The organism is Streptomyces sp. NPDC001717 (genome assembly GCF_042892775.1).
Classification (GTDB): domain Bacteria; phylum Actinomycetota; class Actinomycetes; order Streptomycetales; family Streptomycetaceae; genus Streptomyces.
This window is the reverse complement of sequence record NZ_JBIAUK010000013.1, coordinates 169,414-217,777: the sequence shown is the minus strand read 5'-3', so window position 1 is coordinate 217,777 and position 48,364 is coordinate 169,414. Positions and strand designations below refer to the sequence as shown.

Annotated in this window: 51 protein-coding genes and 1 riboswitch; of the genes, 32 read left to right on the top strand and 19 right to left on the bottom strand. The window is 72.0% G+C overall.

Going from position 1 to position 48,364, the window contains the following annotated elements; genetic code table 11:
- Positions 1-206 precede the first annotated feature (206 nt).
- The 10 genes from ACFYZL_RS22330 to ACFYZL_RS22285 all read left to right on the top strand — a co-directional run bounded on the left by ACFYZL_RS22330 (position 207) and on the right by ACFYZL_RS22285 (position 10,275).
- Positions 207-797, top strand: coding sequence for a CDP-alcohol phosphatidyltransferase family protein (locus ACFYZL_RS22330; RefSeq protein ID WP_384592432.1), 591 nt, complete (start codon positions 207-209; stop codon positions 795-797).
- A gap of 97 nt (positions 798-894) precedes the next feature.
- Positions 895-3,390 carry a sugar phosphate nucleotidyltransferase gene (locus ACFYZL_RS22325; protein WP_384757216.1) on the top strand — a complete coding sequence of 832 codons (2,496 nt, stop codon included), beginning with the start codon at positions 895-897 and terminating at the stop codon, positions 3,388-3,390.
- Between the two features lie 113 nt (positions 3,391-3,503).
- Complete coding sequence (locus ACFYZL_RS22320; RefSeq protein WP_384757214.1) at positions 3,504-4,412, top strand: DUF881 domain-containing protein; 909 nt, start codon at positions 3,504-3,506, stop codon at positions 4,410-4,412.
- On the top strand, positions 4,409-4,741 hold the full coding sequence (locus ACFYZL_RS22315) for a small basic family protein (protein WP_373040019.1): 333 nt from the start codon (positions 4,409-4,411) through the stop codon (positions 4,739-4,741). Before ACFYZL_RS22320 ends, ACFYZL_RS22315 begins: the two co-directional genes overlap by 4 nt.
- A 5-nt stretch (positions 4,742-4,746) precedes the next feature.
- Positions 4,747-5,598, top strand: coding sequence for a DUF881 domain-containing protein (locus tag ACFYZL_RS22310; protein WP_384757212.1), 852 nt, complete (start codon positions 4,747-4,749; stop codon positions 5,596-5,598).
- Positions 5,599-5,683: 85 nt separating this feature from the next.
- Entirely contained in the window at positions 5,684-6,628 is a 945-nt protein-coding gene (locus ACFYZL_RS22305) for an FHA domain-containing protein (protein ID WP_384757220.1), read from the top strand.
- Positions 6,629-6,647: 19 nt separating this feature from the next.
- Positions 6,648-7,421, top strand: a complete 774-nt coding sequence (locus tag ACFYZL_RS22300) for a MerR family transcriptional regulator (protein WP_384757209.1) — start codon at positions 6,648-6,650, stop codon at positions 7,419-7,421.
- A 63-nt stretch (positions 7,422-7,484) separates the two neighbouring features.
- Complete coding sequence (locus tag ACFYZL_RS22295; RefSeq protein ID WP_384592450.1) at positions 7,485-7,958, top strand: bifunctional nuclease family protein; 474 nt, start codon at positions 7,485-7,487, stop codon at positions 7,956-7,958.
- 192 nt (positions 7,959-8,150) lie between these two features.
- A complete protein-coding gene (locus tag ACFYZL_RS22290; RefSeq protein ID WP_384757206.1) occupies positions 8,151-8,789 on the top strand; it encodes a MerR family transcriptional regulator in 639 nt (212 codons plus the stop codon).
- Between the two features lie 67 nt (positions 8,790-8,856).
- Positions 8,857-10,275 carry a DNA polymerase IV gene (locus tag ACFYZL_RS22285; protein ID WP_388681129.1) on the top strand — a complete coding sequence of 473 codons (1,419 nt, stop codon included), beginning with the start codon at positions 8,857-8,859 and terminating at the stop codon, positions 10,273-10,275.
- 474 nt (positions 10,276-10,749) lie between these two features.
- Here ACFYZL_RS22285 and ACFYZL_RS22280 read toward each other — a convergent pair whose 3' ends face one another.
- Positions 10,750-11,115 carry a PRC-barrel domain-containing protein gene (locus ACFYZL_RS22280; RefSeq protein WP_384759214.1) on the bottom strand — a complete coding sequence of 122 codons (366 nt, stop codon included), beginning with the start codon at positions 11,113-11,115 and terminating at the stop codon, positions 10,750-10,752.
- Between the two features lie 112 nt (positions 11,116-11,227).
- A riboswitch (glycine riboswitch) is annotated at positions 11,228-11,326 on the top strand.
- A 196-nt stretch (positions 11,327-11,522) separates the two neighbouring features.
- On the opposite strand from ACFYZL_RS22280, the gene gcvP reads away from it, so the two are divergent.
- Positions 11,523-14,408 carry an aminomethyl-transferring glycine dehydrogenase gene (gcvP, locus tag ACFYZL_RS22275; RefSeq protein WP_388681125.1) on the top strand — a complete coding sequence of 962 codons (2,886 nt, stop codon included), beginning with the start codon at positions 11,523-11,525 and terminating at the stop codon, positions 14,406-14,408.
- A 66-nt stretch (positions 14,409-14,474) separates the two neighbouring features.
- Here gcvP and ACFYZL_RS22270 read toward each other — a convergent pair whose 3' ends face one another.
- Both ACFYZL_RS22270 and ACFYZL_RS22265 read right to left on the bottom strand, forming a co-directional pair.
- Positions 14,475-14,663: a DUF5999 family protein gene (locus ACFYZL_RS22270; protein WP_329388107.1), complete on the bottom strand. Its 189-nt coding sequence runs from the start codon at positions 14,661-14,663 to the stop codon at positions 14,475-14,477.
- A gap of 261 nt (positions 14,664-14,924) precedes the next feature.
- Positions 14,925-15,545 carry a hypothetical protein gene (locus tag ACFYZL_RS22265; RefSeq protein WP_384753510.1) on the bottom strand — a complete coding sequence of 207 codons (621 nt, stop codon included), beginning with the start codon at positions 15,543-15,545 and terminating at the stop codon, positions 14,925-14,927.
- Positions 15,546-16,037: 492 nt separating this feature from the next.
- On the opposite strand from ACFYZL_RS22265, the gene ACFYZL_RS22260 reads away from it, so the two are divergent.
- From ACFYZL_RS22260 to ACFYZL_RS22250, 3 genes are all read left to right on the top strand, one after another.
- Positions 16,038-17,552, top strand: coding sequence for a glutamate-cysteine ligase family protein (locus tag ACFYZL_RS22260; protein ID WP_384753507.1), 1,515 nt, complete (start codon positions 16,038-16,040; stop codon positions 17,550-17,552).
- A gap of 99 nt (positions 17,553-17,651) precedes the next feature.
- The gene (locus ACFYZL_RS22255; RefSeq protein ID WP_384753504.1) at positions 17,652-18,452 is read left to right on the top strand and encodes a CPBP family intramembrane glutamic endopeptidase; all 801 of its coding nucleotides are present in this window, start codon (positions 17,652-17,654) and stop codon (positions 18,450-18,452) included.
- Positions 18,453-18,588: 136 nt separating this feature from the next.
- Entirely contained in the window at positions 18,589-19,302 is a 714-nt protein-coding gene (locus tag ACFYZL_RS22250; RefSeq protein ID WP_384753501.1) for a hypothetical protein, read from the top strand.
- A gap of 56 nt (positions 19,303-19,358) precedes the next feature.
- Here ACFYZL_RS22250 and ACFYZL_RS22245 read toward each other — a convergent pair whose 3' ends face one another.
- Positions 19,359-20,210, bottom strand: a complete 852-nt coding sequence (locus tag ACFYZL_RS22245) for a PhzF family phenazine biosynthesis protein (protein ID WP_388681119.1) — start codon at positions 20,208-20,210, stop codon at positions 19,359-19,361.
- A 432-nt stretch (positions 20,211-20,642) separates the two neighbouring features.
- On the opposite strand from ACFYZL_RS22245, the gene ACFYZL_RS22240 reads away from it, so the two are divergent.
- A complete protein-coding gene (locus tag ACFYZL_RS22240; RefSeq protein ID WP_384581930.1) occupies positions 20,643-21,263 on the top strand; it encodes a PadR family transcriptional regulator in 621 nt (206 codons plus the stop codon).
- Positions 21,264-21,353: 90 nt separating this feature from the next.
- Here the strand turns inward: ACFYZL_RS22240 and ACFYZL_RS22235 are convergent, their stop codons facing one another.
- Positions 21,354-21,782 (bottom strand): SRPBCC family protein, encoded by a 429-nt coding sequence (locus ACFYZL_RS22235; RefSeq protein WP_384753495.1) that lies wholly within the window; start codon positions 21,780-21,782, stop codon positions 21,354-21,356.
- A 183-nt stretch (positions 21,783-21,965) separates the two neighbouring features.
- On the opposite strand from ACFYZL_RS22235, the gene ACFYZL_RS22230 reads away from it, so the two are divergent.
- Positions 21,966-22,931, top strand: a complete 966-nt coding sequence (locus tag ACFYZL_RS22230; protein ID WP_384753492.1) for a DMT family transporter — start codon at positions 21,966-21,968, stop codon at positions 22,929-22,931.
- A 158-nt stretch (positions 22,932-23,089) separates the two neighbouring features.
- Positions 23,090-24,073 carry a DMT family transporter gene (locus ACFYZL_RS22225; RefSeq protein ID WP_388681115.1) on the top strand — a complete coding sequence of 328 codons (984 nt, stop codon included), beginning with the start codon at positions 23,090-23,092 and terminating at the stop codon, positions 24,071-24,073.
- Here ACFYZL_RS22225 and ACFYZL_RS22220 read toward each other — a convergent pair.
- Positions 24,055-24,729 carry a pyridoxamine 5'-phosphate oxidase family protein gene (locus ACFYZL_RS22220; protein ID WP_388681112.1) on the bottom strand — a complete coding sequence of 225 codons (675 nt, stop codon included), beginning with the start codon at positions 24,727-24,729 and terminating at the stop codon, positions 24,055-24,057. The two genes, ACFYZL_RS22225 and ACFYZL_RS22220, sit on opposite strands and share 19 nt — an antisense overlap.
- Positions 24,730-24,766: 37 nt before the next feature.
- Here ACFYZL_RS22220 and ACFYZL_RS22215 point away from each other — a divergent pair, with 37 nt between their 5' ends.
- A complete protein-coding gene (locus ACFYZL_RS22215) occupies positions 24,767-26,104 on the top strand; it encodes an aminotransferase class I/II-fold pyridoxal phosphate-dependent enzyme (RefSeq protein WP_388681109.1) in 1,338 nt (445 codons plus the stop codon).
- A 125-nt stretch (positions 26,105-26,229) separates the two neighbouring features.
- On the opposite strand, the gene ACFYZL_RS22210 is transcribed toward ACFYZL_RS22215, so the two are convergent.
- Both ACFYZL_RS22210 and ACFYZL_RS22205 read right to left on the bottom strand, forming a co-directional pair.
- Complete coding sequence (locus tag ACFYZL_RS22210; protein ID WP_388681106.1) at positions 26,230-26,430, bottom strand: hypothetical protein; 201 nt, start codon at positions 26,428-26,430, stop codon at positions 26,230-26,232.
- Positions 26,427-27,395, bottom strand: coding sequence for a DMT family transporter (locus ACFYZL_RS22205; RefSeq protein WP_384753480.1), 969 nt, complete (start codon positions 27,393-27,395; stop codon positions 26,427-26,429). Before ACFYZL_RS22205 ends, ACFYZL_RS22210 begins: the two co-directional genes overlap by 4 nt.
- 74 nt (positions 27,396-27,469) lie before the next feature.
- Between ACFYZL_RS22205 and ACFYZL_RS22200 the strand changes: the two genes are divergently transcribed.
- The gene (locus tag ACFYZL_RS22200) at positions 27,470-28,372 is read left to right on the top strand and encodes a LysR substrate-binding domain-containing protein (RefSeq protein ID WP_384753477.1); all 903 of its coding nucleotides are present in this window, start codon (positions 27,470-27,472) and stop codon (positions 28,370-28,372) included.
- A 13-nt stretch (positions 28,373-28,385) separates the two neighbouring features.
- Here ACFYZL_RS22200 and ACFYZL_RS22195 read toward each other — a convergent pair whose 3' ends face one another.
- Positions 28,386-28,859 (bottom strand): pyridoxamine 5'-phosphate oxidase family protein, encoded by a 474-nt coding sequence (locus tag ACFYZL_RS22195; RefSeq protein WP_384753475.1) that lies wholly within the window; start codon positions 28,857-28,859, stop codon positions 28,386-28,388.
- Between the two features lie 76 nt (positions 28,860-28,935).
- Here ACFYZL_RS22195 and ACFYZL_RS22190 point away from each other — a divergent pair, with 76 nt between their 5' ends.
- Complete coding sequence (locus ACFYZL_RS22190; protein WP_384753472.1) at positions 28,936-29,550, top strand: cysteine hydrolase; 615 nt, start codon at positions 28,936-28,938, stop codon at positions 29,548-29,550.
- Here the strand turns inward: ACFYZL_RS22190 and ACFYZL_RS22185 are convergent.
- Positions 29,525-29,998, bottom strand: coding sequence for a CBS domain-containing protein (locus tag ACFYZL_RS22185; protein WP_384753469.1), 474 nt, complete (start codon positions 29,996-29,998; stop codon positions 29,525-29,527). The two genes, ACFYZL_RS22190 and ACFYZL_RS22185, sit on opposite strands and share 26 nt — an antisense overlap.
- Before the next feature lie 33 nt (positions 29,999-30,031).
- Entirely contained in the window at positions 30,032-30,592 is a 561-nt protein-coding gene (locus ACFYZL_RS22180) for a type 1 glutamine amidotransferase domain-containing protein (protein WP_388681147.1), read from the bottom strand.
- A gap of 172 nt (positions 30,593-30,764) precedes the next feature.
- On the opposite strand from ACFYZL_RS22180, the gene ACFYZL_RS22175 reads away from it, so the two are divergent.
- From ACFYZL_RS22175 to ACFYZL_RS22145, 7 genes are all read left to right on the top strand, one after another.
- Positions 30,765-31,610 carry a HipA family kinase gene (locus tag ACFYZL_RS22175; RefSeq protein WP_384753467.1) on the top strand — a complete coding sequence of 282 codons (846 nt, stop codon included), beginning with the start codon at positions 30,765-30,767 and terminating at the stop codon, positions 31,608-31,610.
- Positions 31,607-31,990: a DUF3037 domain-containing protein gene (locus ACFYZL_RS22170; RefSeq protein WP_384581904.1), complete on the top strand. Its 384-nt coding sequence runs from the start codon at positions 31,607-31,609 to the stop codon at positions 31,988-31,990. Before ACFYZL_RS22175 ends, ACFYZL_RS22170 begins: the two co-directional genes overlap by 4 nt.
- A gap of 343 nt (positions 31,991-32,333) precedes the next feature.
- Positions 32,334-33,095: a 3-oxoacyl-ACP reductase FabG gene (fabG, locus tag ACFYZL_RS22165; protein ID WP_384758674.1), complete on the top strand. Its 762-nt coding sequence runs from the start codon at positions 32,334-32,336 to the stop codon at positions 33,093-33,095.
- A gap of 28 nt (positions 33,096-33,123) precedes the next feature.
- Positions 33,124-33,885, top strand: a complete 762-nt coding sequence (locus ACFYZL_RS22160) for an SDR family oxidoreductase (protein WP_384758672.1) — start codon at positions 33,124-33,126, stop codon at positions 33,883-33,885.
- A 152-nt stretch (positions 33,886-34,037) separates the two neighbouring features.
- Positions 34,038-35,621, top strand: a complete 1,584-nt coding sequence (locus ACFYZL_RS22155) for an ABC transporter substrate-binding protein (RefSeq protein ID WP_384758669.1) — start codon at positions 34,038-34,040, stop codon at positions 35,619-35,621.
- Between the two features lie 112 nt (positions 35,622-35,733).
- Positions 35,734-36,402: a uracil-DNA glycosylase gene (locus tag ACFYZL_RS22150; protein ID WP_384758677.1), complete on the top strand. Its 669-nt coding sequence runs from the start codon at positions 35,734-35,736 to the stop codon at positions 36,400-36,402.
- A gap of 50 nt (positions 36,403-36,452) precedes the next feature.
- Positions 36,453-36,989, top strand: coding sequence for a hypothetical protein (locus tag ACFYZL_RS22145; protein ID WP_384758667.1), 537 nt, complete (start codon positions 36,453-36,455; stop codon positions 36,987-36,989).
- A 33-nt stretch (positions 36,990-37,022) separates the two neighbouring features.
- Here the strand turns inward: ACFYZL_RS22145 and ACFYZL_RS22140 are convergent, their stop codons facing one another.
- Together ACFYZL_RS22140 and ACFYZL_RS22135 are read right to left on the bottom strand one after the other, a co-directional pair.
- Positions 37,023-37,544 carry a hypothetical protein gene (locus ACFYZL_RS22140; protein WP_388681097.1) on the bottom strand — a complete coding sequence of 174 codons (522 nt, stop codon included), beginning with the start codon at positions 37,542-37,544 and terminating at the stop codon, positions 37,023-37,025.
- Between the two features lie 109 nt (positions 37,545-37,653).
- Positions 37,654-38,178: a DinB family protein gene (locus ACFYZL_RS22135; protein ID WP_384758904.1), complete on the bottom strand. Its 525-nt coding sequence runs from the start codon at positions 38,176-38,178 to the stop codon at positions 37,654-37,656.
- A 145-nt stretch (positions 38,179-38,323) separates the two neighbouring features.
- Between ACFYZL_RS22135 and ACFYZL_RS22130 the strand changes: the two genes are divergently transcribed.
- On the top strand, positions 38,324-39,229 hold the full coding sequence (locus ACFYZL_RS22130) for a Gfo/Idh/MocA family protein (protein ID WP_388681093.1): 906 nt from the start codon (positions 38,324-38,326) through the stop codon (positions 39,227-39,229).
- On the opposite strand, the gene lnt is transcribed toward ACFYZL_RS22130, so the two are convergent.
- The 5 genes from lnt to ACFYZL_RS22105 form a co-directional block, all read right to left on the bottom strand.
- Positions 39,174-40,757, bottom strand: a complete 1,584-nt coding sequence (gene lnt, locus ACFYZL_RS22125; protein ID WP_388681091.1) for an apolipoprotein N-acyltransferase — start codon at positions 40,755-40,757, stop codon at positions 39,174-39,176. The genes ACFYZL_RS22130 and lnt overlap by 56 nt on opposite strands.
- A 27-nt stretch (positions 40,758-40,784) precedes the next feature.
- Positions 40,785-41,252, bottom strand: coding sequence for a nuclear transport factor 2 family protein (locus ACFYZL_RS22120; RefSeq protein WP_384758895.1), 468 nt, complete (start codon positions 41,250-41,252; stop codon positions 40,785-40,787).
- A gap of 69 nt (positions 41,253-41,321) precedes the next feature.
- Positions 41,322-41,498, bottom strand: coding sequence for a hypothetical protein (locus tag ACFYZL_RS22115; protein ID WP_384581886.1), 177 nt, complete (start codon positions 41,496-41,498; stop codon positions 41,322-41,324).
- A gap of 136 nt (positions 41,499-41,634) precedes the next feature.
- Positions 41,635-42,513: an undecaprenyl-diphosphate phosphatase gene (locus tag ACFYZL_RS22110; protein WP_384751639.1), complete on the bottom strand. Its 879-nt coding sequence runs from the start codon at positions 42,511-42,513 to the stop codon at positions 41,635-41,637.
- Positions 42,514-42,561: 48 nt separating this feature from the next.
- Positions 42,562-43,290, bottom strand: coding sequence for a TVP38/TMEM64 family protein (locus ACFYZL_RS22105; protein ID WP_384751642.1), 729 nt, complete (start codon positions 43,288-43,290; stop codon positions 42,562-42,564).
- A 42-nt stretch (positions 43,291-43,332) separates the two neighbouring features.
- Between ACFYZL_RS22105 and ACFYZL_RS22100 the strand changes: the two genes are divergently transcribed.
- The 4 genes from ACFYZL_RS22100 (at position 43,333) to ACFYZL_RS22085 (ending at position 46,958) form a co-directional block, all read left to right on the top strand.
- The gene (locus ACFYZL_RS22100; protein ID WP_388681086.1) at positions 43,333-43,677 is read left to right on the top strand and encodes a DNA alkylation repair protein; all 345 of its coding nucleotides are present in this window, start codon (positions 43,333-43,335) and stop codon (positions 43,675-43,677) included.
- A gap of 274 nt (positions 43,678-43,951) precedes the next feature.
- Entirely contained in the window at positions 43,952-45,133 is a 1,182-nt protein-coding gene (gene tuf, locus ACFYZL_RS22095; RefSeq protein WP_388681083.1) for an elongation factor Tu, read from the top strand.
- Positions 45,134-45,242: 109 nt separating this feature from the next.
- Entirely contained in the window at positions 45,243-46,088 is an 846-nt protein-coding gene (locus ACFYZL_RS22090; RefSeq protein ID WP_384751651.1) for a patatin-like phospholipase family protein, read from the top strand.
- A gap of 78 nt (positions 46,089-46,166) precedes the next feature.
- Positions 46,167-46,958: a spermidine synthase gene (locus ACFYZL_RS22085; RefSeq protein WP_388681144.1), complete on the top strand. Its 792-nt coding sequence runs from the start codon at positions 46,167-46,169 to the stop codon at positions 46,956-46,958.
- 39 nt (positions 46,959-46,997) lie between these two features.
- Here the strand turns inward: ACFYZL_RS22085 and ACFYZL_RS22080 are convergent, their stop codons facing one another.
- The gene (locus ACFYZL_RS22080; protein ID WP_384751653.1) at positions 46,998-48,341 is read right to left on the bottom strand and encodes an MFS transporter; all 1,344 of its coding nucleotides are present in this window, start codon (positions 48,339-48,341) and stop codon (positions 46,998-47,000) included.
- Between the last annotated feature and the right edge of the window lie 23 nt (positions 48,342-48,364).

The window sequence follows — 48,364 nt, the reverse complement described above, 5'->3', positions numbered from 1 at the left end:
GAAGCTAAGCCTTTCAGCGCCGATGGTACTGCAGGGGGGACCCTGTGGGAGAGTAGGACGCCGCCGAACAATCATTGTGGGAAAGCCCCGCACCAACCCTTCAGGGTTCGGTGCGGGGCTTTTCTGCGTTCCGGGTGCCTGTGCGGACTCCTGTAGGGTCAGAGGGCATCGTTCAACCTTTCTACCGTCACAGTGGAGGCCCCCGGGTGGAGGTCCAGGAGACTCGGGTTCAGACTGACCGAATTTTCACCATTCCGAACATCCTGAGCATGGCTCGCCTCGCCGGCGTGCCCGTGTTCCTGTGGCTGATCCTCGCGGAGTACGACGGGTGGGCCCTGGCCGTACTCATGCTCAGCGGTATCAGTGACTACCTCGACGGGAAGCTCGCGCGGCGCTGGAATCAGATCAGCAACCTCGGGCGGCTGCTGGATCCCGCCGCCGACCGGCTGTACATCCTGTCGACGCTCTTCGGTCTGACCTATCGCGAGATTCTTCCCCTGTGGCTGACCGCGGCGCTGCTCGCGCGTGATCTGATGCTGCTGGTCAACGTGTGGATCCTGCGCCGACACGGCTATCCGCCGCCGCAGGTCAACTTCCTCGGGAAGGCCGCCACCTTCAACCTGATGTACGCGTTCCCCTTGTTGCTGCTCAGTGACGGGACGGGTTGGTTGGCCTGGATGGGGTCAGTTTTCGGATGGGCGTTCGCGGGATGGGGTACAACGCTCTATTGGTGGGCAGGAATCCTGTACGTGGTTCAAGTCCGCCGTCTCGTGAAGGCGGACGCCACCGCCGATTGAGCCCGCCCGACCGGAAGGCACGGTGGAGCCGGGGAGTCACCGTCCGAGACGGGTGAGGTCGGCACGAACGTCGTCTCTCAAGGAGGACTCTTCCGACATGAAGGCCGTCGTGATGGCCGGTGGTGAGGGCACACGTCTTCGCCCCATGACCTCGAGCATGCCCAAGCCGCTCCTGCCGGTGGCGAACCGGCCGATCATGGAGCATGTGCTCAGGCTCCTCAAGCGGCATGGGCTCAGTGAGACCGTGGTCACCGTGCAGTTCCTGGCGTCGCTCGTCAAGAATTACTTCGGGGACGGCGAAGAGCTCGGTATGGAGCTCACCTATGCCAACGAGGAGAAGCCACTCGGCACCGCCGGCAGCGTCAAGAATGCCGAGGAGGCCTTGAAGGACGACACGTTCCTCGTCATTTCCGGCGATGCGCTGACCGACTTCGACCTCACCGATCTGATCCGCTTCCACAGGGAGAAGGGCGCACTCGTCACGGTGTGCCTGACCCGGGTGCCGAACCCGCTGGAATTCGGCATCACGATCGTGGACGAGGAGGGCCAGGTCGAGCGGTTCCTGGAGAAGCCGACCTGGGGCCAGGTGTTCTCCGACACGGTGAACACCGGCATTTACGTGATGGAGCCGGAGGTCTTCAACTACGTCGACCCGGACGTCTCGGTCGACTGGTCGGGGGACGTCTTCCCGCAGCTGATGAAGGAAGGCCGGCCGATCTTCGGCTACGTGGCCGAGGGCTACTGGGAGGACGTGGGCACGCACGAGAGCTACGTCAAGGCACAGGCCGACGTGCTCGAGGGCAAGGTCCAGGTCGAGATGGACGGCTTCGAGATGTCGCCCGGCGTGTGGGTCGCCGAGGGGGCCGAGGTGAGCCCCGACGCGGTGCTGCGCGGGCCGCTGTACATCGGCGACTACGCGAAGGTCGAAGCCGGTGTGGAGATCCGCGAGCACACCGTCGTCGGATCGAACGTCGTCGTGAAGAGCGGGGCCTTCCTGCACAAGGCCGTCGTCCACGACAACGTGTACATCGGGCCCCACAGCAACCTCCGCGGCTGCGTGATCGGCAAGAACACCGACATCATGCGCTCCGCGAGGATCGAGGACGGGGCCGTCATCGGCGACGAGTGCCTGGTCGGTGAGGAATCGATCGTCCAGGGGAACGTGCGCGTCTACCCCTTCAAGACGATCGAGGCCGGTGCCTTCGTCAACACGTCGGTGATCTGGGAGTCCCGTGGCCAGGCGCACCTGTTCGGCGCGCGGGGAGTCTCGGGAATCCTGAACGTGGAGATCACCCCAGAGGTGGTGGTCCGGCTCGCCGGCGCCTACGCGACCACCCTCAAGAAGGGGGCGATCGTCACCACGGCCCGTGACCACTCCCGAGGCGCCCGAGCGCTGAAGCGCGCGGTGATCTCGGCGCTCCAGGCCAGTGCCATCGAGGTGCGTGACCTGGAGAACGTCCCACTGCCCGTGGCCCGGCAGCAGACCGCGCGCGGCAGTGCCGGCGGGATCATGCTGAGGACCTCGCCCGGCGTGCCGGACTCCGTGGACATCATGTTCCTGGACGAGCGCGGGGCTGACCTCTCGCAGGCGCAGCAGCGCAAGCTCGACCGGGTCTACGCACGCCAGGAGTACCGGCGCGCCTTCCCGGGGGAGATCGGGGACCTGCACTTCCCGGCGAGCGTCTTCGACTCGTACACGGGATCGCTGCTGCGGCAGGTGGACACCACCGGGATCGGCGAAGCCGGGCTCAAGGTGGTCGTCGACGCCTCGAACGGCAGCGCCGGCCTCGTCCTGCCCAGCCTGCTCGGACGGCTCGGGGTGGACGCCCTCACGATCAATCCCGGGCTCGACGAGTCGAGGCCGACGGAGACCGCGGAGTCCCGCCGGGCCGGACTGGTGCGGCTCGGGGAGATCGTGGCCTCGGCGCGGGCGGCCTTCGGGGTGCGGTTCGACCCGGTGGGCGAGCGGATCTCCCTGGTGGACGAGCGCGGGCGGATCATCGAGGACGACCGGGCGCTGCTGGTGCTGCTCGACCTGGTCGCCGCGGAGAAGCGCAGCGGCAAGGTCGCGCTGCCGGTGACCACGACGCGCGTCGCCGAGCAGGTGGCGGCCTACCACGGCACCCAGGTGGAGTGGACGACGACCTCGCCCGATGACCTGACCCGGGTGGGCCGGGCCGAGAACACCATCTTCGGTGGAGATGGCCGCGGAGGGTTCATCGTTCCCGAGTTCAGCAGTGTCTTCGACGGCTCGGCCGCCTTCGTGCAGCTCCTCGGGCTGGTCGCGCGGACGCAGCTCACTTTGAGCCAGATCGACGCCCGGATCCCGCGCGCCCACGTCCTCAAGCGGGACGTGCCGACTCCGTGGGCGGTGAAGGGGCTCGTCATGCGGCGGGTCGTGGAGGCGGCCGGAGACCGGCAGGTGGACACCACCGACGGGGTGCGGGTGGTCGAGGCCGACGGGCGGTGGGTGCTGGTCCTGCCCGACCCGGCGGAGGCGGTCACGCACCTGTGGGCCGAGGGCCCCGACGACGCCTCGGCGCAGGCGCTGCTCGACGAGTGGGCGGGAGTGGTGGACGGGGCCGGGCACTGAGCGCCGGACTCTGATCCACGAACGACCGAGGTCCGGGGGGCCTGGCGGGGGACGGCCCCCCGCCAGGCCCCCCGAACGGACGCATTCGGTGTGTACGCCGCCGACATGCGACGATGTGCGGCATGTCGCAGCCGCCTCACAATCGGAGTTCGGCGTTCCCGGTGCCCGCGCGCCCGGACGCTTCCATGTCGCTGCTGACGCACGTGATGGACCACAGCCTCGACGAGGGCTACGCGGAGGCGTCGGCCCGCCGTGGGGCGGAGGGGACCTCGGGGCTGCCCCGAACCCTCAAGGCCAAGCTGGGGCTCGCAGCGGGCCTCGTGCTCGCGGCGATGGTCGTCACGCTCGGCGCCGCCCAGGCGCGGGTGGCCGCGCCGGTGCTGGCCAAGGAGCGTCAGGAGCTGATCGACCGGGTGGAGCGCGCGGACAACCGTGCGGACGGCCTGGAGCGGGACATCGAGCGGCTGCGGACCGACGTCGCGGACCGCCAGAGCGCGGCGCTCAAGCAGCCCGGCGGGCGACAGGGCGATCTCGTGGCGCTGCTGTCCGGTGCCACGGAGGTCCGGGGCCCGGGGATCAAGCTGGTCGTCGACGACGCCAAGGGCGCGTCCGACGGTGGCGGCGGCGGTCCGCGCGAGAGCGCCGGGTTCTCGGACACCGGCCGCGTGCGCGACCGCGACATGCAGAAGATCGTCAACGGGCTGTGGCAGTCCGGCGCGGAGGCGGTGTCCATCAACGGACAGCGGCTGACGGCGCTGTCGGCGATCAGGGCCGCGGGTGACGCGATACTGGTCGACAACAGGCCGCTGGTGCCGCCGTACGAAGTGCTGGCGGTGGGGGACAAGAAGCGGCTCGGCACGGCCTTCCAGGATTCGGCGGACGGCCAGTACCTGCACGTGCTGCAGGAGAGCTACGGGATCCGCTACACCCTGTCCGCCGCGGACGAGGTGCGACTGCCGGCCGCGCCGAGCGTGACCGTACGTACAGCTACAGCAGCAGAGCAGCAGAAGGGTGCATCGTGATCGCGGTACTGGGCCTCTTGGTCGGAGTGGTGGCCGGACTTCTGGTCCGGCCCGAAGTGCCGGCCGTGGTGGAGCCTTATCTGCCGATCGCCGTGGTGGCGGCGCTGGACGCGGTCTTCGGCGGCTTGCGCGCGATGCTGGACGGCATCTTCGTGGACAAGGTCTTCGTGGTGTCGTTCCTGTCGAACGTGGTCGTGGCCGCACTGATCGTCTTCCTCGGCGACAAGCTCGGCGTCGGATCGCAGCTCTCCACGGGTGTGGTCGTCGTCCTCGGCATCCGCATCTTCTCCAACGCCGCGGCCATCCGTCGGCACGTGTTCCGGGCGTGAGGCCGATGAGTACGGACGAGACCCCGGAGCAGCCGGGGGGCGCGGAGCAGCCGCCGGAGAACGCACCGGAGCCGTCGAAGAACGCACCGGAGCCGCCGCGGGAGGTGCCGGAGCCGAAGGAGGTCCCGGAGCCCGCTGAGCAGACGGGCCGGCAGCGGCTCGCGGCCGGGCTGTGGCCGCCGCGGGTGAGCCGTGCCCAACTGATCGTCGCCCTGCTGCTGTTCGTCCTGGGCCTGGGGCTGGCCATCCAGGTGCGGTCGAACAGCGAGTCCAGCGCGCTGCGCGGGGCCCGCCAGGAGGACCTCGTACGGATCCTCGACGAGCTCGACGGGCGGACCAAGCGCCTGGAAGACGAGAAGCAGCGCCTGGAGGAGCAGCGCAAGGAGCTGGAGAGCAGCTCCAACCAGGCCGAGGAGGCGCGCAAGCAGACCGTGGAGAAGGAGCGCCAACTCGGCATCCTGGCCGGTACGGTGGCAGCGCAGGGGCCGGGCATCACGTTGAAGATCACCGATCCCACGGGCAAGGTGCGGTCCGACCAACTGCTGGACGCGCTTCAGGAGCTGCGGGCGGCCGGGGCCGAGGCGATCCAGATCAACGGCGTGCGCATCGTGGCCGGCTCGTACTTCTCGGACGAGGACGGTGGGGTCGCGATCGACGGTAAGAAGATCACACAGCCGTACGAGTTCAAGGTGATCGGCAAGGCCCAGGATCTGGAGCCCGCGCTCAACATCCCCGGCGGCGTGGTCCAGACGCTGGAGAAGGAGCAGGCCACCGTCGCCGTCACACGGTCGGCGAAGATCGTCGTGGATGCCTTGCGGGCTGCGAAGCAGCCTGACTACGCTCGGTCGTCATCGTGATGATGCGGAGTGGAGAGTGGACCGGCTCACGCGGGCTGATGACTGCGGGGGGTCGGCGCACCGAAGTCGCGGTGCGTGGTGGAAACTGTCTGGTGGTTACGGACGTTGTGAGAATGTCCGGGTCGGCAGGTGTCTGCATTCGGAGTTCGTCCTGCCCCACGGGCGGGTCTGTTTCGGTCAAGGGGAATCGCCCGTGAAGTTGTTTGAGAAGTTGTTCGGCAAGAAGAACCGCGAAGAGAGCGGCTCGGCACGTCACCGTGCCGAGCAGGGTGGCGTGGAAGGGCAGGGCGACCGGCCGCTCTTCCGCGACGAGGTGGCCGGCGCGGGTGACAATTCGGGCGCTTCCGGCGCGTCGACTGTTGACCCTGCCGGTACCGGACGCATAGGTTTCGGTGAACCATCAACCTCGACTACGGGTGGAGGGTTTGCACCCGACCCGTATGCCACCAATGCCTCCGCGGGGCAGCCGCGGCGCGAGGAGCCGTCGATGTCGGCCGAGCAGATTTGCAGCAGGTGCGGACACCGCAGCGATGCGGCCAGCCGGTTCTGCTCCAACTGCGGGGCGCCGCTTCGGGCGGGTCTGACGCCGGAGCGAGCCTCGGAGACCACGTCCACCATCTCGATCTCGGGCCTCGAGGCCTACGAGGCCGAGGTGTCGGGACAGACGCACGTGTCGTCCTCGCTGTCCCCCGAGGCCCAGGCCGCGGTGGAGGCGCTGCCGCCCGGTTCCGCCCTGCTCATCGTGCGGCGAGGTCCCAACTCCGGTAGCCGCTTCCTGCTGGACGGCGAGCTGACCACGGCGGGCCGGCACCCGCAGAGCGACATCTTCCTGGACGACGTCACCGTCTCCCGGCGTCATGTCGACTTCCGCAGGGGCCAGGACGGCGGTTTCACCGTCTCCGACGTCGGCAGCCTCAACGGCACGTACGTGAACCGCGAACCGATCGACTCCGTCGCCCTGCACAACGGCGACGAGGTGCAGATCGGCAAGTACCGGCTGGTCTTCTACGCGAGCCTGCGGGGCGTCTGACCCCATTTGGGAAGGTCTCATGCTGCGTACCCCGACCGGCGGTGCCCACGACAACGGCACCGCCGGCGCCGCCGGGCGGCTGGTGAGCATCGGCACCGTGCTCACCACGCTGCGTGACGAGTTCCCCGAAGTCACGATCTCGAAGATCCGCTTCCTGGAGGCGGAGGGGCTCGTCGAACCCCGGCGCACGCCTTCGGGGTACCGCAAGTTCAGCGCCGAGGACGTGGAGCGCCTCGCGCACATCCTGCGGTTGCAGCGCGATCACTACCTCCCGCTGAAGGTCATCCGCGAGCAGCTCGACGCGCTCGCACGCGGCGAGCAGATCCGCATCCCGGCGCCCACGGCGCACGCCGACTCCGACGGCACGGTCGATCCCGGCAGCCCCGTGGCCCTCTACGGCGAGGTGGGCCGGGAACGGCCCACGGTGGCCCGGGTGGGCCGTGCGGAGTTGCTCGCGGCCGCCGAGGTGGACGAGGTGCAGCTGGTCGAATGGGAGTCGTACGGGCTGCTCGCGGAGGTTCCGGGCGGCGGATTCGACGCGGAGGCCGTCACCGTGGCCCGGCTCGTGGCCGATCTGGGGCGCTTCGGACTGGAACCGCGGCACCTGCGCGCCATGAAGGCCGCCGCGGACCGCGAGGCGGGTCTGGTGGAGCAGGTGGTGGCACCACTGCGCCGCCACCGCAACCCGCAGACCAGGGCGCACGCGGAGGCCACGATGAAAGAACTCGCGGGGCTGTCCGTACGGCTCCACGAGGCCCTCGTGCAGACGGCTCTCGGGGTCCGTCTCAGGTGAACCGGGCGGTCGGAGTGGGGCCCCGACTACCCAAACCTGCCGACCAGGTCCTAGGGTTGCTGTGTGAACGAGCTCGACGTTGTGGGTGTCCGGGTGGAAATGCCCTCCAACCAACCGATCGTGCTCCTGCGTGAAGTGGGAGGCGACCGGTACCTCCCCATCTGGATCGGACCAGGGGAGGCGACCGCGATCGCCTTCGCGCAGCAGGGGATGGCCCCTGCCCGGCCGCTGACGCACGACCTGTTCAAGGACGTGCTGGAAGCGATCGGCGAGGAGCTCTCCGAGGTCCGGATCACGGATCTGCGGGAGGGCGTCTTCTACGCGGAGCTCGTCTTCGCCAGCGGGGTCGAGGTGAGCGCGAGGCCCTCCGACGCCATAGCGCTGGCCCTGCGCACGGGGACGCCGATCTACGGCAGTGACGGCGTCCTCGACGACGCCGGAATCGCCATTCCGGACGAGCAGGAGGACGAGGTGGAGAAGTTCCGCGAGTTCCTCGACCAGATCTCGCCCGAGGACTTCGGTACCGGCCCGCAGTGAGTGCCGGCGGGGCCGTCCACGGGGCGACCGGCCGGGAACTTTCAGCCCATTCGAGTAGCCTTTCCCCGCAAAGGGATACGGGAAACCACTCTCAGGGTGATTATCACTCGGCGTGCCGAGTGTGGCGATCGTTGACGCACCCCTGGTGACTGCCTACCTTCGAGGTGGGCAGGTCAAGGACGGAGGGTCGGCGTGAGGATCACGGGCGACGGTACGACCGGGGGCACCCCCGCGCGGAGTGACGGGGGACCGTACCCGCTGCACGGCAGTGCGGTCGGGGCCGCGCACCGTCAGCCGGACTCGACGCCGGTCGGATCGGTGGGTGGCGACCAGGCGCCCGCGCAGATCGGATACCGGGGACCGACGGCGTGCGCCGCGGCCGGCATCACCTATCGGCAGCTCGACTACTGGGCGCGCACCGGCCTCGTGGAGCCGAGCGTGCGGCCCGCGTACGGGTCGGGCACCCAGCGCCTCTACAGCTTCCGGGACGTGGTGGTCCTCAAGATCGTCAAGCGTTTCCTGGACACCGGGGTGGCGTTGCAGAACATCCGCACGGCCGTGCAGCACCTGCAGAACCGCGGGTTCCACGACCTCGAGCGGATGACGCTGATGAGCGACGGCGCCACCGTGTACGAGTGCACCTCCCCGGACCAGGTCGTGAGCCTGCTCCAGGGCGGGCAGGGTGTTTTCGGCATCGCCGTGGGCGTGGTGTGGCGCGACGTCGAGAGCGCGCTGTCGCAGCTGCACGGGGAGCGCGTCGACACCGGCGAGACCCTGGTCGGGCACAACCCGGCCGACGAGCTCGCGGCGCGCCGCAACCGCGCCGTCTGAGCGTGGGGGCGGCCCGCCCCGGAAACGTGGCATGGAAATGTCAGAGGCGTAGGGCAGCATCGGGGCTGTGAGAGCCGCGCCGACCATCCTGCACCTGGACATGGACGCCTTCTACGCCTCCGTGGAGCAGGCGTCCAAGCCGAGCCTGCGCGGCAAGGCCGTCATCGTCGGCGGTCTCGGGCCGCGCGGGGTCGTCGCGACCGCCTCGTACGAGGCCAGGCGGTTCGGGGTGCACTCCGCGATGCCGACCGCGCAGGCGAGGCGTCTCTGCCCGAACGGTGCCTACCTCATCCCGCGCTTCAGCCTCTACCGCGCGGTCAGCGACCAGGTCATGGCGCTGCTGCGGGCGCTGTCGCCGCTGGTGGAGCCGCTGAGCCTCGACGAGGCCTTCGTGGACCTGGAGGCGGGCGGGGTCGCCTTCGACTCGGCGAGCGCCCTGGCGACGGGGGAGCGGCTGCGGGCGGACATCCGTGGCGTGACGGGGCTCAGCGGGTCGGTGGGGCTGGCCGGGTCGAAGATGCTGGCCAAGGTGGCGTCCGAGGAGGCCAAGCCGAACGGGCTGCTGCTCATCGAGCCGGGTACGGAGCGGGAGCTCCTCGCGCCGATGTCGGTGCGGACCCTGCCGGGCGTGGGGCCGGCCACCGGGGAGCACCTGCGGCGGGCCGGGATCACCACCGTGGGGGAGCTCGCGGAGGCCGGTGAGGACGAGCTGGTCCGGATGGTCGGGCGGGCGCACGGCGTGGGCCTGTACCGGATGGCGCTGGGACTGGACGACCGGCCGGTGGTCGCCGAGCGGGACGCCAAGTCGGTCTCGGTCGAGGACACCTTCGACGTGGACCTGCACGACCGGGTCCGGATCCGGGGCGAGGTGCAGCGGCTGGCGGACCGGTGCGTGCGGAGGCTGCGCGAATCCGGGCACTCCGGGCGCACGATCGTGCTGAAGGTGCGCCGGTACGACTTCTCGACGCTGACGCGCTCCGAGACGCTGCGGGGCCCGACGGACGACCCCGGAGTGGTGCGGGAGGCGGCCGCGCGGCTCCTGGAGGGTGTGGACACCACCGGCGGGGTGCGGCTGCTGGGGGTGGGCGTGACGGGGCTGGCGGACTACACGCAGGAGGACCTCTTCGCGCAGGCGGCGGAGGCGGCGGAGGCGGCGGAATCGGCCGAGGGGGCCGAGGAGGCTGCCGAGCCGCTCGGGGAGGCCGAGCCGGCCGCCGGGTCCGAGGCGTCCTTGGACCCGTGGTCCGCCGCCCCCGGGGCGGAGCCCGAGCCGGCTGTGGAGCGGCGGTGGATGGCCGGGCTGGACGTGCTCCATTCGGTGTACGGGCCGGGGTGGGTCCAGGGCAGCGGGGTCGGGCGGGTGACCGTGCGGTTCGAGCAGCCCGGTTCGCCGCCGGGCCGAGTTCGGACCTTCCGGGTGGACGACCCGGAACTGGAGCCGTCCGACCCGCTGCCGCTGGTGGGGGCGACGGACGCGGGCACCTGAGGGGTGCCGCGAGGTGGGTCGGCCGGGGGCCTGCGCCGCCCCGCCCGGTGCGCGGCCGGATAGGGCGCACAGGGCGTCGTACGGCCCGCGTACGGGTGCCCTGCGGGGGATCGGCCGTGGAGGGGGCAGCGGTGGGACGGGGCGGCTTGGTGCCGGGCCTGCGGGCGCCGCGCCACCGCGGCCCGCACACGGCCCCGGCGCGCCGGCTTGCCGGGGGCGCGTCGCCCCGGAGACGGGCGCCCGCGGCGCCTGACGGTCCGCGTGCCGCCGCCCCGGGTTCGGCCGGCCGGGGCGGCTTGGCGGCGGGCCCGCGCGGGCACGCTCGGGCCGGCCCCGGCCGCGGCCCCCTGGCGGGTGCCGTGCGGGGGCGGCCGTGGCCCTTAGGGTCCGTTGCGGCTCGACGCGCGTGGGGGCCGGGCGGGGGCCGCCTGGCGTGGGCCGCGGCACCGGAGGCCGGTGGTGTGGCGGGGGCGGTCAGTCGTCGTCGCCCGCCAGCCGGCCGAAGTCGCGGTGGAAGTCCGTGGGGAGCGTCACGTCCAGGCCGTAGTGGTGGTAGAGCTGGAGCTCCTGTTCCGGGGAGAGGTGGCGGCCTACGCCGAAGTCGGGGGCGTCCTTGATCAGGGAGCGGTCGAACGGCACCCGTAGGGCGTCGTCCACCAGCTCGCTCGGCTCCAGCGGAACGAACGCGTCCCGGCTGAACAGGCCCGTACGCACTGCGGCCCACTCCGGGACGCCTGTGGCATCGTCGAGGTAGACCTCGTCCACGGTGCCGATCTTGGTGCCATTGCGGTCGAACGCCTTGCGGCCGATCAGGCTGCGCGGATCGATGTCGGTCTGCACGGTCCCTCCAAATGGTCGCAACTCCTCCGTAATGACTACAGAAGTGCATATCCCAAGAAGAGGCCACTCGGGGAGGGTCCGGATCCTCGCTGGTAGGCTGGGTGCTGGCTGTCGACCCTGTGCGGGAGAGTCCTCCGAGTGAGAACGACGGAGGCGCCGAAGGAGCAAATCCTCCCCGGAATCTCTCAGGCATACGTACCGCACGGACGAGGCCACTCTGGAAAGCAGGGGCGGGTACCGGGCGCGCAGTGCCGGTTCCCCTCCTCACCGACGGTGAAAGCCGGTGGCTCGAGCGACCCTCCAGCGACCGGTGAAACTCTCAGGTTGAGATGACAGAGGGGGAGGCCGTCCGGGTGCCCGCGCCGTGGTGCCCCTCGCAGGTCGTACGACCAGGAGGCCTCCGTACAATGACCGCCAACCGCATTCCGCTCTCCCAGCTGGAGCGAGGCATCCCCTTCGAGCAGCGCCACATCGGTCCGGACGCCGAGGCGCAGGCGAAGATGCTCGCTCAGGTGGGCTACGGCTCGCTGGACGAACTGACCGCCGCCGCGGTGCCGGACGTCATCAAGACCGCCGAGGCGCTGAACCTGCCCGAGGCGCGGACCGAGGCCGAGGTGCTGGCCGAGCTGCGTTCGCTCGCCGACCGCAACCAGGTCCTGTCGTCGATGATCGGTCTCGGTTACTACGGGACCTTCACGCCTCCGGTGATCCTCCGCAACGTCATGGAGAACCCGGCCTGGTACACGGCCTACACGCCGTACCAGCCGGAGATCTCCCAGGGCCGCCTCGAAGCGCTCCTGAACTTCCAGACCCTCGTCGCGGACCTCACCGGCCTGCCGACCTCGGGTGCGTCGCTGCTCGACGAGGGCACCGCGGCCGCCGAGGCCATGTCGCTCGCCCGCCGCGTGGGCAAGGTCAAGGGCGGCGTCTTCCTGATCGACGCCGACGCCCTGCCGCAGACCATCGCGGTGATCGAGACCCGCGCCGAGCCGACGGGCGTCGAGGTCGTCGTCGCGGACCTCTCGAACGGCATCCCCGCCGAGATCGCCGAGCGCGGTGTCTTCGGCGTGCTGCTCCAGTACCCGGGTGCCTCCGGCGCCGTACGGGAGATCAAGTCGGTCATCGACCAGGCGCACGAACTCGGTGCGATCGTCACCGTCTCGGCCGACCTGCTCGCCCTGACCCTGCTGACCTCCCCGGGCGAGCTGGGCGCGGACATCGCCGTCGGCACCACGCAGCGCTTCGGCGTCCCCATGGGCTTCGGCGGACCGCACGCCGGGTACATGGCCGTCCAGGCCAAGCACGCCCGCTCCCTGCCGGGCCGCCTCGTCGGCGTCTCCGTGGACGCAGACGGCAACAAGGCGTACCGCCTGGCCCTCCAGACCCGCGAGCAGCACATCCGCCGCGAGAAGGCCACCAGCAACATCTGTACCGCGCAGGTGCTGCTCGCCGTCATGGCCGCCATGTACGCCGTCTACCACGGCCCGGACGGCCTGCAGACGATCGCCCGCCGCACCCACCGCTACGCGACCCTGCTCGCCGCGGGTCTGACGGCCGGCGGCGTGGAGATCGTGCACGGCGCGTACTTCGACACGATCACCGCCCGCGTCCCGGGCCGTGCCGCCGAGGTCGTCGCCGCCGCCCGCAAGGGCGGGGTCAACCTGCACCAGGTCGACGCGGACCAGGTCTCCATGGCCTGTGACGAGACCACCCTGCGCGCCGACATCGAGGCCGTCTGGGCCGCCTTCGGCGTCAGCGCCGACATCGAGGCGCTGGACGAGACCGTCGCGGACACCCTCCCCGAGGGTCTGCTGCGCTCGGACGCCTTCCTGACGCACCCGGTCTTCCACCAGCACCGTTCCGAGACCGCGATGCTGCGCTACCTGCGCAAGCTCTCGGACAAGGACTACGCGCTGGACCGCGGCATGATCCCGCTGGGCTCCTGCACCATGAAGCTCAACGCGACCACCGAGATGGAGCCGGTGACCTGGCCCGAATTCGGTCAGCTGCACCCCTTCGCCCCGGTGGAGCAGGCCGAGGGCTACCTCACGCTCATCAACGAGCTGGAGGAACGTCTCTCCGAGGTCACCGGCTACGACAAGGTCTCCATCCAGCCGAACGCCGGCTCGCAGGGTGAGCTCGCCGGTCTGCTGGCCGTGCGCGCCTACCACCGCGCGAACGGCGACGAGCAGCGCACCATCTGCCTCATCCCGTCCTCCGCGCACGGCACCAACGCCGCCAGCGCCGTGATGGCCGGCATGAAGGTCGTCGTCGTCAAGACCGCCGACGACGGCGAGGTGGACGCGGACGACCTGCGCGCCAAGATCGAGCAGTACCGCGACGAGCTCTCCGTGCTGATGATCACCTACCCGTCCACGCACGGTGTGTTCGAGGAGCACGTCGCCGACATCTGCGCCCAGGTGCACGAGGCCGGCGGCCAGGTCTACGTGGACGGCGCGAACCTCAACGCCCTGGTGGGTCTGGCCAAGCCGGGTCACTTCGGCGGCGACGTCTCGCACCTGAACCTGCACAAGACCTTCTGCATCCCGCACGGCGGCGGCGGTCCGGGCGTCGGCCCGGTCGGTGTCCGGGCGCACCTCGCCCCGTACCTCCCGAACCACCCGCTGCAGCCGACCGCCGGTCCGGAGACGGGCGTCGGCCCGATCTCGGCCGCGCCGTGGGGCTCCGCCGGCATCCTGCCGATCTCCTGGTCGTACGTCCGCCTCATGGGCGGCGAGGGCCTCAAGCGCGCCACCCAGGTCGCGGTGCTCGGCGCCAACTACATCGCCAAGCGCCTGGAGCCGCACTACCCGGTGCTCTACACCGGCCCGGGCGACCTGGTCGCGCACGAGTGCATCATCGACCTGCGTCCGCTGTCGAAGGAGACGGGCGTGAGCGTCGACGACATCGCCAAGCGCCTGATCGACTACGGCTTCCACGCGCCGACGATGTCCTTCCCGGTCGCGGGCACGCTGATGATCGAGCCGACGGAGTCCGAGGACCTCGCGGAGATCGACCGCTTCTGCGACGCGATGATCGCCATCCGCGGCGAGATCGAGAAGGTCGCCTCCGGCGAGTGGCCGCTGGAGGACAACCCGCTGGCCAACTCCCCGCACACCGCGGCGGCGCTGGGCGGCGAGTGGAACCACCCGTACACCCGTGACGAGGCCGTGTTCCCGGGCGGGGTCACGGCCGCCGAGAAGTACTGGCCGCCGGTGCGCCGCATCGACGGTGCGTTCGGTGACCGGAACCTGGTGTGCTCCTGCCCGCCGCTGGACGAGTACGACAACTGATCGATGACGAAGGGGCCGATCCGGGAGGTTCTCCCGGGCCGGCCCCTTCGTCGTTCACGATCCGTCCTATGCGACCGCGAGCGGCCGGTGCGGGGCGATGATCTGGCCGTCCGGGAGCAGCTCCCCGGTGTCCTCGAAGAGCAGGACGCCGTTGCACAGCAGGCTCCAGCCCTGCTCCGGGTGGTTGGCCACGGGGCGGGCCGCCTCCCGGTCGGCGGATTCGGCTGACGGGCAGGCTGGCTGGTGCTGGCACATGGATGCGTTCTTTCGCTGCGACGTGGTCTGTGTGCTACGGCTCGATGCGTGATTCATGGCCGTCCCCCTGGATCATCCCCGCACCCGCGGGGAGCGTGTCCTCAGTCTTCCCCCAGGACAGCCGCTTCGCAGGGATTTCCCGCCGGCTGTCCTCACAGATTGATGACGCATCACTCGTGCGGGCGGTTCAGGCCAACTCCCCTGTCATTTCGGATGGTTCGACGGTGGCCCGGGCGGACTAACCCGAATGGGCCAATCGGGTCAGGCGGCCGGAGCGGCCAGCGAAGGCGGGACCGGTGGCGTCGCCGGGGTGAGCCGGTGGGTCAGCACGGGCAGCAGTTCGGAGACCGGATGCGGCCGGTACGCGGCGATGCCGGGCGGGGCCGGAGCCAGGGGCACCAGCAGGTCCTCGCCCGCGGGCAGGCCGGCGGAGGCGTCGGCGCCGACGGCCCCGTGCAGCCACAGCGTCAGCATGTACAGCTCCGGTACGGACAGCAGACGCGGCTGGTAGCCCTTGCCGAGCGACTCCGCCTGGCGCAGCGCGCGTTCGGTGGCCGCGACGTAGGGGCCCTCGAAGAAGTGGGAGAAGGTCCAGCCGTCCGGGGTCAGCCGGGTGTCGGCCGCGGCGACGAACCGGTCGCCGCTGCGGATGAGGAACCGCCAGCCGGTGAGCCGGGTGCGCGGCGGCCTGCCGCCGGCCGCCAGATTGGACATGCCGAGCCGGTCGAGGACGTGGACCGGCAGGGGGAGTTCGGCGGTCATCGGCCCTTGGAGCGCGCGCAGGGCGGGAGTGTGCGCCTCGTTGACCGCGGTGGGGGAACCGAGAGCCGCGAGGACACTGCGCAGGGCGGACGCGGGAGCCGGAGGGACGTGCAGCGGCATGGTGGGTCGCCTCTCACTTGGGAGACCTGTGGAAGGGGGAGGTGCGGACGGCGCTGTCGCATTCTGGGGCCAGAGGGGGGCTGAGGGGCAATGGCCGCGCGCCAACTCTCTGCCTCGTTTGCGGAGTTTATACGACATGTGTTCACGCAGTGTTTCGGCTAGCTGTCCCGCCTATTGCCGACAAGGCGCTTACCGGTCCCGCTGACATGGCATTCATGCCGGATGGGCGCGAACACGTCGCGCTGACCTCGGAGGTTACCGGACGGGGGCCCGGCTGAAAAGCGTCGGTTATCCGGAACAGGCAAAGGCGAGGGGGAATTTGCACAAGTCGGCTTGCCAGGTGAATGTGCCGGAGCGCCCTTCGGCCAAACCGGCGCGCGCTCCGCGCAGTGCACGCCCCCCGGGCGTTATGGATCACGCTGCCGGGGCATCATCGACCGTAACGCGCGCCTGGGTGCCCAGGGCCAGGCCCAGTCGAGGAGGGACGCTTCGATGGGGGAGAAGGTCGTGGCAGGCGGATTCGACCTGTCCGATCGGCAGAGGTATCGAAGGAAGCTCCACGAGTGTCTGGAGGGACTGGAGCGACTTCTGGCGGAGGGGAGGTTCGATCGCCCGAAGAACATGATGGGACTGGAGATCGAGTTGAATCTCGCCGGTGCCGACGGGCTGCCGAGAATGGTGAATGCGGAGGTGCTGGAGCGGATTGCGAGCACGGATTTCCAGACCGAACTGGGAATGTTCAACCTGGAGGTGAACGTCCTTCCGCACAGGCTCGGCGGCCGCGTATTCGACCGGCTCGCCGAGGAACTCGGTGCGGGGCTGGGCTACGCCCACCGGCAGGCCGCGGAGATCGACGCCGGGGTGGTGATGATCGGCATTCTGCCGACGATCTCGCGCGGTGACCTGGTCGCCGCCAACCTGTCTGCGGTGGACCGGTACTCGCTGCTGAACGAGCAGATCCTGATGATGCGCGGCGAGGACTTCACGCTCGACATCGAGGGTGTCGAGCGGCTGACCTGGACCTCCGGGTCGATCGTGCCCGAGGCCGCCTGCACCTCCGTACAACTGCACCTCCAGGTCACGCCGGCCCGGTTCTCGGACGTGTGGAACGCCGCGCAGGCGGTGGCGGCCGTCCAGATAGCCGTCGGCGCGAACTCTCCCTTCCTGTTCGGGCGCGAGCTGTGGCGGGAGTCGCGGCCGCCGCTGTTCACGCAGGCCACCGACACCCGACCGGTCGAGCTCCAGGCCCAGGGGGTGCGCCCGCGCACCTGGTTCGGGGAGCGGTGGGTGGACTCGGCGTACGAGCTCTTCGCCGAGAACGTCCGCTACTTCCCCTCCCTGCTGCCGATCTGCGACGAGGAGGAGCCGCTGCGGGTGCTGGACGAGGGCGGGGTGCCGCGGCTGCAGGAACTCGTCCTGCACAACGGCACGGTCTACCGCTGGAACCGGCCCGTGTACGGGGTCGCGGACGGGGTGCCGCACCTGCGGGTGGAGAACCGGGTGCTGCCGGCCGGGCCCACCGTCGCCGACGTCGTCGCCAACGCCGCCTTCTACTACGGGCTCGTACGCACCCTCGCGGACGACCCGCGCCCGGTGTGGACCCGGCTGCCCTTCGCCGAGGCGGAGGCCAACTTCGACGCGGCCTGCCGGTACGGGATCGAGGCCCGGGTGCGGTGGCCGCGCCGGGGCCGGACCGGGGGGCTGGTGAGCGTACCGGCGGTGCGGCTGGTGCTGGACGAACTGCTGCCGATGGCGGCGGCGGGGCTGGACGCCTGGGGCATCGAACCCGCGGACCGGGATTACTACCTCGGCATCATCGAGGAGCGCTGCCGGCGGCGCGTGAACGGGGCGACCTGGCAGGTGGACACCTACCACCAGGCCCTCGCGGCCGGGTTGGAACGGGACGAGGCGCTGGCCGCGACGACGCGACGCTACAGCGAGCTGATGCACAAGGGCGATCCCGTGCACACCTGGCCCGTGGGGTTGGGGGGTGCGGGCCCGGCCTGACCTGCCGCCCCCCGGGTCCCGTGATCCCGTACGGCCGCCGAGGAGGCAGTATGGGGTGGTCGGAACAGCGCGGCAGGGTGGCAGGGACGGGAGTCGGGCGTGCGGGTGGAGCCGGAGCCGGTGGACGTGGAACTGAGCGGAGAGGGGCGGCGCGGCCTCCTGCGGACCGAGCTGCTGCTCGTCCTCGCCCTGTCCCTGGGGGCGAGCGCCTTCTCCTCGCTGATCAGCTTCATCGGCTCGCTCACCAAGCCCGGCGGGCTCAGGGACCAGGCCGCCACGCTCAACGCCTCGCACGCCCCGGGCCGCCCCTGGCTGGACCTGGCCTGGCAGCTCTTCGGGATCGCGACCGCGCTGGTCCCCGTACTGCTCGTGGCCCACTTCCTGACGCGCGAGGGCGCGCCCGGGCTGCGGGTGCTCGGCTTCGACCGCACCCGGCCCTGGTGGGACCTGGGCCGGGGCGCGCTCGTGGCGGCGGGGATCGGCAGCGCGGGGCTCGCCTTCTACCTGGCCGCTCGGGCGAGCGGAGCCAACCTCACGGTGGTCCCGGAGGCGCTGCCGGACGTGTGGTGGAAGTTCCCCGTGCTGATCCTCTCCGCGGTGCAGAACGCCGTGGTGGAGGAGGTCATCGTGCTGGCCTACCTGCTGCGCAGACTCGGGCAGCTGGGCTGGTCGCCGATGGCCGCGCTGGTCGCAAGCTCCGTGTTGCGGGGCTCGTACCACCTCTACCAGGGCATCGGCGGCTTCATCGGCAACATGGTGATGGGCGTCGTCTTCGTGCTCGCCTACCGACGCTGGGGGCGGGTGGCGCCGCTCGTCGTCGCGCACGCGCTGCTCGACATCGTCGCCTTCGGCGGGTACGCGCTCCTCGCGGGCAAGGTGGGCTGGCTGCCGACGCCCTGACCAGGTGCCCTGACCCGCGCGGCACCCTGACGCGCCCGGCGCCCCGACCCGGCGCGGGCCACCCGATCGGCCCTGCCGGGCGGGGGCGGGAGCGGGAGCGGTGCGACGCTGAAGGGGGAGCGAGGAGGCGCGCGCGGTGGCTGTTCTGGACTCCGTGGTGCAGTTCGCGCCCTTCTTCGTGCCGGTGGTCACCGGCCTGGTGGGCGGGATCAGCCTCCTCATCCGCGACCGTCGCGAGGCGCGCAGCAGCGACCACCACTACCGCAGACGACTGGAGAAGGCCCAGCTGGAGATCCAGTTCCTCAGCGGCTGGATCCAGGCCAAGGAACTCGCGCCCACCGACGCCCCGGCGCCGGACCCCGAGCCCGGGCAGTGGCTGGACGAGTGCTACGCGTCGGTGCGGCGGGCCAAGGAGGACACGGGCGGCCGCCACCGGACGGGGCCGGTCACGCTGCGGCGGCTCCTGCTGCTGGGGGAACTGAGCGGCCCGGCGAAGACCGTGCGGGTCGTCTACTGGATCTCCCTCGCCCTGTTCAACGGGGCGCTCGCGTGGTGGGTGAACGCGCTCGTCGCCGGCGTGCCCGGCTTCGTGCACCAGGAGGGCGTCTCCGAGTCCGAGGAGATCGCCTCCTATCTGGGGTTGGCGGGCGTCTTCTTCGTCGTGTCGGCGGTCCTGTGGGGGTGGACGGTGCACCTGGGTGCGGCGGAGCCGGCGCAGATCTATCGCAAGCGGATCGACTCGGCCGCCTGGATCGAGAACGAGGACGCGCGGCGGAAAGCGGCTCGCGCGAAGGCGGAGGCGAAGGCGCGCTCGAAGGCCGCCCGGTCGAAGGGTCGCTCGAAGGGCTGACCGCAGGGCTGACCGGGCCGGGCCGGTGGGGACCGGCCCGGTTCGGTGCCCCGTCGTCACTCCGCGCGGTCGGCCGTGGTCGCCGTGAGCGGGGCCGCGAGGAGCTCGCCGTCGAGGACGGTCACCGCGTGGCCGGTCAGCAGGGTGCGCTCGCCGGCCAGGGTGACCTTGACCAGCCCCTGACGGGCGCCGCCCTGGAGGCCGGTCAGCTCGTCCCGGCCCAGGCGCTGCGCCCAGAACGGGGCGAGCGCGGTGTGGGCGCTGCCCGTCACCGGGTCCTCGTCGATCCCGAAGGCGGGGAAGAAGCCCCGAGAGACGAAGTCGTAGCCGCGGGAGGGGTCCTCGGCGGGAGCGGTGACGATCACCCCGCGCTTGGCGAAGGCGCGCAGGGCGGCGTGGTCCGGCTCCAGTTCGCGCACGGTCTTCTCGTCGGCGAGCTCGATCAGCAGGTCGCCGATGTGCGAGGCGGTGTCGTGCACGGAGAGGATCGGGGCGCCGCCGAGCGCGTGGTCGACGGCGGTCGGCGCCGGGACGGGCGTCAGGGAGGACGTCGGGAAGTCGAGGGTGATGCTGCCGTCCTCGGCCGTCTCGGCGGTGAGGATGCCGCAGCGGGCGGTGAAGCGGATCAGCCCCTTCGCGAGCCCGCTCGTGGCCAGTACGTGTGCCGTGGCGAGCGTGGCGTGCCCGCACATGTCGACCTCGGCGGCCGGGGTGAACCAGCGCAGCGCCCAGTCGGCGTCGCCGCCGGGCGGCAGGGGATGGGCGAAGGCGGTCTCGGAGAGGTTCATCTCCGCGGCGACCTGCTGGAGCCAGGCGTCCGGCGGGAACCCGCCGTCGAGGATCAGGACTCCGGCGGGGTTCCCGTGGAAGGGGCGGTCGGTGAAGGCGTCGACGGTTCGGATGCGCATGACCAGACGGTAGGACGGATCCTTGATCACCGACAAAGGCCAATACGGGGTGTCTGGCCTGGTGTCGCGAGAGCGGCGACCCTGGCCGACCGGGACCGGCTCTTGCGACCCTCGGACCGGCCCGTGCGCTGCCGTGCGGGCGACCGGCCGGGCCCGCCGGAGGCCGGCCACCCGGCGCGCCCGCGCAGCATGGCGGCCCCCGGTGTCCGGGTCGCCCGTGAGCGCGAACGGTTCCGGTCGCTCGGACGTCGCCCGAGCCTCACTGCCTCGCCCTGCGGGCCGGCCGAGCCGAACGCGCATCGCCGCCGCACCTCTTCGGCGACAAGTTTCCGATATATCGTTGACGCATCGCGATCGGTCACCGATAGTGGAGACATCGGGGAACCGATGAACCGATGTGAACCACTACGAAGTGACGGAAGGAGCGCAGTCATGCGTTCACGTGGACAGCACGAACACGGGCACGGACACGAGCACGGACGGGGCCACGGCCACTGCGGGCCCGATCGTCGGGAGGAGTTCAGGGGGCTGCGCGCCGCCTTCGGCCCGTTCGGGCCTCCCTTCGGCGGCGGACCCTTCGGGGGACGGGGCGGTCGGGGCGGGCCGCGCGGCAGGGCTCGGCGCGGAGACGTACGCGCCTCGATCCTGGCGCTGCTCGCCGACCGGCCGATGCACGGCTACGAGATGATCCAGGAGATCGGCGAGCGCAGCGGCGGGGCGTGGAAGCCCAGCCCCGGCTCGGTCTACCCGACGCTCCAGCTGCTGGAGGACGAGGGCCTGATCGTCAGCGAGAGCGAGGGCGGCAAGAAGCTGTTCACGCTCACCGACGCCGGCCGCACGGAGGCCGAGGCCGGCCCCGACGCCCCCTGGGCGGACGCCGGGCGGGGTTTCGACTTCGAGGCGATGCAGGAGATCCGGACGGCCGGGTTCGGCCTGATGGAGGCCTTCGGGCAGGTCTTCAAGACCGGCTCGCCCGAGCAGCGGGAGAAGGCCCTCGCCGTCATCAACGACGCCCGCAAGAAGCTCTACCTGATCCTGGCCGACGAGCACTGATCCGGCCGGACCCCCGGGCCCCGGCCCTGGACGACGCAGCGCCCCGCGAGTCCTCTCGCGGGGCGCTGCGGCGTCCGATCGGGCGGCCGGTCAGGCGACCAGGCCGGCCAACTTGCGCAGGGATTCGTTCAGCGCGGCGGTCGCCGAGTCCTTGAGCTTGCCCGCCATCAGCGAGACCGCGGCGCCCGTGAACTCGCCGTCGATGCGGACGGTGGTGGCCCCGCCGTCCGGGATCAGCGTGTACCGGGTGAGCACGGCCACGCCCATCGGCCCCTTGCCCGTGATGGCGAAGACGCGCTCGTCCTCCAGCTCGGAGACGGTCCAGACGACCTCGGCCGGGAAGCCCATCATCTTCATGTTCTCGGCGAAGGTGGATCCGACCGCGAGGGTCTCGGGCCCGCCCTTCGGGAAGTTCGTGTGGGTCATGCTCCACTGGCCGTACGCGTCCCAGTCCGTCAGCTGGGACCAGACCTGCGCGGCGGACGCCTCGATGCGTGATTCCGCGGTGACTTCAGCCATGCGACCACCCCTTCTCGTCGGGTACGTGCGGCGGAACGTAGCCCCGGCGGGCGGAACATTCAATACTGACGACCTGTCAGAAATCGGCGGGGTCGGCGGCCGGAACGGGGGCCGGGGTATCGACTGCGTCTCAACAGGTGTCATGCTCGTGACGCTCCTGACCGGCCCTGTCATGATGGCCCGATGCAAGCGTCAGGTAAGAACGCCGGACTGGGCCTCGCCCTCGTCTCGGCGGTTGCGTTCGGTGGTTCCGGAGTGGCGGCGAAGCCGCTGATCGAGGCGGGTCTGGACCCCCTCCAGATGGTCTGGCTCAGGGTGGCCGGGGCAGCGCTCGTACTGTCCCCGCTGGCCTGGCGCCACCGCGGTCTCGTGCGGCGCAAGCCCGCGCTGCTCGCGGGCTTCGGGCTGGTCGCCGTCGCGGGCGTACAGGCCTTCTACTTCGCCTCGCTGTCCCGGATTCCCGTCGGCGTGGCCCTGCTCCTGGAGTACCTGGGCCCGGCGCTGCTGCTCGGCTACATCCGCTTCGTCCAGCGCAAGCCCGTCACGCGGGGCGCCGCCGCCGGTGCGGCCGTGGCCGTCGTGGGACTCGCCTGCGTGGTCGAGATCTGGGCCGGGCTGCGGCTCGACCTGCTCGGCGTGGTCTTCGGCCTCTGCGCGGCCCTGTGCCAGGCCTCCTACTTCGTCTTCGCCGACCAGGGTTCCGACGCGGAGGACGCCCCGGACCCGCTCGGCGTGACCGCCTACGGCCTGGTCGTGGGCGCCCTCGTCATGACCGTGATCGCCCGCCCGTGGGAGATCGACTGGCAGGTGCTGGGCGGCGACGCGGCCCTGGGCGACGTCATGGTGCCCGCCGGGGTGCTGCTCGGCTGGGTGGTGCTGATCGCGACCGTCTTCGCGTACCTGACCGGCGTCGTCTCCGTGCGCAGGCTCTCGCCCCAGATCGCGGGCGTCGTGGCCTTCCTGGAAGCCGTCGTCGCCACCGTGCTGGCCTGGATCCTGCTCGGCGAGCACCTCTCCACCTGGCAGATCGTCGGCGGCGGGCTGGTGCTGGGCGGTGCGTTCATCGCCCAGTCCTCGCGACCGGCGCCTCCGCACGTGCCGGCCGAGCCCGAAGCGGTCCTGCTGGACCGCGAGACCACGACCGCCTAGGGTGACGCACATGCAGTCGACCGTGCTTCCGCCTCCCGCCGCCTAGGCGCGGGCGGCACCTTCACGAAACCGAGCGCCCGGGGCTCCCGGGCCGGTGAGCGCTGCCCGCGAAGCGATGACCTGCTCTTCTCATCCTTCACGCATGCGCGGAGAACCACGTGTCGAACCATTCGCCCGCTGCCGGGCGCAGTCTGCTGTACCTCGTCATCGCCGGAGCCGCCTGGGGCACCGCCGGGGCGGCCGCCTCCCTCCTCTTCCTGGCCAGTGACCTCGGCCCGCTCGCCCTGTCCTTCTGGCGCTGCGCGGGCGGGCTCGTGGTGCTGCTCGGGGTGCTCGCCGTACGCGGGCGCCGCCGGGCGGACGACGGGCGGGCGCGGCCGTCCAAGGCCTCGCTGATCGGGACCGGGCTGATGTTCACCCTCTTCCAGGCCGCCTACTTCGCCGCCGTGCGCGAGACCGGCCTCGCGGTCGGCACCGTCGTCACCCTCGGCGCCGGGCCCGTGCTCATCGCGCTCGGGGCCCGGTACTGGACGGGCGAGCGGCTCGGCCGCGCCGGCCTGACCGCGGTCTGCGGGGCGCTCGCCGGGCTGGCCGTCCTCGTACTGGGCAGCGGGGGCGGCGAGGTGCGGCCCCTCGGTGTCGGCTGGGCGCTGCTCTCCGCCGCCGGGTACGCGGCCATGACCCTGCGGGCCCGCCGGCTCGGGCAGCGCGGGGCGGGCGGGGACCCCCTGGTGACCACCGCCTGGTCGGTCGCGGTGGGCGCGGTCGCCCTGCTGCCGCTCGCCTGGGCGGAGGGGCTGGTGCCGCACACCGCCGAACTCGGGCGGGTGCTCGGGCTGCTGGCGTACGTCGCCCTCGTGCCGACGGCGCTCGCGTACGCGCTCTACTTCACCGGCGCCGCCGCGGTGCGGGCCGCGACCGTGTCCGTGATCATGCTGATCGAGCCGGTCAGCGCGGCGGCCATCGCCGTCCTCGTGCTGGGGGAGCGACTGACCGGTGCCGTGGTGCTGGGGACCGTACTTCTGCTGACGGCGGTGGGAGCGCTGATCGCGGCGGAAGCGCGCCGTCCGGCGGCCGGGCCCGGGCCGGTGGCGGCCGGGCCCGACGCCGTGCGGGAGCGTCCTCAGAGCGCCGTGATGTAGTCCGGGACGGCGATGCCGGGGGCCAGGTCCGCGGCGGGCACGGGCACTCCGTACGCGGGTGCGACGGGGACCACGCCCGTCCAGTACGGCAGGTCCAGGTCCTCGGCGTCGTCGTTCGGGCCGCCGGTGCGGAGCTTCGCGGAGACCTCCTCCAGGTCCAGGCGGATCACGGCCGTGGCGGCGAGCTCCTTCGCGTTGGCGGGCCGGGAGTCGGCGGAGCGGCCCGGTACGACGTGGTCGACGAGGGCGTCCAGGGCGAGCCGGCACTCCGCCTCGTCGGTGACCTGGTAGGCGGTGCCGTGGGCCACCACCGAGCGGTAGTTGAGCGAGTGGTGGAAGGCCGAGCGGGCCAGCACCAGGCCGTCGACGTGGGTCACCGTCACGCAGACGGCGAGACCAGGGTCGGGCTTGCCCGCGGCGAGCAGCGGGCGGGAGCCGGTGGAGCCGTGGACGTAGAGCACCTCGCCGACGCGGGCGAAGAGCGTGGGCAGCACCACCGGGGCGCCGTCGCGGACGAAGCCGAGGTGGCAGATGTACGCCTGGTCGAGTATCGAGTGCACCGTCTCGCGGTCGTAGCGCGCCCGGTCGCGGGAGCGCGTGGGCACGGTGCGGTCGGTGGGCTCGTACGCCGTCTCTGTCGCGGGGGTCGTGGTCATCGTGCGCGCTCCGTTGTACTAGTGCATAATTGGCTTTGTGCTAGGAGATTATCGGATCGAAGGGCGCCGCGCATCGGATATCGCGGCCAGTGTCGAAGCGGGCGTGGGATCGGGCGCGCTCCCGCCCGGATCGCTGTTGCCGCCGATGCGGGAGCTGGCGGGTGAGTTGGGGGTGAACCCGAACACCGTCGCGGCCGCCTACCGGACGCTGCGCGAGCGCGGGGTCATCGAGACGGACGGGCGGCGCGGCAGCCGCGTACGGGCCCGTCCGTCGAGCGCGCCCCGTGACGCGGCCCCGATGGCGGTCCCGGCGGGCGTGCGGGACCTCGGCTCGGGCAACCCGGACGTGTCGCTGCTCCCCGCCCTGGACGGAGCCCTGGCCTTCGCCGCCCGGCGGCACGCGCAGGCGCCCACCCTCTACGGGGACGATCCGCTGCTGCCGGAGCTGGAGCGGGTGGCCCGGGCGGACCTCGACGCGGACGGGGTTCCCGCGGGTCCGGTGGCGGTGACCTCGGGTGCGCTGGACGCGATCGAACGGGTCCTGGCCGCGCATCTGCGGCCGGGCGACGCGGTGGCGGTCGAGGACCCGGGGTGGGGGAGCGTGCTGGACCTGGTCGCGGCCCTCGGGCTGCGGGTGCTGCCGGTGGCCGTCGACGACGACGGCCCCGAAGTGGAAGCGGTGGCGCGGGCGCTGGCGGCCGGGGCGCGGGCCCTGCTGGTCACCCCGCGGGCGCAGAACCCGACCGGGGCGGTGCTGGGCGCGGAGCGGGCGGCTGAGCTGCGGGCGCTGCTGGCGGGCCATCCGGAGGTGCTGGCGATCGACGACGACCACGGCCACGGGATCGTGGACCGGCCGCTCCATTCCCTGGGTGGGGTGACCAGGCACTGGGCGCTGACGCGGTCCGCGGCCAAGGCGTACGGGCCGGACCTGCGGTTGGCGGTGCTCACGGGTGACGCGGTGACTCTGGACCGGGTGCGCGGGCGGCAGCGGCTCGGCCCGGGGTGGGTGAGCCGGCTGCTCCAGTACGCGGTGGTGGACCTGTGGACCTCGGGGGCGGTGGACCGCGCTGCGGTGTCCCGCGCCTACGACGAGCGGCGGAACGCGGTGATCACGGCGCTGGGGGAGCGGGGGGTGGCGGCGCACGGGCGGAGCGGCCTGAACGTGTGGGTGCCGCTGGTCGGGGTCGGCGAGACCGCGGTGGTGGCGGGGCTGTTGGCCGCGGGGTGGGCGGTGGCGCCGGGCTCCCGCTACCGGGTGGAATCCGGCCCGGGCATCCGCGTGACCGTCTCGGCGCTGGTCCCGGCCGACGTCCCGGCTCTGGCGGACGCGATCGCCGCGGCGGTCCGCCCCTCGGGGGGCGGCCGCTCGGTCTGACCCCCGCCCGCGGGCCCCGCCGCCACGTCCGGAGCCGGTGCCCCGGACTCCGCGCCGGCGGGTCCCCTCGAGTGGTCGGGTCACGGGCCGTGAGCCGCGCCGCCCTCGACCCGGGGCGGCACGGCTCAGAGGAGTTCGATGACGCCGCCCAGCGTGAGGACGGCCCCGCACAGGGCCAAGACCGCGCCCCCGGCGCGGAAGAGGCCGGCCGAGGCGCGTTGCGGCGCCGGACCGGGGTCCCCCCGGGAGTGCCTGCGCAGTTCCGCGTTGGCCTCCGCCCGGCGGGCCGGGGATGCGGCCGATCCCCGGGCGGTACCAGGGGTCACGCGGCCCGTCGGGCCCCGGGGCGGGTCTGGGTGAGGGCGGCGCCCGCCAGGATGATCGCGGCGCCGACCGGGGTGTTCCAGTGGAGCTGTTCGCCGAGGACCAGGACGCCCGCCGTCGTGGCCACGACCGGGATGAAGTACGTGACCATCTGCGCGGTGGTCGGGCCGACCTCCGTCACCAGGCCGTACTGCATCTGCAGGGCCATGCCCGTCCCGAGGGCGCCCAGGGCGATCACCGACAGGGTCGGCCAGAGCGGGAAGGAGGCCGGGGCGCTGGTGAACAGGGAGCTGACCAGGGCGAGCTGGAGGGTGGAGAGCATCAGCTGGCCAGCCGTCATGGCGACCGGCGAGCCCGGAGTTCCGGCCAGGGTGCGGCGGACGTAGATCCAACCGATGGGGTAGCAGAGCGCGGCCAGCAGGGCGAACGCGGTGCCCTTGGCGTCGACCCCCGAGAAGCCCTGCCACGCGCCCAGGACCGTGAGCACGCCCAGGAAGCCCAGCCCCAGCCCCGCGAACCGGCGCCGCGTCGGGCGGTCCTCGGACAGCGCGACCAGCGACAGCGCCATGCCCCACAGCGGGGAGGTGGCGTTGCAGATGCCGGCCAGGCTCGACGGGATGCTCAGTTCCGCGTACGCGAAGAGCGAGAAGGGGGCCGTGTTGAGCAGGAGCGCCGCCACGGTGAGGTGCCCCCAGGTGCGCAGCCCCCGGGGGAGCGGCTCGCGACGCACCAGCAGGACCGCGAGGAGGGCGAGCGCGCCGAACAGGACCCGGCCCAGCGCCACCTGGAAGGGCGCGTAGGCCTCCGTACCCACCTTGATCAGGAGGAAGCTGAAGCCCCAGATGACCGACAGGATCGCGAAGCGTACCCGCCAGTCGAGGAGCCGGACCCGGCGGGCGGCGCTGGTGGTGGCGGCGGTGGCGGAGGTGGTCGGGAGGGTGGGCCGCGGGGCTGTGGGTGCGCTCATGGCACTTACTGTGCGCGCCTCGACTTCGTAGGACAAGCGAGACTTCCTGGGGGCGACGCCGTAGCATCGCTTACATGTTGAACCTGGAGCGCCTGCGTACCCTCGACGCCCTCGCCCGCCACGGCTCGGTCAGCGGCGCGGCCGACGGGCTCCACGTCACCACTTCCGCCGTCTCGCAGCAGATGGCCAAGCTGGAACGCGAGATCGGCCAGCCGCTGCTCGCCAAGAACGGCCGAGGGGTCCGGCTCACCGACGCCGGGCGGCTGCTCGCCGACCACGCGGCACGGATCATCTCCCAGGTGGAGCTCGCCCAGGCCGACGTCGAGGCCCAGCGCGGCTGCGCGGTCGGCGAGCTGCGGATCGGCGCCTTCCCGACCGCCATGCGCGGTCTGCTGCCCCAGGTGCTGTCCGCCCTGCGCCAGGACCATCCGGAGCTGCGTGTCCGGGTGCGGGAGCAGGAGCCGGAGGAGAGCATGACGGCGGTCGTGCGCGGGGACCTCGACATGGCCCTCGCCATCGACTGGCACAACAAGCGGATGCCGGTGCCCGCCGAGCTGACCCGGGCCCACCTGCTCGACGACTCCGTCGACATCGCCGTCCCGGCGGGCCACCGGCTCGCCGACCGGGACAAGATCTCCCTGGCCGAATTCGCCGAGGACGACTGGATCTCCTGGAACGAGGGCCAGTTCTGCCACGAGTGGCTGGTCTTCACGCTGCGCGGCACGGGGATCGAGCCGCGCATCGCGCACATCGCCGAGGAGCACCACACCCAGCTCGCCTTCGTGGAGGCGGGCCTCGGCGTGTGCGTGGCGCCGAAGCTGGGCCGTGGCCCGGTGCCGCCCGGCGTCCGGCTGCTGCCGGTCTGTGACACCGTACGCCGCCACGTGTACGCGGTCTGGCGCGCGGACGCCGACCGGCGGCCCTCCATCCGGGCCGCCGCGGAGGCCCTGCGGGAGGTGGCCGCGGGAATCCGGTAGCCGGCTCCGCGCCCTACAGCTTGCGGAAGTCCCAGGAGACGACCGACTCCGGGGTGAGGCGGATCCAGGCGTGCCGTCCGTCGTGCGGCATCTCCTCGATGCCGAAGTTCTTCGCCGGAAAGATGCGCTCGGCCTCCGCCAGCTCCGGGCAGGGCTCGCCCGTGCGGGGGGCCTCGCCCACGAAGACGGCGGTGCCGGACAGTTCCACCCCGCGCAGTTCGTCGTACGCCTCGCCCGAGTCCACGACCACCGAGATCCGGGGGTCCTCGCGCAGGTCGGACCAGCGCCGGCTGCGCGTGATCGAGTACAGCCACAGCGAGGTGCCGTCCCAGGCGAACCAGAGGGCGCCCACGTGCGGACGGCCGTCCGGCGAGACCGTGGCCACCCGGCAGGTGCGCTGCTCGCGCAGGAAGGCGTCCACCTCCGCGTCGCTCATCATGATGCGGCGCCCCCGCCGCTGTGCCGTTGCCGAGCGTGCCTCGTCCATCCGTCCCGCACCCCTTCACATCTGACTATGTGTCAGGAATCATGCGGGCTGTCGGGCCGTCACGCCAGGGGGAGCCATGCAGGAACTCGATCCCGCCACCACCGCACTGCTCACCGTCGAGTGCCAGAACGGGGTGGTCGGCGAGGAGAGCGCGCTGCCCGAGCTCGCCAAGGAGGCCCGGGACTCCGGCATGCTGGAGCGGGTGGCCGCACTCGCCGACGCCGCACGCGGGGCCGGAGTGCAGGTGCTGCACGCCGTGGCCGAGCGGCGGCCGGACGGACGCGGGGCCAACACCAACGCACGGCTGTTCAGGGCGGCCGGGAAACTGCCCGTCCGTCAGTTGACCGGAAGCCGGGCCGTGGAGGTCGCGGCGCCGATCACCGTGGCCGAACAGGACCTGGTGGTCCGCCGGCTCCACGGGCTCTCCCCGATGGCGGGAACCGACCTCGACGCGCTGCTGCGCAACCTCGGCGTCCGTACCCTCGTCGTCACCGGGGTCTCCTCCAACATCGCCATCCCCAACACCGTCTTCGACGCCGTGAACCTCGGCTACCAGGTGGTCGTGCCGTCCGACGCCATCGCCGGAGTGCCCGCCTCCTGCACGGACGAGGTCATCCGCAATTCCCTCGCCCTGGTCGCGGCCATCACCACCACCGACGCGCTGCTCACGCAGTGGGCTCCGCCGAGCTGACCCCCGCGGGCCTCGGAGGAGAGCCCCGGGTGCCGGGCTCGGCGGCGGCGATGGCCGCCAGTGCCGACCCCGGATCCCGCTCGACCTCCAGGTCGCCCAGCGTGACGACGCCGACGAGCTCGCCCTCCTCGGTCTGTACGGGCAGGCGCCTCAGCGCGTGCCGGCGCATGAGGCGCAACGCCTCGCCGACCTCTTCGCCGGGGCCGACGGTGACCGGGTCGGTGCTGCAGATGGCCTGCACCGTCGTCTCGGCGAGATCGCGGTTCTCGGCCACCGCGCGTATCACGAGATCCCGATCGGTCAGGATGCCGCACAGGCGGCCTTCGTCGACGACCAGTACGTCGCCGATGTCCGCGTCCCGCATCACCCGGGCCGCCTCTGCCGGCGAGGTCAGCTTGTCGACGGTCACCGGCTTGCGGGCCATCACCTCGTGGACTCGTCGGGCCATGGTTCCTCCCGCCGCTGGAACGTTCCGCCCGTGTCAGGTGCGAGCGGCCGAGGAGTGCCGGGCGTCGGCGAACTCCCTCACGAAGGTGACGCAGAAGGCGTCCAGGTCCGCCGGCTTGCGGCTGGTGACCAGTGCCGCGGGAGCCGCGTGGCAGACCTGAACCTGTTCGTCCACCCAGGTGCCGCCCGCGTTGCGGATGTCGGTCGCCAGACTCGGCCACGAGGTCAGCGTCCGGCCCCGTACGACACCTGCTTCCACGAGGGTCCAGGGCGCGTGACAGATCGCCGCCACCGGCTTGCCCGCCTCGAAGAAGCTGCGCACGAACCCGACCGCCCGTTCGTTCATCCGCAGGGCGTCGGGGTTGGCGACCCCGCCGGGCAGTACCAGCGCGTCGAAGGCGTCCGACGTGTCACCGGCCAGCACGTGATCGACGGGATGGGTGCCGCCCTTGTCGAAGTGGCGGAACGCCTGCACCCGGCCGGGCTCCGTCGAGACCAGCTGCGGGATCCAGCCGTTGTCCTCGACGGCCTTCCAGGGTGCGGTCAGTTCGATCTCCTCCACGCCCTCGGGCGCGGTCAGGAACGCGATGCGCACGTCGTTCACTTCCTCCACCGGATCGTTTTGCGGACACTCCGGGGGCCTACCCCGGTTGGTCGCCCGCATGCGGCCGGCTGCGGCCGGGCGAAGCCCTCCGCGTGATCACTCCTGCCGCCCGACCCCGGAAAACGCGGTGGGGCGCGACGATCACGCCGCCTACCCTGGGGTGATGCTTACCGAAGTGACAGCGACGCGCTACGTCACGCCACTGCGTGAGGGCGGCTCGCTCCCGGGAATCGTCGAGGCCGACGACCTCGGCACCTACGTCATGAAGTTCACCGGCGCCGGCCAGGGCCGCAAGACCCTGGTCGCCGAGGTCATCTGCGGGCGGCTCGCCCAGCGGCTGGGCCTGCGGGTGCCGAGGTTGGTGCAGATGCAGCTCGACCCCGTCATCGGGCTCGCCGAGCCCGACCAGGAGGTCCAGGAGCTGCTCAAGGCCAGCGGCGGGCTCAACCTCGGCATGGACTACCTGCCCGGATCGATCGGCTTCGACCCGCTCGCGTACCAGGTGGACCCGGTCGAGGCGGGGCGGGTCGTCTGGTTCGACGCCCTGATCAACAACGTCGACCGGTCCTGGCGCAACCCCAACATGCTGGTCTGGCACGGGGACCTGTGGCTCATCGACCACGGCGCCACCATGATCTGGCAGCACAACTGGCCCACCGCCGCGGCGGCGGCAGCCAAGCCGTACAACGCCTCCGACCACGTGCTGGCCCCCGTGGGCCCGGACATCGAGGGCGCCGCCGCGGCGCTCGCCCCGCTGGTCACCGAGGAACTGCTCACCGAGGTCGCGGCCGACGTCCCCGACGAATGGCTCGTCGACGAGCCCGGCTTCGACACCACGGACGAGCTGCGCCGCGCCTATGTCGAGGCGCTGCTGCCGCGCGCGGCCACGATCCACGAGAGGATCTCGATGGAGGCGGAGGTCAGGCAGCGGTCCGGTCCGCCCGGCTGGCTCGCCGAGCGCCTCCCTCCCCAGTCGGACCAGAACAAGCAGAAGAGCGGCGACGAGTGACCAAGCGGGACGTGTTCGAGTACGCGCTGGTGCGTGTGGTGCCCCGGATGGAACGGGGCGAGTGTTTCAACGCCGGCGTGATCGTCTACTGCCGGGCGCACGGGTACGTCGCCGCGCGCACCCACCTCGACGAGGCGAAGCTGCTCGCGCTGGACCCCGGGGCCGATGTGGCCGGGGTGCGGGCTGCGCTGCGCGGTGTGGAGGGGGTGTGCGCGGGGGGCACCGCGGCGGGGCAGGCGGCCGGTGACGATGCCGGGCGGCGGTTCCGGTGGCTGATCGCGCCGCGCAGCACGGTCGTGCAGCCGGGACCGGTGCACACCGGCCTGACGGCCGATCCCGCCGCGGAGGTGGAGCGGCTGCTGGACCTGCTGGTGCGGTGACCCTCCGGGGTGGGCCCCTCGACCTTCGGGTGCGGCGCCGTCGCGGGGGCTCTGCCCCCGGGCCCCCGCGCCTCAAAACGCAGGCGGGGCCGGATCGCCCCCGGCAGCGGCTGGATTCGTCCCCGGCGGGCGCGGGTGGTCCCCGGTCGGGCTGGATGCGTCACCGGCCGGACTGGATTCGTTTCCGGCCCGGGCGGGATTCGACCCCGGCCCGGGCGGGAAACGACCCGGGCGGGCTGCCGTTGACAGCGTGGCGTTGCGGCTCCTAGCGTCTCCTCAGCTGAAGCTACTAAGCGGTTGCTCACCTCTGGGCGGCCGTCTCTCAAGGGCGAGGAGATCCAGCATGTCCACCACCGAGCAGCGCGTCGCGATCGTGACCGGGGCGGCCCGGGGCATCGGCGCCGCCACCGCCGTACGCCTGGCCGCCGAGGGTCGGGCGGTCGCCGTACTCGACCTCGACGAGGCCGCTTGCAAGGACACCGTCGAGGCCATCACGGCGGCCGGCGGCAAGGCCCTCGCCGTCGGCTGCGACGTCTCCGACGGCGCGCAGGTGGAGGCGGCCGTCGAGCGCGTCGCGAGCACGCTCGGCGCTCCGACCGTGCTGGTCAACAACGCGGGTGTGCTGCGCGACAACCTGCTGTTCAAGATGGGCGAGTCCGACTGGGACACCGTCATGAACGTGCACCTGCGCGGCGCGTTCCTGATGTCGAAGGCCTGTCAGAAGTACATGGTCGAGGCCAAGTTCGGCCGCATCGTCAACCTCTCCAGCAGCTCGGCCCTCGGCAACCGCGGCCAGGCCAACTACTCGGCCGCCAAGGCCGGTCTGCAGGGCTTCACCAAGACCCTGGCCATCGAGCTCGGCAAGTTCGGCGTCACCGCCAACGCCGTCGCCCCCGGCTTCATCGCCACCGAGATGACCGCGCAGACCGCCGCCCGAGTCGGCATGGGCTTCGAGGACTTCAAGGCCGCCGCCGCCACCCAGATCCCCGTCCAGCGCGTCGGCAACCCCGACGACATCGCCAACGCCATCGCCTTCTTCACGGGCGAGGCGGCCGGCTTCGTCTCCGGCCAGGTCCTGTACGTGGCCGGCGGCCCCCTCAACTGACGGTCCACGAGAGGCAGGGGCGTACGACATGACGTACGAAGGAACGGACAGCGGCAAGGTCGCGCTGATCACCGGGGCGAGCCGGGGCATCGGCTACGGCGTCGCCGAGGCGCTGGTCGCCCGCGGTGACCGGCTGTGCATCACCGGGCGCAACGAGGACGCCCTCAAGGAGGCCGTCGAGCGGCTCGGCGCCGACCGGGTCATCGGGGTCGCGGGCAAGGCGCACGACGAGGAGCACCAGGCCGTCGCCGTCGAGCGGACGATGGAGGCGTTCGGCCGCGTCGACTTCCTCGTGAACAACGCCGGCACCAATCCGGTCTTCGGCCCCATCGCGGACCTGGACCTCGGGGTCGCGCGCAAGGTCTTCGAGACCAATGTGATCTCGGCGCTCGGTTTCGCCCAGCGGACCTGGCACGCCTGGCAGAAGGACAACGGCGGGGCGATCGTGAACATCGCCTCCATCGCCGGCGTCTCCGCCTCGCCCTTCATCGGGGCGTACGGGATGAGCAAGGCGGCGATGATCAACCTGACCCTCCAGCTCGCCCACGAGATGGCGCCCCGGGTTCGGGTCAACGCGATCGCGCCCGCGGTGGTCAAGACCAAGTTCGCCCAGGCGCTCTACGAGGGCCGCGAGCAGGAGGCCGCGGCGGCCTATCCGCTGGGCCGACTCGGGGTCCCCGAGGACATCGGAGGGGCCGCGGCCTTTCTTACATCTGCACAAGCGGAATGGATCACAGGACAAACTCTGGTCGTGGACGGGGGAATGTTCCTGAATGCCGGAGTGCACTGATCGATAATCGGACACATTCCCTTCTTTAAGGGAGGTGAATGTGACACGAATATGCACGGAACCGGTCATGTGCCCCACGAAACCTGTCCATTGGAATCGTGGGGCACTGAGGTAGGGTCTGCCGCACCCCTGGCTGATCGAGGAGCGTGCACGTGTTCATCCGGACCAGATGTCTGCAGATCACTGCGGCCCTTGCGTCCATATCCCTGCTCGCCGGATGCGGCCTGCTCTCGGACGACAAGGGCGACGACGCCAAGCGCATCGTCGTCGGCACTACGAGCGCCCCGAGCACTCTCGACCCCGCCGCGGCGTGGGACGGCTCCTGGGAGCTCTACCGGAACGTCTACCAGACCCTGGTGGCCTTCCCGACGGGCTCCACCAAGCCCCAGCCGGACGCCGCCCAGAGCTGTGAGTTCACGGACGCGGCGAACCAGGCGTACCGGTGCACCCTGCGCAAGGGCCTGAAGTTCTCCAACGGGGAGGTGCTCGACTCCAAGGCCGTCAAGCACTCCCTGGACCGGATCAGGACCATCGGCTCCTCGACGGGCCCCAAGGACCTCTTCGGGTCGCTCGACAAGATCGAGACCCCGGACCCGCTGACGGTCGTCTTCCACCTGAACACCTCGGACGCCACGTTCCCGTTCGTCCTCGGCTCGCCCGCCGCCTCGCTGGTCGCGCCCAAGGAGTACGCCGCGAACAAGGTCCGCGACGACGGCAAGATCGTCGGCTCCGGCCCGTACGTGCTCGAGTCGTACAAGGAGGGCGGCGAGGCCGTCCTCAACCGCAACGACAGCTACAACGGGTTCGCCAACCGCAAGAACGCCGGCGTGACGATCCGCTACTTCAAGGAATCCCCGAAGATGATCTCCGCCCTCAAGGGCAAGGAGATCGACGCGATCTACCGAGGCCTGTCGGCCCCCGAGATCCTGGACCTCCAGACCCCCGCGTCGCACGGGCAGGGCGTCGGGGTCGTGGAGAACGTCGGCTCCGAGATCCGCTACCTCGTCTTCAACCCCAAGGACCCCGCGGTCGCCAAGGCCCCGGTCCGCCAGGCCATCGCCCAGGTGATCGACCGCGGCGCGCTCGTCTCCAAGGTCTACCAGGGCACCGCCGAGCCGCTGTACTCGATGGTCCCCAAGGGGGTCGTGGGCCACAAGACGCCCTTCTACGACAAGTTCGGCCAGCCGGACATACCCAAGGCCAAGAAGATCCTCAGGGACGCCGGGATCAACCAGGCCGTCGAGCTGACCTTCTGGTACACCACCGACCGCTACGGCGCCTCCACCGCCGACGAGTTCACCGAGCTCAAGCGCCAGCTGGACGAGAGCCTGCTCTTCAAGATCACCCTGCGCAGCGCGCCCTGGAAGGAATTCCAGAAGAGCTACAAGAACCAGGAGTACCCCGTCTTCGGCCGAGGTTGGTTCCCCGACTTCCCGGACCCGGACAACTTCATCGCGCCGTTCGTCGGCAAGGAGAACGCGGTCGGCACGCCGTACGAGCCCAGCGAGATCCTGACCGACCTGCTGCCCAAGTCCCGCCGCGAGGGGGACCGCTCGGCCGGAATCCAGCAGTTCGAGAAGGCGCAGCAGGTCTTCGCCGAAGACGTCCGGCTGCTGCCCCTGTGGCAGGGCAAGCTGTACGTCGCCGCGCGGGAGGACATCGCGGGCGCCGAGCGGGCCCTGGACCCGCAGACCGTCATGCAGATGTGGGAGTTCTACCGCAAGACCAGCTGGTAGCAAGGCCGCACGCGTCGGCCGCCGGCAAGGGCGGCCGACGCGTTGTCAGTGGCTCCCGGTAGGTTCTTGATCTGTCGCAAGAACTTGTACCGGAGGTTGTGCCGTGACCCAGATGCTGCCCGAGTCCTGGCTTCCCGTCCTCGGCGGGGAGCTGGACCAGCCCTACTTCAAAGAGCTCACCGAGTTCGTCGAGAAGGAGCGGGCGAACGGGCCGGTCTACCCGCCCCGTGAGCAGGTGCTCGCGGCCCTGGAGGCCACTCCCTTCGACCAGGTGAAGGTGCTGGTCCTCGGCCAGGACCCGTACCACGGCGCCGGCCAGGGCCACGGCCTGTGCTTCTCCGTGCAGCCCGGCGTGAAGACCCCGCCCTCGCTGCGCAACATCTACAAGGAGATGAAGGAGGAGCTCGGCCTCCCCGTCCCCGACAACGGTTACCTGATGCCGTGGGCCGCGCAGGGCGTCCTGCTGCTCAACGCGGTGCTCACGGTCCGCGAGGCCGAGCCCAATTCGCACAAGGGCAAGGGCTGGGAGAAGTTCACCGACGCGGTGATCCGCGCGGTGTCCGACCGCCCGGACCCGGCGGTCTTCGTGCTGTGGGGTGCCTACGCCCAGAAGAAGATCCCGCTGATCGACGAAGAGCGCCACGTGATCGTCAAGGGCGCCCACCCGTCCCCGCTGTCGGCGAAGAAGTTCTTCGGTTCCCGCCCCTTCACGCAGATCAACGAGGCCGTCGCCGCCCAGGGCCATGAGCCGATCGACTGGCGGATCCCGGACCTCGGCTGACGCCACACCGCGCCTCGGCGCCATTGCCGGTGCCTCCGGCTAGCTTCTTGATGATCAGGCCGGAGCAGGTCTGGCGGAGCGAGCCGGAGGCCGCGGTGACGGAGCAGCAGGAGGCGTCGGAGGACGCCGTCATGACCAGGATCGGCCAGGCGGTCATCCTGCTGCACGCGGGGGACCGCGAGGAGGCCCGCAACCGGCTCGGCGACATCTGGACGGAGCTCGGGGCGGAAGGCGATTCCCTCCACCGGTGCACCCTCGCGCACTACATGGCCGACGCCCAGGACGATCCCGCGGACGAGCTGGCCTGGGACCTCAGGGCACTGTCCGCCGCCGAGGCGCTGGGGGACGGGCCACTGATGCCCCGGGGTTTCTACCCGTCCCTGCACCTGAGCCTCGCCGACGACTACGTGAAGCTGGGACGGCCCGAGGCGGCCCGGGTGCACCTGTCCCGGGCCCGGGCGGCGGCCGCCGCGCTGCCCGACGACGAGTACGGCAACGGCGTACGGGGCGCCATCCTCAGGCTGGAGCGGCGCCTGGCCGCGGAGCCGGGCGCCGGGCCCCGGCCGTTCCCCGAGCAGTCCCCGTAGAGCGGTCCCCGTAGAGCGGTCCTCGCGGGGACCTCAGCCGCCGTGGACGCCCGCGCAGATGCGGGCCTCCGGGCTGTCCGGGCGCCAGTGACCGTGCCGGCGGCCCAGCGCGCACACGTCGGCCGGCCGCACCGGCAGTTCCCCCATCAGCTCCCGTTCCGCCTTCGCGTCGGGCCGCGCGGGCCCCGGGCGGCGGGCCCCGCCCTCCCCGTGCCCGCGGGCGGCCTCGGCGGGTCCCCGCGCCTCGGGGATGTCCGGGACCGGTGGCGGAGCCTGGGCGCTCCGCTGCGGGGCCGCCGGGGCGGCGGCGGGGGCGGAGGCCGCGGGCGGCGCCGCGGCCCCGGGGGCCGCCTTGAGCGCCTCCAGCGCGGGCGCCTGGACGACCACCGGGGAGGCTCCGGGCCCGCCGCGCGGCTCGTGGTGCGGCGCCGGCCCCGCGGAGGGGCCGACGGCCGGGGTCACGCTTGCGGGGCCGACCTTCACACAGCCGGAGACGGCCGAGACGGCACAGGCGACTCCGAGCAGCAACGTTGTCGTGGTTCGGGTTGGATGCACTCGCGCAACTCTGCTCGGACGGACGCCGCGTTGGGAAACCCGGAGGCCATATTCACCCCGCACGGGTGACGGGGCGCGGGCCAACCGAACCCCGTCCGCCGGCCGGCGGCTATTCGCCCGTGGCGCCGTCGAGGTGCTCGCGCAGCAGATCCGCGTGGCCGTTGTGGCGCGCGTACTCCTCGATCATGTGGGTGTAGACCCAGCGCAGGCTGAAGACCTCGCCGCGGTGGTGGTTCTCCGGCTTCGAGCGCAGGTCGAGCGAGCGGCCCGCGGCGGCCTTCCGAGCCAGGTCGACCTCGGTCCGCCACACCCGCTCGGCGTCGGCCCAGGTGTCCCCGTCCGTGACGTGGAAGTCGCCGTCCACGTCCTCCCGGGTGACGTACAGCTCGGGAAGGTCCTCGCCCAGCATGACCTCCCGGAACCAGAACCGCTCCACCTCCGCCAGGTGCCGTACGAGCCCCAGCAGGCTCAGTTCGGACGGGGCGAGCGGAGTACTGCGCAATTGCTCGTCGTCGAGTCCCTCGCACTTCCAGGCGAGGGTGGAGCGGTGGTAGTCGAGCCAGCCGTCCAACATCTCCCGCTCGTCGGCGGTGGTGGAGGGCTCTTCGCGATGGGATCCGGAGGTGATCGGCATGGGGAACATCCTCGGTGAACGGGCCCGCCGCCACCAGGGAATTGTGCCCGCCCCTCGCGGGCCCGCCGCCACCCGGGCCCCTCCGGCCCTCGGCACAGGCCCTAAGCTGCAGACATCCCACGAGGAACACACCAGGAGGCGCCCGGTGAAGGTCGGCTGCATCGGACTCGGCGACATCGCGCAGAAGGCGTACCTGCCCGTGCTCACCACCCGCCCGGGAATCGAACTGCACCTGCAGACGCGCACCCCCGCGACCCTGGAGCGGGTCGGTGCGATCCACCACGTCCCGGCGGCGCACCGGCACACCGACCTCGAAGCGCTGCTCGCCGAGGGTCTCGACGCGGCGTTCGTGCACGCGCCGACCACCGCGCACCCCGAGATCGTCGAACGTCTGCTGGAGGCGGGCGTGCCGACCTACGTGGACAAGCCGCTCGCCTACGAACTCGCGGATTCGCAGCGGCTCGTGGAACTGGCCGAGGAGCGCGGGGTGTCACTCGCCGTCGGCTTCAACCGCCGCTACGCGCCCGGGTACGCCCAGTGCGCCGAGCACGCCCGCGATCTGATCGTCATGCAGAAGAACCGGGTCGGGCTGCCCGAGGACCCGCGCACGATGGTGCTGGACGACTTCATCCACGTCGTCGACACCCTGCGCTTCCTGCTGCCCGGCGAGGCCGACCACGTCGACGTGCGGGCCGTGGTGCGCGAGGGGCTGATGCGCCAGGTGGTGCTCCAGATGTCCGGCGCCGGATTCACCGCGCTCGGGATCATGAACCGGCTCTCCGGTTCCACCGAGGAGATCCTGGAAGTGTCCGGGCAGGACACCAAGCGGCAGGTCGTCAACCTCGCGGAGGTCATCGACCACAAGGGCCAGCCGAGCGTCCGGCGCCGCGGGGACTGGGTGTCCGTCGCCCGCCAGCGCGGCATCGAGCAGGTCGTGGACCACTTCCTGGAGGCCGTGGCGACCGGCAGGACGCTCGACGCGCGCGATGCGCTGCTCACCCACGAGTTGTGCGAGCGAGTGGTGGACGCGGCTCTGGAGCAGGCCTCCTGAACGCGAGCGCGACCCGTGCCGCGCAGTACGCCGCGAGTGCGGTGACGGCCGCGTAGACCGCCCAGTCCCCGAAGCGGACGTACAGGGTCGTGCCCGTCGCCAACGGCACCTCGTACACGTGCGCCGTGCTCGCCGAGGTGGGCAGCGCCGGGCCGATCCGCTCGCCCGAGGGGCCGTGCACCACGCTGATGCCGGTGAGGGTGGCGTGCACCATCGGGCGGCCGTCCTCCGCGGCCCGCAGCGCGGCGAGCGAGGCGTGCTGCGCCGGGGCCCAGCCGTCCTGGAAGGTGGAGGTCGACGACTGGGCGACGAGCAGCGAGGCCCCGTCCAGGGTGAGGCGCCGGCTCATGTCGGGGAAGGCCGATTCGAAGCACACCAGGGGACCGACGCCGACGTCCCCGGGAAGGTGCATGATCACCGGGGCCCGGCCGCGCATCCGGTCCTCGCCGGCGGCCCGGCCCACCGAGGTGGCCCAGCCGAGCAGGGAGCGCGCGGGCACGTACTCCCCGAAGGGGACCAGCCGCATCTTGTCGTACCGGGGACCCGTCGGCCCGTCGGGGCCCACGAGCACCGAGGACTTGTAGATGCCGGGCCGGTCCGGCCCCCGGGCGTCCACATTGACCAGCAGCGGAGCTCCGACCTGCGCCGACAGGGCCGCGAGCCGCCGGGCCAGGTCGGGCCGGGCCGTCAGGTCCGCGCCGACGCTGCTCTCGCCCCACACCACGAGATCCGGCCGCTGCCCCACGAGCGTCCGCGTCAGGCGCTCTCCGGCCGCGAACCGCCGCTCGGCGCTGTCCGGCCCGTCCGGGATCAGACCGGGCTGTACGACGGCCACGCGCAACCGGCCCGACACCTCGGGCCGCACCGCCCACAGCCACACCGCGCCGGTCAGCACCGCGAACCCCGCCAACCCGGCCACCGCCGGGGTCCGCGCCCCCGGCACCGCGATCAGCAGCACCAGCGCGCAGTTCACCGCCACCACCAACAGGCTCACCAGCCACACCCCGCCCACCGAGGCCAGCCGCAGCGCGGGCGGCACCTGCCACTGGCTCGCCCCCAGCAGCCCCCACGGCCCGCCCAGCCCCTGCCAGGACCTGACCAGCTCCGACAGCAGCCATCCGGCGGGGACGAGGACCAGCCCCGCGGCCGCCCGCCCCGCCGTGGGCCGCCCGCCGAACGACTCCCGCACCAGCAGTGCCCAGGGGATCCACAGCACCCCCAGCAGCACCGCGATCAGTATCAGGAAGACGTGCAGGCTGGGCAGCAGCCAGTGGTGGACGGCCACGATGAACCCGGCGCCGCCGAGCCAGCCCTCCAGCGCCGCCCGTCGGCCGGTGGGGGCCGACCTCAGCAGCAGCATCCAGGGCACCAGGGCGACGTACGCGAACCACCAGAGCGCGGGAGCGGGGAAGGCGAGGGCGGGCAGCGCACCGGAGCCGACCGCGGCCGCGGCGCGCCACCCGGAGGGCCGCCGCGGGATCGACCCGGGGAGCGACCGGGGGGACCACCCGTTCCGTGCCGAGATCATGGGGCGCCTCCGCTTCCAGTGTGGCAGTCAGGCCGAGATGTGCCGCCACTTCTCGTGCACGACGACCCGGGTCAGCCTCCAGCCGTCGGGGGTGCGGGCGAGCGCGAAGGTGTAGCGCCCGGCGGCGACGAAATTGGGCGCGGTGACCGTCCCGTCGAACTCCTCCCCGGCGAGCCGCATCGGATTGAGGAAGTCCGCGCGCACCTCGGCACCGTCGCCGGGCGAGCCGCCCGCGTCCTCCAGCCGGATCAGCCGGTTCACGATGAGGTGCTGGCGCACGGGGAAGAGCTTCATGGTCTCCGCCAGCCAGTCGGCGACCTCCCCGGCGGGCCCCTCCATCCCGCCCGCCGAGCTGTAGTCCGCCCGCCCGGCGGGGGTGAACAGGGCCCGGTACCCCTCCCAGTCGCCGTCGTCGACGGCCACCGCGTACCCCGAGACCACCTCGTCGATCGCCAGCCGGTCCATCACCGTCGCGAGGTCCACACGCTGAGTCATCGGGACAGTGTGGGGGTGGCGGGCCACAAGGCCAAGGGGCGTGCGCCGACCGGATCTCCGTACGGGCGCTCAGTGACCGGAATGTGCCTCCCGCTGGCGGACCACGACGAGGAAGGCGTCGCTGTCCAGGTCCATCACCACCTCGGCCTGCACCCCCTCCCGCAGGCGCTGCGCCGCGTACTCCTCCGCGGGCCAGCTCCCCCTCGGACTTCCGGCCGGAAACCGCTCCAGCACCACTCGACCCATGGGACACCCCCTGCTGCTTGCCTTCGAGCCTCTCCAGGCACAACGACGCGCAGGCCGCCCGGGAACGTTCCCGGGCGGCCTGCGGTTCACGCGAAGCGGTGAGGCGGGGTGTGCGACGGCACCCCTGCCGGTATGACTATCCGGCGGACTCGCCGGCGTGCGGGCTCAGCACACCCGCCGAGACCAGGATGAACAGGAGGATGCCCAGCAGGACCCGATAGACCACGAAGGGCATGAAGCTCTTGTTCGAGATGAACTTCATGAACCACGCGATGACCGCGTAGCCGACGAAGAAGGCGATGACCGTCGCGAAGATCGTCGGACCCCAGGTGATGTGGCCGGGGCTCTCGATCACGTCCTTGATCTCGAACAGACCCGAGGCCAGCACGGCCGGGATGGCGAGGAGGAAGGAGTAGCGGGCCGCCGCCTCGCGGGTGAAGCCCAGGAAGAGACCGCCGGAGAGCGTGGCACCGGAGCGGGATACGCCCGGGATCAGGGCCATCGCCTGGCAGAGACCGAAGATCAGGCCGTCCTTGACGCCCAGCTCCCGCAGCGTCTTGCGCTCGCGGATCGCACGGTGCCGACCGCCCTCCTCGTCACGCGCGGCCAGCCGGTCCGCGACGCCGAGGACGATGCCCATGACGATGAGGGTGGTGGCGGTGAGGCGCAGGTCACGGAACGGGCCCTCGATCTGGTCCTTGAAGGCGAGGCCGAGGACACCGATCGGGATCGAGCCGACGATCACCAGCCAGCCCATCTTGGCGTCCTGCTCGGAGCGCAGCGCCTTCGTGTACAGCGAGCGGAACCAGGTGGAGATGATCCGCGCGATGTCCTTGCGGAAGTAGATCAGTACGGCGGCCTCGGTACCGATCTGCGTGATGGCCGTGAAAGCCGCGCCCGGGTCCTGCCAGCCGGCGAACGCCGCGGTCAGCCGCAGATGGGCGCTGGAGGAGATCGGGAGAAACTCCGTAAGCCCCTGGACGAGACCGAGGATTAGGGATTCGAACCAGCTCATGTCGGGGTGCGCTCGTCCTTGTGATCGTCGGGCAGTTCGCCCCCGATGCTAGGGCCCGTGTGGAGCGGTGCTGACCACTGGGGGGTGCTGGGGCGCCGGCTCGTACGCCGCACCCCCGTTCCGGGCCGGTGCCAGACGGTGCCGCTTGCGCCAGGCGACCGCTCCGGCGCCCACCACGGAGACCACGATGAAGCCGAACGAGACGAGGAACGCGGGCGATCCGGGGGAGGAAGCGTTGGCGCCCGCTATCACGTAGGCGGTGGTGTTGGGGATGGACCCGAGGGCCGTCGCGAGGAGGAACGGAGCCCAGCCGCACCGGGAGACTGCCGCACCGTAGTTGGCCACCACGAAGGGCATCCCGGGGAAGAGCCGGACGGCGAGCATCGAGCGGAAGCCGTGCCGGCTGAGCTGGCCGTCGGCCGCCTGGAGCCACTTGCCGCGCAGCAGCGGACGCAGCGCCTCCTGGCCCAGCACCCGGCCCAGGCCGAAGGCGATCCCGGCCCCGAGGACCGTGCCGGCGAGCGCCGCCACGAGGCCCGCCTGGGTCCCGAAGACGGCTCCGGCGGCGAGGTTGAGCAGGGGACGCGGCACGAAGGCCGCCGCGCACACCCCGTACGCGGCCGCGAACAGTGCCACCGCCACGGCCACGGGGAGACCCGGCGGCCAGCCCTCCGAGAGCAGGCGCTGGGGCTCGAAGAGCAGCACGCACACGCCGGCGGCCACGAGCAGCACGACGAGCAGCGACAGCCGGGCCCATGGCGTGAGGAGGAGGGACATTCCGGGAGACTAGCCGACCACCCGGGCACCGCGCCGTAATCTGTGCCTCATGCCGTCGAACGACGGGCGAACACCGCGGGGAACGCCCGGGGGCCCGGCAGCGCCCTCGCGGACACCCTCCTGGAACGGCTGACCGGCACCTACGCGCAGGCCGCCGACCCCGTGCGGGCCGAGGCCATGGCGGCGTACGTGAAGGATGTCGCGCCCTTCCTCGGCGTCCCCACCCCGCTGCGCCGCAGGCACCCCGACTTCTTCCCGCGCAAGGCGATCGGCCGGGCCCTGCGCGAGTACGCGAAGACGTATCACGCCGCGGTGCGGGCCTTCGTCGAGGCCGAACGCGGTTCCCCGTCACCGCTGTCCGTGCGCGAGGCGCTGAAGAACCTCTGAGCACACGGCACTTCGCCGAAGATCCCGCCGTTAATTCATTCGACGGGCGGCAGCCCGTCCGGCAGGATCTGGGACATGTCCCGGTACGCCTTCCCCCTCGCACCGTCCGCAGTCGCGGACGCGCCGAAGGCTGCCGTTCCCGCAGAGGCATTTCCCTTCGCCGCATTCGACGGCGCACGAAGCTGACCCTTCCCGGATCGTCCGGCGGACCCCGCAGGGGGAGGGTCGGCTCGGTTCAGGGGTCCCGTTCCAGCTTCGAGCACGGGAAATCATCATGGCCAAGACGGCTTTCGTGCGGACCAAGCCGCACCTCAACATCGGCACCATGGGTCACGTCGACCACGGCAAGACCACCCTCACCGCCGCCATCACCAAGGTCCTCGCCGAGCGCGGGGGCGCGTCCTTCGTGCCCTTCGACCGCATCGACCGGGCTCCGGAGGAGGCCCGGCGCGGGATCACCATCAACCTCACGCACGTCGAGTACGAGACCGAAACCCGCCACTACGCCCACGTCGACATGCCCGGGCACGCCGACTACATCAAGAACATGGTGACGGGCGCCGCCCAGCTCGACGGGGCGATCCTCGTCGTCTCCGCGCTCGACGGGGTCATGCCGCAAACCGCCGAGCACGTCCTCCTGGCCCGGCAGGTCGGCGTCGACCACATCGTGGTGGCCCTCAACAAGGCCGACGCGGGCGACCCCGAGCTGACCGACCTGGTCGAGCTGGAGGTCCGCGAGCTGCTCACCGCGCACGGCTACGGCGGCGACGGCACCCCGGTCGTACGGGTCTCCGGGCTCGGGGCGCTGGAGGGCGACCCGCACTGGACCGGGGCGATCGAGGCGCTGCTGGACGCGGTGGACACGTACGTGCCGACGCCGGTGCGGTACACGGAGGCACCGTTCCTGCTGCCGGTGGAGAACGTGCTGACGATCACCGGACGCGGCACCGTCGTGACCGGCGCCGTCGAGCGGGGGACCGTACGGGTCGGCGACCGCGTGAGCGTGCTCGGCGGCGACGGCGAGCCCGTCGAGACGGTGGTCACCGGCCTGGAGACCTTCGGCAAGCCGATGGAGTCCGCCGAGGCCGGGGACAACGTCGCGCTGCTGCTGCGCGGGGTGCACCGCGACGGGGTGCGCCGCGGACACGTCGTGGCGGCCCCAGGCAGCGTGACGCCCAAGCGCCGCTTCACCGCGCGGGTCTACGTGCTGTCCGGGCGCGAGGGCGGTCGTACGACGCCGGTCGCCACCGGCTACCGGCCGCAGTTCTACATCCGCACCTCCGACGTGGTGGGCGACGTGGACCTGGGCGAGGCGGGCCTGGTCCGGCCGGGGGAGACGGTCACGATGACCGTCGAGCTCGGACGGGACGTCCCGCTGGAGTCGGGGCTCGGCTTCGCGATCCGCGAGGGCGGGCGGACCGTCGGTGCGGGCACCGTGACGGCGGTGCTCGGGTGACCCCGCCCGGCTGACCGGGTCCGGGCGAAACCGGACCCTTCTGTGGTGACGGCGGACCTGCTGCGTCAGACTGCCGTCACCACAGGCATGAGCGGAGGGACGGGCGGCGATGGGCGGCGACACGGCACTGGTGCTGGGCGGCGGCGGACTGACCGGCATCGGCTGGGAGTGCGGGATCCTCTACGGGCTCGCCCGCGCGGGGGTCGACCTCACCACCGCCGACCTCGTCGTGGGCACCTCGGCGGGCTCCGTCGTCGGCGCTCAGCTCACCTCCGGACTCCTCTCCGCGCAGGAGCTGTACGAGCGCCAGCTCGGCGACCCCACGGGGGAGAAGGCCGCGAAGCTCGGGGCGGGCGTCATGGCGCGGTTCGCCCTCGCCATGGTGCGTTCGCGGGACTCCACGGCCTACCGGCAGCGGGTCGGCGCGATGGCACTGGCGGCGGACACGGGAGCGGAGGCCGAGCGGCGCAAGGTGCTCGCCGCCCGGCTCGTCTCCCACGAATGGCCCGAGCGGCGGTTCGTGGTCACCGCCGTGGACGCGCACACCGGGGAGCCGGCCGACTTCGACCGGGCGAGCGGCGCCGGGCTCGTCGACGCGGTCTCGGCGAGCTGCGCCGTGCCCGGGGTGTGGCCGCCCGTGACGGTCGGCGGACGCCGGTTCATCGACGGTGGCGTCCGCTCCGCCACCAACGCCGACCTCGCGGCCGGCTACGCACGCGTGGTGATCGTCGCGCCGATCTCGCTCGGCTCCGGGCTCGTCCCCTCGCCCGCGGCGCAGGCCGGGCGCCTGCGGAAGGCGGGCGCACGGGTGCTGCTGATCACCCCGTCGGGGGTGGCCCGCAAGGCCTTCGGGCGCAACGTACTGGACCCCGCCCGGCGGGACCCGGCGGCTCGGGCGGGGCTGGCACAGGCGGCGGAGCACGTCTCCGAGGCCGCGGCGGTCTGGTCGGGCTGAGCCCGGCCCGACAATGGTGGGGTGAGCGACGAACAGATCCCGGTGATCCGGGAAGTGGGCCAGGGCACCGCCAAGCTGATGCCGGACGTGGACCGGGAACGGGCCTGGCTGCTGACCGTCGACGGGGCGCCGCAGTCGTACGTGGACCTCGACGACCCGCTCCACCTGGAATTCGAGTACGCAGGACGCCTCGCACACGTCCTGGACTGCGCGGCGGAGCCGCGACGGGCGCTGGACGTCCTGCACCTCGGCGGCGGTGCGATGACCCTGCCGCGCTACGCGGCGGCCACGCGGGCGGGTTCCCGGCAGACGGTCGTGGAGTTCGACGCGGGCCTGGTGGAGCTGGTCGCGGAACACCTGCCGCTGCCGGACGGCGCCGGGATCGCGGTGCACGCGGCCGACGCCCGGGCCTGGCTGGAGGCCGCGCCGGCGCGGAGCGCGGACGTGGTGGTGGCCGACGTGTTCGGCGGCTCGCGGGTGCCCGCGCAGCTGACGTCCGTGGAGTACGCGCGGGAGGCGGCCCGGGTGCTGAGGCCCGGAGGGCTGTACGCGGCGAACCTGGCGGACGGGGCCCCGTTCGACTTCCTGCGGGCCCAGTTGGCCAACTTCGGGGAGGCGTTCGCGGAACTGGCGCTGATCGCGGAGCCCGCGGTGCTGCGGGGGCGGCGGTTCGGCAACGCGGTGCTGCTGGCCTCGGACCAGGAGCTTCCGGTCGGCGCGGTGGCGCGGCTGTGCGCGGGTGACGCGTTTCCCGCCAGGGTGGAGTTCGGGGACGGGCTGGCCCGCCTGCTGCGCGGGGCGGTTCCCGTGGCCGACGCGGACGCGGTGGCCTCGCCGGAGCCGCCGGAGGGTGCGTTCAGCCTGGGGTGAGTCGGCGGCTGCCGCGCCGCGCCCCCGGGCCCCCGGGCCTCAAACGCCGGCGGGGCTGGCCTTGTCGGTGGTGGGGCTGGAGGTGGCCGCGGACGGGCTGGGTCCGGCCGATGGGGACGGGGACGTGAGGGGTGGGGTCGGGCGACGGGTCAGACGGCGGACGTCCGGGATCACCAGGACCAGGGCGGTGGCCAGGACGACCAGGGTCGCGCAGCCCCACAGGGCCTGGGTGCGGCCGAAGGCCGATTCGGCCGGGCCCGCGAGCGCGGTGGCCAGGGGGAGCATCGACACCGAGCCGAACCAGTCGTAGGCGGAGACCCGGGAGAACTTCTCCTCCGGGATCTCCTGGTGCAGGGTCGTCATCCAGTTCACGCCGAACACCTCGATGGCCGCGCCGCTCGCGAACATCACCGCGCAGAGCCCCCACACCGGCAGCGGCACCGCCAGCCCGGCCGACGGCAGCGCCAGCGGGAACACGCACAGGGTGCCGGTCAGCAGCAGCCTGCGCGGCTTCCACGCCATCATCAGGACCGCCCCGGCGATGGTCCCCACCCCGAAGCAGGCCAGGGCCAGACCCCACGGCGCCGGGCCGCCGAGCCGGTCCCGGGCGACCAGGGGACCGTAGACCGCCTCCGCGGCGCCCACGACGGCCACGACCACGGAGAACTGGAGCACGATGCTCCACAGCCAGGGGCGGGTGCGGACCTCCACCCAGCCCTCGCGCAGATCGGCCAGCATGCCGCCGCCGGGGGCGCGGTCGCGCGTGGGGGCGACGTCCAGGAAGGCGCGCAGCGCGCCCGCGACGGCGAAGGCGAGGGCGTCGACGGCCAGGACCCAACCCGGCCCGAGCGCGGCGATCATCGCGCCGCCGAGGGCCGCGCCACCGATGCCGGCGCCGTTCATCGCCATCCGGAACAGCGCGAAGGCGCGGTTGGCGTGCTCGCCGGAGACGGTGGACAGCAACATGCCCTCGGCCGCCGGGTTGAAGAAGGCGGTGCCGGTGCCGCACAGGGCGGTCAGCAGCATCATCTGCCACAGCCGCGGTTCCCCGGTGAGGACGAGGAAGGCGAAGACGGCCTGCGAGAGGCAGTTCAGGGCGTTGGCCGCGACCATCACGCGGTGGCGCGGCAGCCGGTCGGCGATCGCGCCGCCGATCAGCAGGAAGAGGACGAGCGGCAGCGTGCGGGCGGCGGCGACGAGGCCGACGTCCCCGGTGGACCCGCCGGCCTCCATCACCGCGTACGCGGACGCGATGAGCGCTCCGTGGCTGCCGAGGTTCGTGACCACGGCCGCGCCCGTCAGCAGCGTGTAGTTGCGGCCGGCCCACTCGGGCCGTCGGCGGCGTGCGGGCGTGCGGGAGGAAGCGGTGCGGGAAGAGCTCACCACCGGACTATGTCCGCCCCGGG

Bases quoted from the DNA above. Each gene is read 5' to 3' on its own strand.
- ACFYZL_RS22325 (WP_384757216.1), top strand. From the start codon at position 895: ATGAAGGCCGTCGTGATGGCCGGTGGTGAGGGCACACGTCTTCGCCCC.
- ACFYZL_RS22320 (WP_384757214.1), top strand. From the start codon at position 3,504: ATGTGCGGCATGTCGCAGCCGCCTCACAATCGGAGTTCGGCGTTCCCG.
- ACFYZL_RS22310 (WP_384757212.1), top strand. From the start codon at position 4,747: ATGAGTACGGACGAGACCCCGGAGCAGCCGGGGGGCGCGGAGCAGCCG.
- ACFYZL_RS22300 (WP_384757209.1), top strand. From the start codon at position 6,648: ATGCTGCGTACCCCGACCGGCGGTGCCCACGACAACGGCACCGCCGGC.
- gcvP (WP_388681125.1), top strand. From the start codon at position 11,523: ATGACCGCCAACCGCATTCCGCTCTCCCAGCTGGAGCGAGGCATCCCC.
- ACFYZL_RS22270 (WP_329388107.1), bottom strand. From the start codon at position 14,663: ATGTGCCAGCACCAGCCAGCCTGCCCGTCAGCCGAATCCGCCGACCGG.
- ACFYZL_RS22265 (WP_384753510.1), bottom strand. From the start codon at position 15,545: ATGCCGCTGCACGTCCCTCCGGCTCCCGCGTCCGCCCTGCGCAGTGTC.
- ACFYZL_RS22260 (WP_384753507.1), top strand. From the start codon at position 16,038: ATGGGGGAGAAGGTCGTGGCAGGCGGATTCGACCTGTCCGATCGGCAG.
- ACFYZL_RS22245 (WP_388681119.1), bottom strand. From the start codon at position 20,210: ATGCGCATCCGAACCGTCGACGCCTTCACCGACCGCCCCTTCCACGGG.
- ACFYZL_RS22240 (WP_384581930.1), top strand. From the start codon at position 20,643: ATGCGTTCACGTGGACAGCACGAACACGGGCACGGACACGAGCACGGA.
- ACFYZL_RS22235 (WP_384753495.1), bottom strand. From the start codon at position 21,782: ATGGCTGAAGTCACCGCGGAATCACGCATCGAGGCGTCCGCCGCGCAG.
- ACFYZL_RS22230 (WP_384753492.1), top strand. From the start codon at position 21,966: ATGCAAGCGTCAGGTAAGAACGCCGGACTGGGCCTCGCCCTCGTCTCG.
- ACFYZL_RS22220 (WP_388681112.1), bottom strand. From the start codon at position 24,729: ATGACCACGACCCCCGCGACAGAGACGGCGTACGAGCCCACCGACCGC.
- ACFYZL_RS22205 (WP_384753480.1), bottom strand. From the start codon at position 27,395: ATGAGCGCACCCACAGCCCCGCGGCCCACCCTCCCGACCACCTCCGCC.
- ACFYZL_RS22200 (WP_384753477.1), top strand. From the start codon at position 27,470: ATGTTGAACCTGGAGCGCCTGCGTACCCTCGACGCCCTCGCCCGCCAC.
- ACFYZL_RS22195 (WP_384753475.1), bottom strand. From the start codon at position 28,859: ATGGACGAGGCACGCTCGGCAACGGCACAGCGGCGGGGGCGCCGCATC.
- ACFYZL_RS22190 (WP_384753472.1), top strand. From the start codon at position 28,936: ATGCAGGAACTCGATCCCGCCACCACCGCACTGCTCACCGTCGAGTGC.
- ACFYZL_RS22185 (WP_384753469.1), bottom strand. From the start codon at position 29,998: ATGGCCCGACGAGTCCACGAGGTGATGGCCCGCAAGCCGGTGACCGTC.
- ACFYZL_RS22175 (WP_384753467.1), top strand. From the start codon at position 30,765: ATGCTTACCGAAGTGACAGCGACGCGCTACGTCACGCCACTGCGTGAG.
- fabG (WP_384758674.1), top strand. From the start codon at position 32,334: ATGTCCACCACCGAGCAGCGCGTCGCGATCGTGACCGGGGCGGCCCGG.
- ACFYZL_RS22160 (WP_384758672.1), top strand. From the start codon at position 33,124: ATGACGTACGAAGGAACGGACAGCGGCAAGGTCGCGCTGATCACCGGG.
- ACFYZL_RS22150 (WP_384758677.1), top strand. From the start codon at position 35,734: ATGCTGCCCGAGTCCTGGCTTCCCGTCCTCGGCGGGGAGCTGGACCAG.
- ACFYZL_RS22145 (WP_384758667.1), top strand. From the start codon at position 36,453: ATGATCAGGCCGGAGCAGGTCTGGCGGAGCGAGCCGGAGGCCGCGGTG.
- ACFYZL_RS22135 (WP_384758904.1), bottom strand. From the start codon at position 38,178: ATGCCGATCACCTCCGGATCCCATCGCGAAGAGCCCTCCACCACCGCC.
- lnt (WP_388681091.1), bottom strand. From the start codon at position 40,757: ATGATCTCGGCACGGAACGGGTGGTCCCCCCGGTCGCTCCCCGGGTCG.
- ACFYZL_RS22120 (WP_384758895.1), bottom strand. From the start codon at position 41,252: ATGACTCAGCGTGTGGACCTCGCGACGGTGATGGACCGGCTGGCGATC.
- ACFYZL_RS22115 (WP_384581886.1), bottom strand. From the start codon at position 41,498: ATGGGTCGAGTGGTGCTGGAGCGGTTTCCGGCCGGAAGTCCGAGGGGG.
- ACFYZL_RS22110 (WP_384751639.1), bottom strand. From the start codon at position 42,513: ATGAGCTGGTTCGAATCCCTAATCCTCGGTCTCGTCCAGGGGCTTACG.
- ACFYZL_RS22105 (WP_384751642.1), bottom strand. From the start codon at position 43,290: ATGTCCCTCCTCCTCACGCCATGGGCCCGGCTGTCGCTGCTCGTCGTG.
- tuf (WP_388681083.1), top strand. From the start codon at position 43,952: ATGGCCAAGACGGCTTTCGTGCGGACCAAGCCGCACCTCAACATCGGC.
- ACFYZL_RS22090 (WP_384751651.1), top strand. From the start codon at position 45,243: ATGGGCGGCGACACGGCACTGGTGCTGGGCGGCGGCGGACTGACCGGC.
- ACFYZL_RS22085 (WP_388681144.1), top strand. From the start codon at position 46,167: ATGCCGGACGTGGACCGGGAACGGGCCTGGCTGCTGACCGTCGACGGG.